Source organism: Planifilum fulgidum (assembly GCF_900113175.1).
In the GTDB taxonomy this organism is placed as follows: Bacteria; Bacillota; Bacilli; order Thermoactinomycetales; family DSM-44946; genus Planifilum; species Planifilum fulgidum.
In genome coordinates this window covers 1-48,260 of the sequence record NZ_FOOK01000027.1, presented here as the reverse complement: position 1 = coordinate 48,260, position 48,260 = coordinate 1, and the positions used below count along the sequence as shown (strand labels likewise).

At 59.8% G+C, this 48,260-nt stretch carries 41 protein-coding genes and 1 pseudogene; 27 read left to right on the top strand and 15 right to left on the bottom strand.

The features are described from left to right. On the bottom strand, positions 1-225 hold a 225-nt coding region (locus BM063_RS13480; RefSeq protein WP_177199166.1), incomplete at its 3' end, for a transposase. A gap of 353 nt (positions 226-578) precedes the next feature. Here BM063_RS13480 and BM063_RS13475 point away from each other — a divergent pair. The 15 genes from BM063_RS13475 to BM063_RS13400 all read left to right on the top strand — a co-directional run bounded on the left by BM063_RS13475 (position 579) and on the right by BM063_RS13400 (position 16,826). After that, positions 579-869, top strand: coding sequence for a DUF5665 domain-containing protein (locus BM063_RS13475; RefSeq protein WP_245752278.1), 291 nt, complete (start codon positions 579-581; stop codon positions 867-869). A gap of 19 nt (positions 870-888) precedes the next feature. Then, positions 889-1,602 (top strand): TraR/DksA C4-type zinc finger protein, encoded by a 714-nt coding sequence (locus BM063_RS13470; protein ID WP_092039986.1) that lies wholly within the window; start codon positions 889-891, stop codon positions 1,600-1,602. A gap of 158 nt (positions 1,603-1,760) precedes the next feature. After that, positions 1,761-2,243: a signal peptidase II gene (gene lspA, locus BM063_RS13465; RefSeq protein ID WP_092039979.1), complete on the top strand. Its 483-nt coding sequence runs from the start codon at positions 1,761-1,763 to the stop codon at positions 2,241-2,243. Beyond that, the gene (locus tag BM063_RS13460) at positions 2,240-3,175 is read left to right on the top strand and encodes an RluA family pseudouridine synthase (RefSeq protein WP_092039976.1); all 936 of its coding nucleotides are present in this window, start codon (positions 2,240-2,242) and stop codon (positions 3,173-3,175) included. Before lspA ends, BM063_RS13460 begins: the two co-directional genes overlap by 4 nt. Positions 3,176-3,365: 190 nt before the next feature. Beyond that, complete coding sequence (gene pyrR / locus BM063_RS13455; RefSeq protein ID WP_092039972.1) at positions 3,366-3,914, top strand: bifunctional pyr operon transcriptional regulator/uracil phosphoribosyltransferase PyrR; 549 nt, start codon at positions 3,366-3,368, stop codon at positions 3,912-3,914. Between the two features lie 98 nt (positions 3,915-4,012). Then, the gene (gene uraA, locus BM063_RS13450; RefSeq protein ID WP_092039969.1) at positions 4,013-5,386 is read left to right on the top strand and encodes a uracil permease; all 1,374 of its coding nucleotides are present in this window, start codon (positions 4,013-4,015) and stop codon (positions 5,384-5,386) included. A gap of 151 nt (positions 5,387-5,537) precedes the next feature. Next, a complete protein-coding gene (locus BM063_RS13445; protein WP_092039967.1) occupies positions 5,538-6,467 on the top strand; it encodes an aspartate carbamoyltransferase catalytic subunit in 930 nt (309 codons plus the stop codon). Further along, positions 6,464-7,759, top strand: coding sequence for a dihydroorotase (locus BM063_RS13440; protein ID WP_092039965.1), 1,296 nt, complete (start codon positions 6,464-6,466; stop codon positions 7,757-7,759). Before BM063_RS13445 ends, BM063_RS13440 begins: the two co-directional genes overlap by 4 nt. A gap of 23 nt (positions 7,760-7,782) precedes the next feature. Then, the gene (carA, locus tag BM063_RS13435) at positions 7,783-8,874 is read left to right on the top strand and encodes a glutamine-hydrolyzing carbamoyl-phosphate synthase small subunit (RefSeq protein ID WP_092039964.1); all 1,092 of its coding nucleotides are present in this window, start codon (positions 7,783-7,785) and stop codon (positions 8,872-8,874) included. Then, positions 8,867-12,094, top strand: a complete 3,228-nt coding sequence (gene carB / locus BM063_RS13430) for a carbamoyl-phosphate synthase large subunit (protein ID WP_092039961.1) — start codon at positions 8,867-8,869, stop codon at positions 12,092-12,094. Before carA ends, carB begins: the two co-directional genes overlap by 8 nt. Further along, the gene (gene pyrF / locus BM063_RS13425) at positions 12,091-12,822 is read left to right on the top strand and encodes an orotidine-5'-phosphate decarboxylase (RefSeq protein ID WP_092039959.1); all 732 of its coding nucleotides are present in this window, start codon (positions 12,091-12,093) and stop codon (positions 12,820-12,822) included. Before carB ends, pyrF begins: the two co-directional genes overlap by 4 nt. Continuing rightward, a complete protein-coding gene (gene pyrE, locus BM063_RS13420; RefSeq protein ID WP_177199165.1) occupies positions 12,806-13,399 on the top strand; it encodes an orotate phosphoribosyltransferase in 594 nt (197 codons plus the stop codon). Before pyrF ends, pyrE begins: the two co-directional genes overlap by 17 nt. A gap of 401 nt (positions 13,400-13,800) precedes the next feature. Then, positions 13,801-15,276, top strand: a complete 1,476-nt coding sequence (locus tag BM063_RS13410; protein WP_092039954.1) for a DASS family sodium-coupled anion symporter — start codon at positions 13,801-13,803, stop codon at positions 15,274-15,276. 270 nt (positions 15,277-15,546) lie between these two features. After that, positions 15,547-16,302 carry an MFS transporter gene (locus BM063_RS13405; protein WP_092039951.1) on the top strand — a complete coding sequence of 252 codons (756 nt, stop codon included), beginning with the start codon at positions 15,547-15,549 and terminating at the stop codon, positions 16,300-16,302. 8 nt (positions 16,303-16,310) lie between these two features. Then, positions 16,311-16,826, top strand: coding sequence for an MFS transporter (locus BM063_RS13400; RefSeq protein WP_177199164.1), 516 nt, complete (start codon positions 16,311-16,313; stop codon positions 16,824-16,826). 336 nt (positions 16,827-17,162) lie between these two features. Here the strand turns inward: BM063_RS13400 and BM063_RS13395 are convergent, their stop codons facing one another. Genes BM063_RS13395 through BM063_RS13385 form a run of 3 tightly spaced genes read right to left on the bottom strand, consistent with a single transcriptional unit; the run spans position 17,163 to position 18,941 of the window. Next, complete coding sequence (locus tag BM063_RS13395) at positions 17,163-17,477, bottom strand: DMT family transporter (protein ID WP_092039946.1); 315 nt, start codon at positions 17,475-17,477, stop codon at positions 17,163-17,165. After that, positions 17,474-18,175 (bottom strand): DMT family transporter, encoded by a 702-nt coding sequence (locus BM063_RS13390; RefSeq protein WP_245752276.1) that lies wholly within the window; start codon positions 18,173-18,175, stop codon positions 17,474-17,476. The genes BM063_RS13395 and BM063_RS13390 overlap by 4 nt, the downstream gene beginning before the upstream one ends. Beyond that, positions 18,156-18,941 carry a MerR family transcriptional regulator gene (locus BM063_RS13385; RefSeq protein WP_092039944.1) on the bottom strand — a complete coding sequence of 262 codons (786 nt, stop codon included), beginning with the start codon at positions 18,939-18,941 and terminating at the stop codon, positions 18,156-18,158. The genes BM063_RS13390 and BM063_RS13385 overlap by 20 nt, the downstream gene beginning before the upstream one ends. 457 nt (positions 18,942-19,398) lie before the next feature. Between BM063_RS13385 and BM063_RS17360 the strand changes: the two genes are divergently transcribed. Beyond that, positions 19,399-19,692 (top strand): hypothetical protein, encoded by a 294-nt coding sequence (locus BM063_RS17360; protein ID WP_143085362.1) that lies wholly within the window; start codon positions 19,399-19,401, stop codon positions 19,690-19,692. 213 nt (positions 19,693-19,905) lie between these two features. Further along, positions 19,906-21,681 (top strand): B12-binding domain-containing radical SAM protein, encoded by a 1,776-nt coding sequence (locus tag BM063_RS13380; protein ID WP_092039941.1) that lies wholly within the window; start codon positions 19,906-19,908, stop codon positions 21,679-21,681. 164 nt (positions 21,682-21,845) lie between these two features. Here the strand turns inward: BM063_RS13380 and solA are convergent, their stop codons facing one another. Then, a complete protein-coding gene (gene solA / locus BM063_RS13375) occupies positions 21,846-23,000 on the bottom strand; it encodes an N-methyl-L-tryptophan oxidase (RefSeq protein WP_092039938.1) in 1,155 nt (384 codons plus the stop codon). 104 nt (positions 23,001-23,104) lie between these two features. Continuing rightward, positions 23,105-23,914: a VOC family protein gene (locus BM063_RS13370; RefSeq protein ID WP_092039935.1), complete on the bottom strand. Its 810-nt coding sequence runs from the start codon at positions 23,912-23,914 to the stop codon at positions 23,105-23,107. A gap of 387 nt (positions 23,915-24,301) precedes the next feature. Here BM063_RS13370 and BM063_RS18025 point away from each other — a divergent pair. Continuing rightward, positions 24,302-24,438 (top strand): annotated as a pseudogene (locus BM063_RS18025) (response regulator); the annotation flags it as partial. A 977-nt stretch (positions 24,439-25,415) separates the two neighbouring features. Here BM063_RS18025 and BM063_RS13365 read toward each other — a convergent pair. Further along, positions 25,416-25,790: a PqqD family protein gene (locus tag BM063_RS13365; protein WP_092039993.1), complete on the bottom strand. Its 375-nt coding sequence runs from the start codon at positions 25,788-25,790 to the stop codon at positions 25,416-25,418. Positions 25,791-25,887: 97 nt separating this feature from the next. After that, entirely contained in the window at positions 25,888-27,792 is a 1,905-nt protein-coding gene (locus tag BM063_RS13360) for an OPT family oligopeptide transporter (protein ID WP_092039932.1), read from the bottom strand. Between the two features lie 372 nt (positions 27,793-28,164). On the opposite strand from BM063_RS13360, the gene BM063_RS13355 reads away from it, so the two are divergent. After that, a complete protein-coding gene (locus BM063_RS13355) occupies positions 28,165-28,716 on the top strand; it encodes an O-acetyl-ADP-ribose deacetylase (protein ID WP_092039991.1) in 552 nt (183 codons plus the stop codon). 218 nt (positions 28,717-28,934) lie between these two features. Here the strand turns inward: BM063_RS13355 and BM063_RS13350 are convergent, their stop codons facing one another. From BM063_RS13350 to BM063_RS13335, 4 genes are all read right to left on the bottom strand, one after another. Beyond that, entirely contained in the window at positions 28,935-30,656 is a 1,722-nt protein-coding gene (locus BM063_RS13350; RefSeq protein ID WP_092039929.1) for an Rqc2 family fibronectin-binding protein, read from the bottom strand. Between the two features lie 151 nt (positions 30,657-30,807). Next, entirely contained in the window at positions 30,808-31,911 is a 1,104-nt protein-coding gene (locus BM063_RS13345; protein ID WP_177199163.1) for an ABC transporter permease, read from the bottom strand. Further along, positions 31,908-33,200, bottom strand: coding sequence for an ABC transporter permease (locus BM063_RS13340; protein WP_092039923.1), 1,293 nt, complete (start codon positions 33,198-33,200; stop codon positions 31,908-31,910). The genes BM063_RS13345 and BM063_RS13340 overlap by 4 nt, the downstream gene beginning before the upstream one ends. Positions 33,201-33,215: 15 nt before the next feature. After that, positions 33,216-34,148, bottom strand: a complete 933-nt coding sequence (locus tag BM063_RS13335) for an ABC transporter ATP-binding protein (RefSeq protein WP_092039919.1) — start codon at positions 34,146-34,148, stop codon at positions 33,216-33,218. An 83-nt stretch (positions 34,149-34,231) separates the two neighbouring features. Here BM063_RS13335 and BM063_RS17355 point away from each other — a divergent pair, with 83 nt between their 5' ends. Next, on the top strand, positions 34,232-34,834 hold the full coding sequence (locus BM063_RS17355; RefSeq protein ID WP_143085361.1) for a hypothetical protein: 603 nt from the start codon (positions 34,232-34,234) through the stop codon (positions 34,832-34,834). Here the strand turns inward: BM063_RS17355 and BM063_RS13325 are convergent. Together BM063_RS13325 and BM063_RS13320 are read right to left on the bottom strand one after the other, a co-directional pair. Next, positions 34,807-35,445 (bottom strand): response regulator, encoded by a 639-nt coding sequence (locus tag BM063_RS13325; protein WP_092039913.1) that lies wholly within the window; start codon positions 35,443-35,445, stop codon positions 34,807-34,809. The genes BM063_RS17355 and BM063_RS13325 overlap by 28 nt on opposite strands. After that, a complete protein-coding gene (locus BM063_RS13320; RefSeq protein WP_092039911.1) occupies positions 35,381-36,574 on the bottom strand; it encodes a sensor histidine kinase in 1,194 nt (397 codons plus the stop codon). Before BM063_RS13320 ends, BM063_RS13325 begins: the two co-directional genes overlap by 65 nt. A gap of 237 nt (positions 36,575-36,811) precedes the next feature. Between BM063_RS13320 and BM063_RS13315 the strand changes: the two genes are divergently transcribed. The 7 genes from BM063_RS13315 to BM063_RS13285 all read left to right on the top strand — a co-directional run bounded on the left by BM063_RS13315 (position 36,812) and on the right by BM063_RS13285 (position 46,628). Beyond that, on the top strand, positions 36,812-39,544 hold the full coding sequence (locus tag BM063_RS13315) for a calcium-translocating P-type ATPase, SERCA-type (protein WP_281246706.1): 2,733 nt from the start codon (positions 36,812-36,814) through the stop codon (positions 39,542-39,544). A 28-nt stretch (positions 39,545-39,572) separates the two neighbouring features. Further along, a complete protein-coding gene (gene dapF / locus BM063_RS13310; protein ID WP_092039909.1) occupies positions 39,573-40,415 on the top strand; it encodes a diaminopimelate epimerase in 843 nt (280 codons plus the stop codon). A 404-nt stretch (positions 40,416-40,819) separates the two neighbouring features. Next, positions 40,820-41,209, top strand: a complete 390-nt coding sequence (locus BM063_RS13305) for a MerR family transcriptional regulator (RefSeq protein ID WP_092039906.1) — start codon at positions 40,820-40,822, stop codon at positions 41,207-41,209. Continuing rightward, on the top strand, positions 41,206-42,828 hold the full coding sequence (locus BM063_RS13300; protein ID WP_245752275.1) for an acyl-CoA dehydrogenase family protein: 1,623 nt from the start codon (positions 41,206-41,208) through the stop codon (positions 42,826-42,828). Before BM063_RS13305 ends, BM063_RS13300 begins: the two co-directional genes overlap by 4 nt. Beyond that, a complete protein-coding gene (locus BM063_RS13295; protein WP_092039901.1) occupies positions 42,806-44,380 on the top strand; it encodes an AMP-binding protein in 1,575 nt (524 codons plus the stop codon). Before BM063_RS13300 ends, BM063_RS13295 begins: the two co-directional genes overlap by 23 nt. 167 nt (positions 44,381-44,547) lie before the next feature. Next, entirely contained in the window at positions 44,548-45,885 is a 1,338-nt protein-coding gene (locus BM063_RS13290) for a pre-toxin TG domain-containing protein (RefSeq protein ID WP_092039898.1), read from the top strand. A 212-nt stretch (positions 45,886-46,097) separates the two neighbouring features. Beyond that, positions 46,098-46,628 (top strand): hypothetical protein, encoded by a 531-nt coding sequence (locus BM063_RS13285; RefSeq protein WP_092039895.1) that lies wholly within the window; start codon positions 46,098-46,100, stop codon positions 46,626-46,628. 336 nt (positions 46,629-46,964) lie between these two features. Here BM063_RS13285 and BM063_RS13280 read toward each other — a convergent pair whose 3' ends face one another. Beyond that, positions 46,965-48,140: an IS701 family transposase gene (locus BM063_RS13280; RefSeq protein WP_143085363.1), complete on the bottom strand. Its 1,176-nt coding sequence runs from the start codon at positions 48,138-48,140 to the stop codon at positions 46,965-46,967. Between the last annotated feature and the right edge of the window lie 120 nt (positions 48,141-48,260).

Below are 48,260 nucleotides of genomic sequence, written 5' to 3'. Positions count from 1 at the left end.
CGAACGAATTCCGTACAAATAACCGATCAAAAGCATTTTGAACAGCATGACCGGATCGATGCAAGGACGCCCATTATCTTGACAATACAAGGGGCGGCATTTTTCCGCGATAAACGAAAAGTCGATGGTTTCATTGATTTTTCTAAGCAAGTGATCTTGGGGAACAAGGTCTTCTATGTTGACTGTTTCGGGTTGAAATTCCCTAGATGGGTTCGTCCTGAACATATAAAAACCTTCCTTCGGAATTGTTTTATTCCGAATTCAACAAAAAAGGCTGTTGACCCTTCTTTGTCAACAGCCTCACCCCCTTCTCATGGAAGGGGGTGTTTTCCTTTGATGAGGAGAGGGCCGCCCGGGAAAGCGAAAGATGCGGAAGAGGGCGGATTTTCAAAGTTTTTCGGAAGAAGGTCTCTGACCAGATTCCTCCTTTCATCCGTCCTTTTCATCGGGCGGACCGGGGAGCGGAGATATTTGGCGGTGACATCCCGCGGAAAAAACCCGTGAAAACGGGGAAATCTAAGGAAGAACTCAAGGGGGAAATCGGAATGGGCGGCGATGAAAAGGAACTGGAAGAGTGGATGCGCCGGATCGATGAACGGCTGAAGCGGATTGCCCGCCAGATGGAGATGGGTGAAATCGCAGAATATATTCAGTTGTTGAATCGCCCCCGTCGATTGATTCTGATCAACATCGTCGCCGGCATCGCCCGGGGGGTGGGAATCGCCATCGGAGTCACCCTGTTTACGGCAACGATCATCTACGGATTGCAGAAACTGGGGGCGCTCAATCTGCCCATCATCGGGGATTTTATCGCGGAAATCGTCAAAATCGTGCAGGCCCAGCTGGAGTTGGACGGAATCCGATACTGACCAGAAGGAGGAGCGACGGATGACGGAAGCGCAGCGGCTGAAGCTCCGAAACCAGCTGCTCGAGGAAAAGCGGCGCCTGGAAGAGCGGCTGAAGAAAAACCGAAATTTCGGCCTGGAACAAGGCATGAACGAATCCATCGGGGAACTGTCCGGTTACGACAACCATCCCGGGGACATCGGAACGGAGCTGTACGAGCGCGGGAAGGATCTGGCCCTGAACGAGGAAGACGAAACCCGGCTCAAAAGGATCAATCAGGCGCTGGACCGGATGGAGAGAGGGGAATACGGCATTTGTGCGGCGTGCGGCCGCGAAATTCCGGTGGAACGGCTGGAGGCGGTGCCGGAGACGGCTTACTGCGTGGAGCATGAACCGGAGCGGACGGTCTCGAAAAGGAGGCCGGTGGAGGAGAAGGTGATCCATCCGCCCTTCGGGGAACACAGTTACGACGGACTGGATCGCACCATGTACGATGCCGAGGACTCCTGGCAGGATGTGGAGAGGTACGGGACCTCCAATCCCCCGGACATGTATCCGGAGGGGAAAGACTACAATCAGCTCCACATCGATCCGGATGAAAGGAGGGGATATGTGGACGATCTGGAGGCGGTGGCCGTCGCCGATCTGACGGGCCGCAGCCACCAGCCCCTTCCGGAAATCACCCGCAATCGCGCCCATGACCGGGCCGCCGAAAACGAGGAGGAAAAGGGGGATGAAGGCTGGAACCGGGTCTAGCGGGTCCGGATTCGCCCCCCTTCCTGCTTCCAAAACGCAACGGGGGGCGCCGACTCCGGGCGGTCTTCCCGTCGCCTGTTGTTCCCCGGGGGAGGCCTGTGCTAAAATTTAAGGGAGCGCGAGGCAGTTATTGAAAGGTGGCGGGGAGGCATTCTGCTTTGAGGTATTACGGAATTGCTCTGGCGGTTCTCCTGCTCGATCAGGTGACAAAATGGCTGGTTCTCGAACGGATGCATCTTTATGAATCGATTCCCGTGGTGGACGGGATTTTTTACATTACGTCGCATCGCAATCGGGGGGCTGCGTTCGGGATCCTGCAAGATCAGCAATGGTTGTTCATTCCCGTCACATTGATCGTGGTGGCGGTCCTCATCTATTATTTGTGGGTATTCCGCCGGGAGCGCCCCTTGGCTTCCTGGTCCTTTTCCCTGATTCTCGGCGGGGCCATCGGCAACCTGATCGACCGGGTCCGGATGGGGGAAGTGGTGGATTTTCTGGACTTTAAACTGATCAATTACCCGATCTTCAACGTGGCCGATTCGGCGATCGTCATCGGTGTGGCCCTGTTTGTTCTGGACATGATCAAAAATCCGGCCAAGGAAACCGGCAATCGATTCTCTGAAGTGAGGGACGGACGTTGACGGAAGGGGAAGAATGGCGACATTGGACAGTGGATGAAGGGGGAAACGGCCAGCGGATCGACAAATGGCTGGTTTCCCTCGACGGCGTGACCTGGTCCCGGATGATGGTCCAGGCCTGGATCCGCGCCGGCCGCGTCCGGGTGGACGGACGCGAGGTCAAGGTCAATTACCGGTTGAAGGAAGGGGAGACGGTGGCTTTATCCGTTCCCCCGGTGGAAGAGATACATATCGAGCCGGAAGCGATTCCCCTGGACATCCGCTACGAGGATCAGGACGTCATCGTGGTTAACAAACCCCGCGGAATGGTGGTTCATCCGGCGCCGGGCAATCCCCGCGGGACGTTGGTGAATGCCCTGCTGGCCCATTGCAAGGACCTGTCCGGCATTGGCGGGGTGTTCCGCCCGGGGATCGTGCACCGGATCGACAAGGATACCTCCGGCCTGATCATGGCGGCGAAAAATGATCAGGCGCACCAGGCCCTTGCCGCCCAGTTGAAGGCGCACCGGGTGGAGCGGATCTACACGGCGGTGGTTCACCACGAGATTCCCCACGATCGGGGCACGGTGGACGCGCCGATCGGACGGGATCCCCACCACCGGCAGCGCATGGCGGTGGTGCACCGGACGGGGAAGCGGGCAGTGACCCACTTCGTGGTCCGGGAACGGTTCAAGGACGCCACCCTGATCGAATGCCGCCTTGAGACCGGACGAACCCACCAGATTCGGGTGCACATGCAATATATCGGTCATCCGCTCATCGGGGATCTCGTCTACGGTCCGAAAAAAAGCCGCTACCCGATCCGGGGACAGGCTCTTCATGCCCGGGTTCTCGGTTTTGAACACCCGCGGACGGGCGAGTGGATCCGTTTGGAGGCGGAATTGCCCGAGGACATGGAGCGGCTTCTCTCCCAACTGCGGGCCGAGTCCCTGTAAAGGATTGGATGAAATTCCGTCTTGACAACGGGCCCGCTGTCGGAGATAATCCATTGAAGGAAAACCACCTTTAAATCCAGTCCCGTGAGGCTGGCAAGGGCCATATTTCGCATGCGTTTCGTCGAAAACGGCGGCTTCTTGCCCTGCGGGCGGGAAGCCTTTTTTGGTGCGGACAGAAGGAGGAGGGCGAGTGACTGCGGGAAAAATCATTCTGGATGAGGCGGCGATCCGACGGGCGTTGACGCGGATTGCCCATGAGATCCTGGAGAGGAACAAGGGCGTGAAGGATTGCGTTTTGATCGGAATTCGGACCCGGGGCATCTATCTGGCCCGGCGGCTTGCGGAACGGATCCGGAAGATCGAGGGGGAATCGGTGCCCGTGGGGGAGCTGGACATCACCCTGTACCGGGATGACTTGTCGGAAAAGGCGGAGCAGCCCGAGGTGCGGGGCACGGAGATCCCCTTCGAGATCCACGGAAAAAAGGTGATCCTCGTTGATGACGTCCTGTACACGGGTCGGACCGTGCGGGCGGCGATGGATGCGCTGATCGACCGGGGACGCCCGCGGATGATCCAACTCGCCGTTCTGATCGACCGGGGACATCGCGAATTGCCGATCCGTCCCGACTACGTGGGCAAGAACGTGCCCACTTCCCGGGACGAAGTCATCTCGGTCCACGTTTCGGAAATTGACAAGAAAGACCAAGTGATTCTCAAAAAGCGGAACACCCCCCTTTAAGGCGGTCCCGTGAGGCCGGCAAGGGAGGCGCTGTTGGGCGTGTTTCGACCTCTTTGCCGGCCGGCAAAGAGGTTTTTTCATGACAGGAGGCGATGTGCATGAACAAGCGGATTGTGATGGATGTCCACGAGCGGCCGAGGCCGCTTCAGTGGCTGGCGCTCAGCTTGCAGCACCTTTTTGCGATGTTCGGCGCGACGATTCTGGTCCCCGTCCTGACCGGTCTCAACCCGGCGGTGGCGCTTCTATCCAGCGGAATCGGCACCTTGACGTATCTGATCGTGACCCGGGGGAAAATCCCCGCCTATTTGGGTTCCTCCTTCGCCTTCATCGTTCCGATCATCACCGTGTCCCAGACGGAGGGAACGGGGGCGGCCCTGTTCGGCTGTTTCCTGGCCGGGCTGGTATACGGCGTGGTCGCGCTCTTGATCTACCGGTTCGGTGTGGGCTGGCTCCACCATCTGCTGCCGCCGGTGGTGATCGGATCGGTGGTGATCGTGATCGGCCTCGCATTGGCCGGGGTGGCCGTCGACATGGCCAGCACGGAACAGGTGACGCGGGAATTGCCGAAAACCGTGGAAGGATTCCACTCCCTGCCCGGAACCGTGGAAAACGTGGACACGGAGGCGGGGACGGTCACTCTGAAGGTGTACTCCCTGAAACATTTTGCCGTCGCCCTGGCCACCCTGGCCATCGCCATCGTCGCCAGCATCTTTTTCCGGGGATTTTGGAACCTGATCCCGGTGTTGATCGGCATCGTCGGGGGATACGGGGTGGCGGCCGCGGCCGGGTTGGTGGACTTCACGCCGGTGAAGGAGGCGGATTGGTTTGCTCTGCCCTCCTTTGACACCCCGACCCTCTCCTGGAAAGCGGCGCTGGTCATCGTTCCGGTCGCCCTCGTCACCTTGGCGGAACACATCGGCCACCTGATGGTGACCAGCGGCATCATGAACCGGGATCTCGCCAAGGATCCGGGACTCCACCGCTCCCTCCTCGGCGACGGGCTGGCCACCTCCATCGCCGCTCTCATCGGGGGACCGCCCAACACCACCTACGGGGAGAACATCGGGGTGATGGCGATCACCCGCATTTTCAGCGTCTACGTGATCGGCGGCGCGGCGCTCCTCGCCTGCAGCTTCGCCTTCATCGGCAAGCTCTCGGCCCTGATCTCCACGATTCCGTCCGCCGTGATGGGAGGCGTTTCCATCCTCCTGTTCGGGATCATCGCCTCGGCGGGATTGCGCATGCTGGTGGACGACAAGGTGGATTTCGGCGACCGCCGCAATCTGGTGATCGCCTCCGTCGTCCTGGTGATCGGAGTCGGCGGGGCCGCCCTGAAATTTGCGGGGATTCATTTCGAGGTGGAGGGGATGGCCTTGGCGACCATCGTCGGCATCCTGCTCAACCTGCTTCTTCCCAAGTCCAAAAGGGAACAGGCTCCGGCGATTGCGCAGACGGCCGGAAAGTCGGGATAAAAAGCAAATAGGCAAGTGATGCATCCTTTAATCCGGTCCCGTGAGGCCGGAAAGGGGCAAACGCTTTTGGTGCGACCGCTTACCGCACCGCATTCGCTCCTTCCGCGCCTGCGGAGGGAGCTTTTTTTGAACAAAAGGAGGAGGGGTTCGGATGGCGTCTGTACAGACGGGGCGTTTAAAGCACCTGATCGACACGAAGGATCTGAGCCGGGAGGAGATCGATCACCTGCTTGAGCGGGCCCGGTACTGGGAGAGGAAAAGGGGGGCGGAGGAGGGGCCCTTCCGCGGCCGGTTTGCCGCCAACCTGTTCTTCGAACCCAGCACCCGGACGCGGTTCTCCTTTGAGGTGGCGGCGAGGCGACTCGGGATGGAGGTGCTCCGGTTCGAGGAAGGAATCTCCAGCGCCGTGAAAGGGGAATCCCTTTTGGACACCCTGCGCACCCTGGAAGCCCTCGGCGTGGAGGTGGCGGTGATCCGCCGCGGCGGTCCCGACATTCTCGGGGAACTGGCCCTTCGCGTCCGGGGCATCCGCCTGGTGAACGCCGGGGAAGGGTGCACGGCCCATCCGACGCAAGCCCTTCTCGATTTGTACACCCTCAAGCGGCACTTCGGCGAGGTGAAGGGGATCACCGTGGCGATGATCGGCGATCTCCGGCACAGCCGGGTGGTCCGCTCCAACCTGTGGTCCCTGAAAACATGCGGCGCCCGGGTGATCCTGAGCGGGCCCGAGTCGATGCGGGCTCCGGACCTGGAAGAGCACGCACCGTACGTCCCGTTGGAGGAAGCGATCCGGCAGGCGGATGCGGTGATGATGCTCCGGGTTCAGCTGGAGCGGCACCGGGAGGCGCTGTTTTCGTCGGCGGAGGAGTATCACCGGGCCTACGGATTGACGATGGAGCGGTTTGTCCGCATGAAACCCCACGCGGTCATCATGCATCCGGGCCCGGTCAACCGGGGAGTGGAGATCGCCGATGAACTGGTGGAACATCCCCGTTCCAAAATTTTCGACCAGATGGCCTGCGGCGTGCCGGTGCGGATGGCCGTGCTGGAATGGGCGATGGAAGGGGGCGAAAGGGGATGAAAGCGGTGCTCCTCAAAAACGGTCGCCTTCTGGATCCGGCCACGGGAGATCTCGTCGATGCGGACATCCGGGTGGAGGGCGGCAAAATTGCGGCGATGGGCAGCGACCTTTCCCGCTCCGGGAGCGAAGTGATCGATCTCAAGGGCCGGCTGGTCCTGCCCGGACTGATCGACCTGCACGTGCACCTGCGGGAGCCCGGGTTTGAATGGAAGGAGACGATCGCCACGGGAACCCGGGCAGCGGCCCGGGGCGGATTCACCGCCGTGGCCTGCATGCCCAACACCCGTCCGGTGGCGGACAGTCCGGAGGTGATTCGCCGCATCCGGGAAACGGCCGAGCGGGAAGGGGCGGTGCGCGTCCTTCCGATCGGGGCGATCACCCGGGGCGAACGCGGACGGGAACTGACGGACATGGCGGCCCTGAAGGAAGCGGGCGCCGTCGCCGTTTCCGATGACGGAGTGGGCATCCAGGACAGCCGGGTGATGAGGGATGCGATGCGGATGGCCGCTTCCCTCGGCTTGCCGCTGGTGGCCCATTGCGAAGACGATTCCCTGGCCGCCGGCGGTTCCGTTCACGACGGCGAATTTGCGGCCCGGCACGGGCTGAAGGGAATTCCGGGGGAAGCGGAATCGGTCCATGTCGCCCGGGACATCCTTCTCGCGGAGGCCACCGGGGTCCACTATCACGTTTGCCACATCAGCGACGCCAATTCGGTCCGACTGGTGCGCGAGGCGAAGCGCCGCGGACAGCGGGTGACCGCCGAGGTGACGCCCCACCACCTGCTCTTGTGTGACGAAGATATCCCCGGACCGGATCCCGATTACAAGATGAATCCGCCCCTTCGCACCCGGCGCGACCGGGCGGCCCTCATCAAAGGGCTGAAGGATGGAACCATCGATATCATCGCCACCGATCACGCTCCCCACACTCCTGAAGAAAAAGGGGAGGGAATGGAGCGGGCGCCCTTCGGCATCGTCGGTCTGGAAACGGCCTTTCCCCTGCTTTTTACGCACCTGGTGCTGACCGGTGAGCTTTCCCTGGGGTGTCTGGCGGATCTGTTGACCCGTCGCCCGGCCCGGTTGTTCGGCCTTCCCTGGGGGGAGCTGACCGTGGGGGGCGACGCCGATCTGACGGTGATCGATCTGGAGGAAGAGCGGGCGATCGACCCGGACGCCTTTCTCTCCAAGGGACGGAACACCCCCTTCGCCGGCTGGCGGGTCAAGGGATGGCCGGTTCTCACCCTGGTGGCGGGCCGCGCAGTTTGGGACGGTCTGGGGTTGGGGCTGACATGAGCGAGGAAAAGGAGGCAACAATGATGCGGGCCCGTTTGTTGTTGGAGGACGGAACACTGTTTGAGGGAGAGTCCTTCGGCGCCGAAGGAGAGGTCGTCGGGGAGGTCGTCTTCAACACCGGGATGACCGGGTACCAGGAGGTGCTGACCGACCCCTCCTACTGCGGACAGATTGTCGCCATGACATACCCGTTGATCGGAAATGTCGGATTGAACCGGGACGAGGGAGAGGCGTTCCGCCCCTTTGTCCGCGGTTTCGTCGTCCGGGATTACACTGAATTTCCCAGCCATTGGCGGAGCGAAAAGACCCTGTCCGGGTGGCTGAAGGAACACGGAATCGTGGGCATCGCCGGAATCGACACCCGCATGCTGACCCGGAAAATCCGCCGGCAGGGCACGATGAAGGGGCTTTTGACCACCCGGGAGGCATCCCTGTCCGGGATGCGGGAGAAGTTGGAGCGGACGCCCCTTGTGCGCGATCCCGTTTCCCGGGTGAGCACCCGGAGCGCCTATACCGCGCCCGGATACGGAAACCGGGTCGTGCTCGTTGATCTGGGAGTCAAATACGGCATTCTCCGGGAGCTGGTCCGCCGCGGCTGCGACGTGGTCGTCGTTCCCCACGACACTTCCGCCGAGGAGATCGACCGGCTCCGGCCCGACGGCGTGCTCCTGTCCAACGGGCCGGGAAACCCCAAGGATGTTCCGCGGACCATCCATGCGGTGGCGAAGCTGTTGGGCCGATATCCCTTGTTCGGCATTTGCCTGGGGCACCAGGTGCTCGCCCTGGCCTGCGGCGCCGACACGGAGAAAATGAAATTCGGCCATCGGGGGGGCAATCATCCGGTGAAGGACCTGGAGAGCGGCCGAACCGTGATTACTTCGCAAAACCACGGATACGCGGTGAAGAAGGAGTCGGTGGCGGACACCCCCCTTGAAATCACCCACATTTCCCTGAACGACGGGACGGTGGAGGGGCTTCGGCACCGCGAGCTGCCCGCCTTTTCCGTCCAGTACCATCCGGAGGCGGCCCCCGGTCCCCGGGATTCCGGATTCCTGTTCGACCGTTTTCTGGAGCTGATGGACCGCCGCCGGCGGAAGGAGGAGACCGATGCCTAAGGATTCGAGGTTGAAGAAAATTTTGGTGATCGGTTCCGGACCGATTGTGATCGGCCAAGCCGCCGAATTCGATTACGCCGGGACCCAGGCGTGCCAGGCCCTGCGGGAAGAAGGGGTGGAGGTGGTGCTGGTCAACAGCAATCCGGCGACGATCATGACCGACACCCACATGGCGGACAAGGTGTACATCGAACCCCTCACTCCCGACTTTCTCATCCAGGTGATCCGCAAGGAGCGGCCGGACGGCCTCCTGCCCACCCTGGGAGGCCAGACGGGGCTCAACCTGGCGGTGGAACTGGCCAAACGGGGCATCCTGGAAAGGGAAGGGGTTCGCCTCTTGGGGACGGACCTCGCCGCCATCATCCGGGCGGAGGATCGAAAGCAGTTCCGGTCCCTGATGGAGGAGCTGGGGGAACCGGTGCCCGACAGCGCCATCGTCCAATCGGTGGAGGAGGCCGTCCGCTTCGCCGACGGCGTCGGGTATCCCGTCATTGTCCGCCCCGCCTACACCCTGGGCGGGACCGGCGGGGGAATCGCCGGCAGTGAGGAAGAACTGCGGGAGATCGCCGAGAACGGGCTGCGAAGCAGCCCGATCCGCCAGTGCCTCATCGAAAAAAGCATCGCCGGCTACAAGGAGATCGAATACGAAGTGATGCGGGATGCCGCCGACAACTGCATCGTGGTCTGCAACATGGAAAACGTGGATCCGGTGGGGGTCCACACCGGGGACAGCATCGTGGTTGCCCCCACCCAGACGCTGTCGGATCGGGACCACCAGCGCTTGCGCTCCGCCGCCCTGCGCATCATCCGCGCCTTGGACATCCGCGGCGGCTGCAATGTCCAGTTCGCCCTGGATCCCGAAAGCGACCGGTATTACGTCATCGAAGTGAATCCCCGGGTCAGCCGGTCCAGCGCCCTCGCCTCCAAGGCCACCGGTTATCCGATCGCCCGGATCGCCGCCAAAATCGCGATCGGCTACACCCTGGACGAACTGGCGAATCCGGTGACCGGCCAAACCCGCGCCTGCTTCGAGCCGGCCGTCGATTACGTGGTCTGCAAGATCCCGCGCTGGCCCTTCGACAAGTTCGCCACGGCCAACCGCAAATTGGGAAGCCAGATGAAAGCGACGGGAGAAGTGATGGCCATCGGCCGCACCCTGGAGGAATCCCTCCTGAAGGCCGTGCGCTCCCTGGAGATCGGAGCGGATCATCTTGTTCTCGAGTCGGCGGAGCAAGTGAGCGATGAAGAGCTGAAGCGGCGTCTGAAGGTGCCGGACGATGAACGGCTCTTCCTGCTGGCGGAGTGGTTCCGCCGGGGCGGAAGCGGGGAAGAGGCGCACCGGCTCACCGGAATCGATCCCTTTTTCCTGCACAAGATTGAAGGAATCGTGGAGATGGAACGACGCTTGGCGCAGCGGGGGAAACTCGCCCCCGACCTTCTGCGGGAGGCGAAACGGATGGGTTTTTCCGACCGGGCCATCGCCCGCCTGTGTCGGACCACGGAGGAGGCGGTCCGCTCGCTGCGCCGGGACCTGGCCATCCGGCCCGTCTACAAGATGGTGGATACCTGCGCCGCCGAGTTTGACGCCGCGACCCCGTACTATTACGCCACCTACGAACGGGAGGACGAGGGGGTCAAGGGGAACCGGCCGACCGTCGTCGTCCTGGGTTCGGGCCCCATCCGCATCGGCCAGGGGATCGAGTTCGACTACGCCACCGTGCACGCGATCCGCGCCCTCCGGGAGGCGGGATACGAGGCGGTGATCATCAACAACAATCCGGAGACGGTTTCCACGGATTTCAACATCTCCGACCGGCTCTATTTCGAACCCCTGTACATCGAAGACGTGCTTCACGTGATCGAAAGGGAAAACCCCGTGGGCGTCATCGTCCAGTTCGGCGGCCAGACCGCCCTCAACCTGGCCCGGGAACTGGCCCGGGAGGGGATTGACATCCTGGGCACGCCGCTGGATGCAATTGACCGGGCGGAGGATCGGGAGAAGTTCGAGCGGCTGCTGGCGGAGGCGGGCATTCCCCAGCCCCCCGGCGCGGCGGTCACTTCGGTGGAGGAGGCGTTGGAAAAGGCGGAGACTCTGGGATACCCGGTGCTGGTCCGCCCCTCCTACGTGCTGGGCGGTCGGGCGATGGAGATCGTCCACAGCCCCGGAGAACTCCGCTCCTACATGGAGGAGGCGGTCAAGGTGAATCCGGAGCATCCGGTGCTGATCGACCGCTATCTCAGGGGAAAGGAGCTGGAGGTGGACGCCCTCTGCGACGGGGAGACCGTGCTGGTTCCCGGCATCATGGAACACATCGAGCGGGCAGGGGTCCATTCCGGCGATTCCATCGCCGTCTATCCCACCCAATCGCTCACTCCCGACCAAAAGGAGCGGCTGATGGACATCACCGCCCAGATCGCCCGATCCCTCCGCATTCGGGGGCTTCTCAACATCCAGTTCGTCCTCTACGGCGGAGAGATCTACGTGCTGGAGGTGAATCCGCGCGCTTCCCGCACCGTTCCCTTCCTCAGCAAGGTGACGGGCATTCCCATGGCGCAGGTGGCCACCCGGATCCTGCTGGGGGAAAGCCTGCCCTCCCAGGGATATCGGGGCGGGCTGTGGCCGGAAAAGGGGGAGGTGGCGGTGAAGGTGCCCGTCTTCTCCTTCGCCAAGCTGCGCAGCGTTGATGTCACCCTCGGGCCGGAGATGAAATCGACCGGCGAAGTGATGGGGCGCGACAGAGACGCGGCCCGCGCTCTGTACAAGGGACTGCTCGCCGCCGGGATTTCCCTTCCGAAATTCGGGACGGTGATCGCCACCGTCGGCGACAAGGACAAGGAGGAGGCCGTGCCGCTGATGCGACGCTTTCACCAGCTGGGCTACCGCATCGTCGCCACCCGCGGGACGGCGGATGTGCTGGAAAAGGCGGGCCTTCCGGTGGAGCGGGTCAACAAACTGAAGGAAGGCTCACCCCACATTCTGGATTACATCCGGCAAGGGAGGGCCGACCTGGTGGTGAACACCTGGACCCGCGGAAGGACGCCGGAGCGGGACGGATTCCGCATCCGGCGGGAAGCGGTGGAACACGGGATCGCCTGCCTCACCTCCCTGGATACGGTGTCGGCGCTTCTTTCCACCCTGGAGTCGATCACCCTCACCGCCGAACCGATCGGTTTTGATTCGCCGCCGGCCCGGTCGCGGAAGGAGGCGGTGGTCGGATGAGGGGACGTGTGGTCATCGCCCTGGATTTTCCGACGGCGGAGGAGGCCGAGGCCCTTTTGTCCCGGCTGGAGGCGGAGGAAAAACCCTTCGTCAAGGTGGGCATGCAGCTCTTTTACGCCGCCGGCCCCCGCTGGGTGGAGCGGCTGAAGGAGCGGGGTTGCGACGTCTTTCTCGATTTGAAGCTGCACGACATTCCCAACACCGTCGCCGGGGCGGTGGATTCCGTCGCCCGGTTGGGGGTGGATCTGTTGACCCTCCACGCCTGCGGAGGAAGGGCGATGATGGAGGCCGCCAGGGAGGCGAGGGATCGGTCCGGGGCCTCGTCCCTTCGGCTGGTGGCGGTCACGCAGCTCACCAGTCTTGATCAGCGGGTGCTGAACGAAGAGCTCGGCATTCCGGGGACGGTGGAGGCGTGCGTGAGCCGCTACGCACGGATGGCCCGGGAATCCGGGATGGACGGGGCGGTCTGTTCCGGCTGGGAAGTGGAAGGAATCAAAGCGATGGGTGGCCCGGACTTTTTGGCGGTGGTTCCCGGCATTCGGCCGAAAGGGGAGGCGGCGCAGGATCAGAAACGGGTCATGACGCCGCAGGAGGCCGCGGCCCGGGGCGCCGACCTGCTGGTCGTCGGCCGGCCGATCACCCGGGCCGCCGATCCGGCGGCTGCCTACCGGGCGATTGTTCGAGCCGTACAAAACGCGGGGAGGGATCGATGTGGACTGGAATGTTGAGGAGGCGATCCGCCGGACCGGGGTGCTGTTGGAAGGCCATTTTCTCCTTTCCTCCGGACGGCACAGCGGACAGTACATGCAGTGCGCCCGGCTGCTGCAGTACCCGCGGGAGGCGGAGCAGGCGGGCCGGGCTCTTGCCGGCCTGTTCCGGGAAGAGCGGGTGGAGGCGGTGATCGGCCCCGCCCTGGGCGGAGTGATCATCGCCCACGAGACGGCCCGTGCCCTCGGCGTCCGCAGCCTGTTCGCCGAGCGCAAGGACGGGGCGATGCGGCTCCGGCGCGGATTTGCGATCGAACCGGGCGAACGCGTCCTGGTGGCAGAGGATGTGGTCACCACGGGGGGATCGGTCCGGGAAGTGATCGGTCTCGTCGAATCCTTGGGCGGCCGGGTGGTTGGGGTGGGCTCCATCATCGACCGGAGCGGCGGGGCTTCCCCCTTTGCGGTGCCCTTCCGCTCCCTCCTCCGCCTGGACATCGAAAGCTACGCGCCCGAGGAATGCCCCCTGTGCCGGAAGGGAATTCCCGCGGAAAAGCCGGGGAGCCGGGAGGGCGTCGTGAACCGACCCGATAGGGGATGAAAAGGGTACCCCGCAAACCGCAGGCGGTGCGGCTTCCGCTTCCCTTGAAGGCGGTGCATGGCGAGGAAAAACCCTGTCACCTTCCGCGGGTGGCAGGGTTTTTTTGTTGGAGTTGTCGGCATCCGTTCGGCCGGAAAGATCGGCGGGAGATTTTGTGGCCGTTGGATGCATGGTTTCTGGATGTTCTCGGCAGTTTTGGCGCCGTCTTTCCGGGATTGAAAGGACAACACCGGGATTTCGTTGCGACTCATAAAAGAAAATATTTTAATATATTAGGTATTATATGATAAATTTTACATAATATTGACACATACTTTTCACGGTCTCCTTGTTTTAAAGGGGAATTACGGTATTAGGAGGGATATTAAAATATTTTCCTTAATATTCCAAGGGGGTTTGTCATGAGCCCGAAAACAGATCTAGGGGAGAAGCGGTGGATTTGGCTGATTGCGGCTTTTGCGGTTTTGGCGACAGGTCTTTTGCTTCCCGCACCGGATGGGTTGTCGGAAGCCGGGCAGAGGTCTTTGGCCGTTCTTGCCTTTGCCGTGATTCTCTGGATAACGGAGGCCGTTTCATATCCCGTCAGCGCGGCGCTGATTCTCTCTTTGGTGGCGATCATGCTCGGAGGCGCGCCGAATCCGGACGATCCCAACGCCATTTTGGGGACCCAGGAAGCCCTGAAAATGGCCTTGTCGGGATTCGGCAATTCGGCGGTTGCCTTGGTGGCGGGGGCGCTGTTTCTGGCGGCGGCCATGCAGGAAACCGGTTTGGACAAGCGAATCGCCCTGCTTGTTTTGTCGCGGGTCGGTTCGAGTGTCCGTGGAATTTTATTGGGCGTGATCCTGGTTTCCATGATCCTTTCTTTTTTGGTGCCCAGCACCACGGCCCGGGTGGCTGCGATTTTGCCGATTATTCTCGGGATGGTTGCCGCTTTCCAGATGAAAAGGGAAAGCCGGTTTGCCGCCCTTCTCGTGATCACGTCAGCCCAGGCGGCATCGATTTGGAATATTGGCGTTAAAACGGCGGCGGCACAAAACATGGTCGCCATCGGATTTATAGAAGAAACCTTTGGCCGGGGCGTTTCCTGGGGTCAATGGTTTTTGTATGCCGCACCTTTTTCCATCATCATGTCGATCGTTCTTTACTTTGTGATGCTGAAGCTATTCCCCCTTGAAATGAATGAAATTCCCAACGGGAAAGCCATGGTAAGGGAGCAATTAAAAAAACTTGGGCCGTTGACGGGGGCGGAATGGCGATTGCTGGTGATCACCCTCTCCTTGTTAGTGCTGTGGTCCACCGAAAATGTCCTCCATCCCTTTGACAGCGCTTCTGTCACTTTGGTGGCCGTTGCCGCCATGCTTATGCCGCACATCGGAGTGTTTTCGTGGAAACAGGCGGAAAAAAATATTCCATGGGGTACCATTATTCTATTTGCGGTAGGCATTTCTCTCGGGACCTTATTGCTCGAGACCGAGGCAGCCACCTGGTTGACTCAAGCGGTGTTTGGCCAAATGGGATTAAGTGCCATGTCCCCTTTGCTGATCGTAGCTTTCATCGCCTTGTTCAACATTCTGATTCACTTGGGATTTGCCAGCGCCACGAGTCTGGCCGCCACCCTGATTCCGATTGTGATCGCGTTGGTGCAAGGGCTGGACAGACCTGACATGAACCTGGCGGGAATGGTTTTGATCCAGCAGTTCGTTGTCAGTTTTGGTTTTATTTTGCCGGTTAACGCTCCGCAAAACATGCTGGCATACGGAACGGGAACCTTTTCCACCGGAGATTTCATCAAATCAGGGATTCCCCTGACCCTCATCGGATATCTTTTCATCCTGCTGTTCTCCGCAACGTATTGGAAGTGGGTCGGTTTGATTTGATGGAGGGGGAAGGCGAAAAGCCCATTGAGACCCACGAATTTCGTATCCCATCCCCCGGGTTCCGGAAAGGAAGGTCACGGACCCATCGCCGAACATGTTCCTTTCCGCGTGGCCTCGCAATGCGCAACCGGATTGCGAGGCCTTTCTGTGTTTGCTTTCCACTTCGTTTTGCTTGGGCGGAGGGTTGGGATTGACAGAAAATTGAAACCATCGTACAATAAAATTGTCTTACATAAAACATTATTTTTTCGTTAAAGAGGTGTGTTGTATATGCCCCGCCTGGTCAGGGTGCTGAAGAACCGAAACTTTTCGTTATTGTGGACTGGACACACCCTTTCCCACCTGGGTGACAACATTTTCCGGGTCGCCCTGGTCTGGTTGATCGTCACCGAAACCAACTCCGCCCAGGCGACGGCTCTTGTGTTTATGGCCTTTTTTATTCCCAATATTCTGGTGTCTTTGTTTGCCGGCGCCACGGTGGACCGGTTTTCGCGCAAAGGGGTGATCCTTGCGTCGGACGGCGTGAGGGCGTTGATGAACGTTCTCTTGGCCGCTTTGGTGCTCCTTGGTAAGGTGGAGCTTTGGTCCGTTCTGTGCATTTATGTCTTCTTCGGGATCGCGGACGCCTTTTTCCAGCCGGCCTACACCGTGATCATCCATGAGCTGGTCGATCGCGACAAGCGGGCTTCCGCCAACTCGATGAACGGAATCGGCCGGCAAATCGGTGTCATCCTGGGTCCGGCGCTGGGGGCGGTGCTGGTGGAGACGGTCGGCGCGGCGATGACTTTTCTCATCGACGCCCTTTGTCTGACCGGCTCCCTGTTGGCCATCGCGATGATCCGGTACCGTCCGAAAGCGGGAAAAGAGGAGGCGGGGAAAGGTTCCCGGAGCTACCTGTCGGAAATTCGCGAAGGGCTGCAGCACACCTTTTCCGTTTCCTGGCTGTGGATCACCATCATGGTGGCGGCGCTGGTCAATGCGGCGACGACCGGGGTGTTCAATGTGGCCCTGCCCTTTTTTTGGTGAAGGAAACGTTGGACGGCGGAGCGGGAATCCTGGGGCTGGTGTTGACCCTCTATGGCGCGGGAGCGGTGTTGGGCGGTCTGTTCATGGGGAGCATCCGCTTCCAGAGGATTTCCCGGCCGGGCGTCACCCTGTATCTGTTGCTGTTCGCGATGGGGGTCGCCACCCTGGTCATTGGAGCGATTCCCACCGTTGCCGTGTTGATCGCCATGGCCTTCCTGCTCGGATTTCTGATGGAATGCTTCGGGGTGGTCTGGATCACTCTGCTCCAGGAGCGCGTGCCTTCGCACCTTCTCGGACGGGTGAGCAGCGTCGATTCCCTGGGATCCTTTTCCGCCATCCCCGTCGGTCTCGCTTTGGCCGGAACGGCGGTGGCCGCTTTTGGCCCGGCTTGGACGTTCATCGCCGGAGGTATCGTCGTGGCTGCGATGTCCCTGCTGGGGCTTTTGTCCCGGTCCATCCGGAATCTGAAAGTGGAAGTTCCGCAGGATATTGCCGCAGGAGTGACGGAGGTGAAATCCGGGTGAAGGCCCCGGTTTGAGCATGTGGTTGGATGCAGGCACATATACGGGAGAAAGCGGACGGATATTGGGCCAGTAACCCTCGTCGGCCGGATGGGCGAGGGAATTTTTTTGGGCGGTGTTCCCCCGAATGCCTAAATGGCGAAAGTTGAGCGGCAAAGAAGGGGGGAGGCGCACCAAAAGCGCCTCCGCAATGATGGGCAAGGACGGAGGGGAAGAGTCCGCCGGCGTCCGGTATCTTCGCCCTGCGGATTTCAAAAAAAGGTCACCGATTCGTCGACGGCGCGTCCTGGACTTTTACAAAAGATCCGAGTGCCTGGAACAATAGCAAAGAAAGGATGGTTACGCGATCCATCTCAGGCCGATGATGCAGGCGATGATCCCCAGCATGCACAGGATGCGTCCCGGGCTTTTCGATTCATGGAAGAACAGGATGCCGACCACCGCCGCTACCGTCGTTCCGATTCCCGTCCAGACGGCATAAGCGATGGACAACGGGATCGCTTCCAGGGATACGCGCAGCAATGTGAGGCTGACGAGAAAACCGCCGATCATCAGCAGATACGTGAACCAACTTCCTTTTTCAGATACTTTTTTGAGGCCGACGACACCGGCCACTTCGGTCAAGCCGGCCAGCACCAAACAGATCCAGCTCATGGGTGAGAACCTCCCCGACTGTCGGACGTCCATTTCAATCCGATGATAAAAAGGACGAGCAGCGAGATGAAAAACACCTTCAGAAAGTCCCATGTCTCCCTGAAAAATGCGATATCCACCAGGACAAGTCCCGCGGTTCCGATTCCCGTGAACACGGCATAGGCGGTGCCGACCCCCAACCGCCTTACGGCTTTTATCAGCAAGTCAAAGCTGAGGATCAGCGCAAGGATCAGCGGTCCCCCCAGCATATCCATCTTCAGAGCAGTGGCCCAGATGATTTCCAGCAAGCCGGCGAGCAGGAGATAAACCCATGCCGCCCCCGGATTTTTATCCGGTTTTTTGTCCGTCGCCGCCTTCTCGCCGGCCTTTTCAACAATTCCCTCGTCTTTTTGAAGATGTCGGTCGGGTGTTTTTTTCTTCCGGGGAAAGATGGTTTCGATGATGTCCAAAATGAGGTGAATGAGGAGAATGGACTTCCAGATGTTGCTGATCTCATTGGCCGATGGGTTCCGGTAGATATTGACGCCGTGATTCAAAAAGTTCTCTTGAATGTGGTCCAAATAGGATTCACTGCCGATCTGCGACAGCGGCTGGACGCCGAAAAATGCGGCAAACACACAGTGCATGGTGACAAAGAGGACCAGATGGTAGAGGAAAAGGTCCCATCTTGCCGACGCCCTAACGGATTTCTTTCCCATGGCCTTTGCTCCCCTCTTCGTGTTTCTGATACCAGTCGAGAATTTGCTCGATGTACTCCATGGTTTCCTTATCCAGGCCGATCACCTTTTCCGGCTGTCCGTCCTCCGGCTTGATCTTTTCCCAATATTTGTCGATCAGTGAATCTTCCATTTGCAGATGCTCGCGGATGAAACGCATGATTTCCTCCGCCAGCCGTTGCGAAACGGGGGAGTCGATCGGTTCACTCTTGGTTTGGCGGATTTTTTTCAGCAGCTTGATCCATTTTTCCGTCTTTTCATCGCGAGCTGTCAGATCCGGCAATTGCCGAAGCAGGATTTCCTGTTCTTCTTCCGTAAAGTGGCGGGATAGAAAGCTATCCGCGTCATTCAGCTGGATCGACTGAATAATGGCCAGGATCTCGTCGTTGGAAACATCTCCCGTCAGTTCAAGGGAATGGCGGATGACGTGGAGGCTTCGTTCCAGAAGTTCCAGCCTTCGCTTTTCTTCCCGGATTTTCTCGATTTCCATATCGAAGATTTCCATCCACCGCTGCGCTTTCTCGGCCTTGTCCGCGGTCACCTGCGTCATTTCTTTTATTTGGCAAAGTTTGAATCCCAACTTTTTGAGGACGATGATTTGCTGCAGTTTGACGAGGTCATCCTTGGTGTAGTATCGGTAGCCCGCTTCCGATATCCTTGACGGTTTCAACAGGCCGATTTCATCGTAATAATGGAGGGTCCGTATGCTCACGTTGGTGATCCGGGAAAGCTCTCCGACCCGGTACATCGGTTTCTCTCCCTTCGAAGGGATTCCGCAATCGTATGATAAACCCTTACGCCAAGGTGAGGGTCAAGGGGGTGCGGTGAAAGCCGGTCTTGACTGCCGCCCTTGGGGTAGCTTCAGGCATACTTCATGATCGCTGGATTCTGTCCGATGCATTCGTCTTTGGCGATGCGGGGGGAGCGGCTCCCCGCTTGAAGGGCTGCTTGAAGAGATGATAGGAGGCACCATGTTGTCCCTTAGCCTTCCCCAACCGTTGGAGGATCCAGCCGCTTGCGGGACCGGGATCATCCGAAGCGGCCGACTAGTGCCCGGAAAACTTCATGATTATACTTAAGACACGGGAGTTGTGCAAAAAAATGTTGAAACAAAGGAGCAAATCCGTTACGTTGACGTTTGAGCCCGCGAAAGCCGTCAGGGTGGAGTAAAAAACGGTTCGGCCGGAAGGTGTTTCCCGTCAAGGATGAGACGATTCCACCATCGTCATCCATATCGCCGAGAAATAAAACAGGCATGGTTTTGGCTGGAGCGTGTTTCGGCGCTTGCCGGGGACAATCATCCCGTGTTTTACTTTTATCCCGGCTGTGGTTTTTATTTTGTAAGTCCCGCCGCAGGTGAATCGGCTTTCAATGCCTCGACGGCAGCGGTCTCTTCTTTGTTGTCGGAAATTCCTCCGATGAGGCGGGCGGAAGAATTTATCAGGCGAGTTCAGGAAGCGAAGGAGAAGTATTTGCGGAGACATTTGAAGAAGCGATGAGGGGATATATACCCGCTCGCGGGGGGATGGCCACCTGCGCTGGTTATCCTTTCGGATTCGAATGGACGATTTCGAGCTCTTGCGAATGAAAAGCATTGCGATCTGCACCCTTTGCAATGAGAAGCCGCATGCCTTGCAAGCGCTTTTTGGCGTCCGCTTGTCGGTGTTTTCGCGGGGATGATCTAACATCTTTTATGGTTAAAGGTGATATCCATGAAAGTCGTCGTGGCCACGCTGAATGCCAAATACATTCACACCTGTTTGGCGCTGCGCTATTTGAAAAGCTTCGCCGAACCGGAGTTTCCGGTGACCATCAAGGAATACACCATCAAGGATCCGGCGATGAACATCGCCATGGACCTGTACCGGGAGGCCCCCGACGTGGTGGGCTTCAGCTGCTACATCTGGAACATCGAGGAGACGATTCCGGTCCTAAGCATCCTGAAGAAGGTGAGGCCCGACGTGAAAATCGTTCTCGGCGGACCGGAGGTCTCCTACGACATCGAGCACTGGTTCCGGCGCATCCCCGAGGCGGACTTCATCGTTTACGGGGAGGGAGAGGAAACCTTCAAAGAGCTGCTGGAGGAACTGGCCGGAGGGGGAAACTTCCGGGACGTTTTGGGTCTTGCCCGCCGCGGCGGGGACGGTGGCGTCATCATCAATCCGCCGCGCCCCAAGCTGGATTTGCACCGGATTCCCACGCCGTACCGCTTCCCTGAGGATCGGCCGCACCTCTCCAAGCGCATCGTGTACATGGAGACCAGTCGCGGCTGTCCCTTTCGCTGCCAGTTCTGCCTTTCTTCCATTGAGAGCGGGGTGCGTTATTTCGATATCGACCGGATCAAGGAAGACATCCTGTACCTGATTCAAAACGGGGCCAAAACGATCAAGTTCGTCGACCGAACCTTCAACATTCACCGCACCTTCGCCCTGGAGTTGTTCCGCTTTTTGATCGACAACCATGGCGGATGCGTGTTTCAGTTCGAGATCACCGCCGATATCCTTCGGCCGGAGATCGTCCGTTTTCTGAACGAAAACGCGCCGCCGGGCATTTTCCGCTTCGAGATCGGCGTTCAGTCGACCAATCCCCTCACCAACGAACTGATCCAGCGGCGGCAGAACTTTGAAAAATTGGCCCGCACCGTGCGCGCCCTCCGGGAGGGCGGGAAGATCATCCAGCATCTGGACTTGATCGCCGGATTGCCGGAGGAGGATTACACTTCCTTCAAAAAGACGTTCAACGACGTGTTCGCCCTGGAACCGGAGGAGCTGCAGCTGGGCTTTCTGAAGCTTCTCCGCGGCACGGGTCTGCGGCGCGAGGCGGAAAAACACGGCTATGTCTACATCGACCGCGCCCCCTACGAAGTGCTTTCCAGCAAGGTGCTCTCCTTTGACGACATGATCCGCATCAAGCGGGCCGAGGACATTCTGGAAAAGTACTGGAACTCCCATCACCTCGACGAGACGGTCAAATTTTTGACCCGAAACGAGTTTGAGACGCCCTTCGACTTTTTCCAGTCCTTCGGGGATTACTGGGAGAAGCGGGGGTGGATGCGCATCGGTCATCAGTTGGAGGATCTCTTTCTCCGCCTGCGCCAATTTCTGCGGGACCGGGGAACCCCCAACCTGCCCGTGATCGAGGGGTTCATGAAATACGATTACCTGACCCATTTCAAACATCGTCCGCGCTCCGTGTGGTGGGAGGGGATGGACAAGGGGGAGCGACAGGCCCTGCTTCGCCGCCTGGCCGCGGAACCCGAGGCCGTCTCGGCGGACTTTGCCGCCCTGCGCCTTACGGAACAGAAACTGGTCAAACATTGCCGGCTGGAGGTGCTGCCCTTCGATCTTGCGCACTACCGGGCGACGGGCGTCATTCGCCGGGAGCCGTGCTGTTTGATCGTCCATTATGATTCGGAGAAGGGGAAGGGAAAAGCCTTTACCGCCCCCCTGGCCCGGCTCGGCCTGGCCGGTTCCTCAACGGCTACGTGACACAGGGCTGCGACAGCCCGGTTTTCGGGCGACGATCCCCCCGCAAAGCCGAACGGCCCTTCGTTCGAAGGGCCGTTCAGCAAACATGGACAGCGTGGTCTTCGGGCGCGGATTTATCGTTTCCCCTTTCTGCGACCCCGTCCGGGGGGGTGTCCTTCTTCGCCTTAAAGGTTTTTACCCCCTTTTCGCAGGGCGGGACGGTCCAGGGAGAAGAGGGACAGGTCCAGCCCGGGTTTTCCGGCGGTGATCCATTGACACAGCGCCTCGCCGAGGGCGCTGGAGAATTTGAAGCCGTGGCCCGTCAAACCGGCGGCGATGAGGATCCGTTTGTCTTCCGGATGGCGATCGATGATGAAGTGTTCATCCGGCGTCCGGGTATAGATGCAAACCGAGCCGCGCAGACGTTTGCCGGCGGCCTGCGGCAGCGTTCGCTCCAGGAATCGGCGCAAATCCCCCTCGTCTTCCGGTGCGCCGCCGAAGGTGCGGTCGAACCGGTCCGGATCGATGGGAGGCCCGCCGTCGTGACGCCCCACCTTGACCCCGCTTCCTTCGAAGCTGGGAAAACCGTAATACTGTTCCTCCGGAAAATCGAAGAAGAAAGCGGGAAAGCGGCGGGAGTCGTACAGCCGTTCATCGCACCGAAACCAGCCGACCGTTTTCCGCACGGGCGTGAGGGGCAGGGAGAGATCGGACAACAGTTTGCCCGCCCAGGCCCCGGCGGAGACGATCGCCCGCTCCCCGTGGAAGACGCCTTCCCGGGTCCGCACGGTGATGCCGCCGGCTTCCCCTTCGATGGTCAGGACGGGGGAGCTTGTCAGGAGTTCGGCGCCCAGGTCGAGGGCGCGCCGCCGGAAAGCGCGGAGGCAGGCTTCGCTGAACAGCACTCCCGCATCGGGTTCCAGGCATCCGATAAAGCTTTCCGGTATCGCGATCCCCGGCCAGCGCCGCATGATCTCTGCCGAAGACAGCCGCTCGAGGGGGAGGGAATGGGCCTTTGCACCGGCGATCACTTCCTGGATGAAGGAAGAGCCGGGAAAGCCGACCCCCAGGACGCCCGTCTTGGCAAACAGCTTTTCCCCCGCTTCCTCCTCCAGTTCATACCACAGCTGTTGCGCCCTGAGGGCCAGGGGGATGTACTCCCGCCCCTCACCGTAAGCGTGGCGGATGATCCGCGTCTCCCCGTGGTGGCTGCCGTCGGCGTGGGGCGGGTTGTGAGCATCGACCATCAGGACCCGAATCCCCCTTTTGGCGAGAAAATAGCCTGCCGCCATCCCGACGGATCCGGCACCGACGACGATCACGTCATAGCGTTTTCCCATGTCGGATCATCCTTTCGCGTGAAAAATCCGGCGAAGGGCTGAAACCTCGGGCCCTGTGCCGCGGAAAGACGTTGGTCCGGACGAAGGGAAGGGGAGTCCGGTCTTCAGCTTTCCCTTGAAAACCGGTATATCCCCCCGAAGATGCTCCAATCCTCATCCCGTTCCGCCCCGGAAAGGGAAACGAGAAAGGGCCTTTCTCCCCGGGATCCCAGGATCCTGGCCACGGGCCCTTCCCCGATCGGGGCGCAGAACAGCAGATTGCCCCCTGAAAGCTGCAGTTCCCGGCAAACCGCGTTCAAGATTTTGTCCACATATTCCCTTTTGGGATTCAGATCGAAGCCCTTTTCCCATTTTGCCGCGCGGCCGAGGTCCCGGACGGCGACGGCGACGTGCTTCAGCCGCAGATTTCCCGCCGGATGGGGCGCGATGGCGCTGCGCCGGCTGAGATCCTCTCGCCGCTCTTCGTCGGATTGCTCCCACCGGATCAGGAAAGGGGGAGGCAGTTCATCGTCCGGGCCTTCGGGAAACAGCAGGGACCAGCGGAGAAGGGTGCCGTCGGGACGGGTGCGGCTGCCGGGGAAGGGGCCGGAGGTTTTCCAGCCCTGTTTCTCAAGAAGGCGGGCTGCTTCCGCCAGATCGTCCGTCCGCAGGGCGATCCGCGCCGGCCCTTCCCCGTGGGACAAGTCTTCCAGGGCTTGCCGCACCAGGGAATTGCCCTTCGCTTTTTCGGCGACCGCGGGATTTTCCACGCCCAGATATTCAATGTAGCTCAGGTCGAAGTAGCAGAGGGTGTTGGCGGTTCCCCAATCGGGGTGGCTGCCGCCTTCCACCGCATGGATCCCGCACTTCCGGGCGGTTTGCATCGCTTTTTTCGGGTCGCGCACGAGATGGACAAGATGATCAAAGGCGTACAACAGGGTTCACCTACCCGGAGGAGTGTGCGCCGAAAGGCTGCGCCGCTTTTATCCTGTCCGGATGATGCAACCGGCGTGTCGCGGTCCCCTTTCGGCGATGGAACCGATTCCAAAGGGATGTGTGGAGGAGATGCGCGTTTGGGATCAAGATTCTTGGTTTGTGCGCCATTTTCCTGCCTCTTTGGAAGAAACGGGGAGGATCCTCGCCCTGTTCCCGGATATTTTTGATGGAGGGCTCAAAGCGGAGAGGGGATGGAGGCGGACAAGAAAGCTTGACCCGTTTTTGTGGTCGATGATGAATGGGCAAACTGCCTGGAAGGGGAAGCGGCCCGCGGAAATTCAGTTCCGCCAGGGATTGAAGCCCTTCGGCGGGATCGATGCGGCTTTCTCGACTGGATGCTGCCGGGGATTGAGCGCCTCGATGTGTGCCGGCGGATCCGCTTCTCCAAGTTCCGATCCTCTTTTTGACGGCCAGGTCGGAGGAAGTGGACAAGCTGCCGGGATTGGAGCTGGGAGGGGATGACCCGGATCCGGGCGGTGCTCCGGCGGACCCGGACCGGAAAAGGTCGCGGGGAGGGGAATTCGGAAGATGAGCGCCTTCTGCGCGGGCCGCTGGAGTCGGTGTGCCGGGTCACAAGGTGTGGCTGAATGGGGCTGTTTTCGATGATTTCTTCCATCTCCCGGCGGGGGCTGTATGCGGGATGAGATCTTCATGGCATCGATTATCGCGGGCATTTTTCGAAGGGGACATTTTCATGGGAGAGATTCGCAAAGCCGATGGGCGTCGAACGCCTGCATGGAGGAACTTTTTGTGGGTGGTGTTTCATGCCCCTGAAAACTCCTTGGAGGGGCTTTCGGAAGTGAGCGTGGAACTTTCTTCTCTTTTGGCTTGCTGTCGATTTTCGGTTACTTTTTGATTCACGGCCTGCGGGGACGGAAGGCCAACTGATTTACGGCGCCCTGCTGGCGGCGGGTTTTTTTGGGTGGCCGGCATTTGTGGGGAAAATGGCTCTTATCTGCAGGGGAACGCGGACGGTGGAGAGAATTGCTTCCGGATTTGCCCAAGTGTTGGTTCCCGGGATCGCCTGTATTTCTTGTGGGAGAAAGACAACGGGTTTGTGATTGTCCAGTGCGCCGTTGGGCTCCTTTCTGAGGTGATCGCTTTCGGAGGAAAGCGGGTGGGATGAAATGTGTTTGCTTCATCACCCCAGAAAGCGTCAGGGAACCGGCGAAAGCCGAAAGCCTCATTCGGCGCGGAGGATGCGCCGAAGCATTCCTCCGCCGGGTGTAGCGGCAGCGGGGCAAAGGGAACTGTCGGGCTTTCCGGGCTGGAACGGTGCGGCGCAAATGGCTTTATTTGATGATCCGCTGTGAGCTCCACGCCATGTTCACCGACACGGCACATCAAGCTTTTTGCCGCAGGCGACAGGGAGCGCGGGGGAAATGGCGGAATCCGCAAAAATACCCCGGTGAACCGGAACACCGGGGCAAGAGATAGCCGCTATGTGGAACCGCCACCCCCGGGAGGGACCATCCTGATCCACCCGTTGGCGTCCAGTATCTTGAGGAACTGCACCAGTCTCGGCAGCACCGGTTCCGCCTCGGAGCCGAAAGCCTGCTCCAAGGCGTCCGCCAGGTCCTGTACGGTGCGGGTTCCGTCGCAACGGGACAGGACGAAGCTGCCCAGTTCATCCAACCGGACCCGGATCGCCTCCGGCTGGCCGAGCCACCGGATGGAGAGGCGTTCCAGCCATCCGGTTCGAGGAACCACCAGGGTGAGGCGCTCCTCCTCGCCGGGGGACGGCTCCAGGAGACAGCCCTCCCTGAGGATCGGTTTCAGGACGAGCATGTTTTTTCGCTTTTTCCTGCTGAACACCGGCATACACCCCATCAAGGGTTTGTGTGAAGGGCAGGGGAGGGGAGCCGTCCGTGGAACTCCTCTCCCTTGTTTTTCCCCGATTCGAAGGCGGAAATCAGCTTCGGCTTGACGCCTTGTCGGAGGATGCCCGGCGGGCGATGTACCACAGGAGCAAGGTGACGGCCAGGAACATGGCACAGGAGATCCATCCCTTTTCGCTGGCGGGACTTTCCGGAATCGGCACGCCGGCGACGATCAGGATGGCGATCACCACGCCGATCAGGGATTCGCCGGCGATCAGCCCGGAGGCGAAGAGGACGCCCGCGTCTTTGCGGAGCCGCCTGAGCCCCTCGTCCTTGGTGAAGAAATCGATCAGCCAGCGGACCGCACCGCCGATGATGATCGGGGTGCTCACGTGGACCGGCAGGTAGACGCCGACGGCCACCACCAGGGAATTGAGCCCCAAAAATTCGATGACGACGGCGATGGCCGCGCCGAGGAAGATCAGATCCCAGGCCATGCTGCCCTGCATCATGCCCTCGATGATGGTTTTCATCAGGACCGCCTTCGGTGCGAGAAGCTCCTTGGAACCCATTTCGTAGGCCTGATCCAGGATGACCAGGACCGCACCGATCACGAGGCCGGAGGCGACGACGCCGATCATCATGGCCAGCTGCTGTTTCCAGGGCGTTCCGCCGACGAGATATCCCGTCTTCAGATCCTGGGAGATGTCCCCGGCCACGGCCAGGGCGGTGCAAACCACGGCCCCCACCGTCAGGGCGGCCACCATGCCTTCGACCCCGCTCATGCCGGAGATCTTAAACAGGAAGGTGACGATCAGGATGGTGGCGATCGTCATGCCCGAAACCGGCGAGGAGGAACTTCCGACGATCCCGACGATGCGGGAGGCGACGGCCACGAACAGGAAACCGAAAACGGCGATGGACAGGGCGCCGAGGATGCCCACGTTGGTGACGGGGGCGAAGGCCAAAACGATGACGACGACCAATGTGCCCAGTCCCACCCACTTCAGGGGGATATCCTGATCGGTCCGAGCCAGGGCTTGTCCGCTCAGACGGTATTCCCGGGCGCTCCGGGCGGTGTCCCGGATGGAGCGGATCAGGGTGGGCAGCGTTTTCACCATGGTGATCAGGCCCGCCATCGCCACGGCACCGGCTCCGATGTAGGTGATGTATCCCTGCCAGATGCCCCAGGCATCCAATTCGGCGATGGGGGCTTCAGCGGGGAAAATCGTCTCTTTCGACCCGGCGCCGAAAAAGCTGATCATCGGGATGAGAACCAGCCAGCCGAGCAATCCGCCCGCCAGCATCTGTCCCGCGATGCGGGGACCGATGATGTAACCGACTCCCAAGAGGGCCGGATAGATGTCGATCCCGATCACGGCGTTTTTAAAGTTGGCGATCTGGGTTTCCACTTCCGTTTTGAACAGCTTGAACCCGTCGCCCAGGGCCTTCACCAGCCCTCCCGCCAGGAAGCCGCCGGCCACCAGGCGGGCATTCCTTCCTCCCGTATCCCCGGTTTTCAGCACTTCGGCGCAGGCCGTTCCCTCGGGATAAGGCAGGGTGTGATGTTCGTTCACGATCAACAGGCGGCGGAGGGGCACCATCATGAACACGCCCAGAAATCCGCCCGTCAGGACGATGAAGACGATCATCGCCTGACTGGGGGAAAGGTCCCAGAGGAAAAGGGCGGGCAGGGTGAACACGGCTCCCGCTCCGATCGCCTCCCCGGCGGTGGTCATGGTCTGCACGATGTTGTTTTCCAGGATGGAATTCCGGCGGAAAAGCCCCCGCAGGATTCCCATCGAGATCACCGCGGCGGGGATCGATGCCGACACCGTCATCCCGATTTTCAGGCCGAGATAGGCATTCGCGGCGCCGAACACGATCGCCAGCAGAATCCCCAGGCCGCAGGCCAAGAGGGTCAGTTCAGGCAATGATTTGTCAGGGGATACATAGGGGACGAATTCCGTGTTTCGAGGGTCGGATTCCTTCTTCATCGTCTTCTCCCTTCTTTCAAGAGTCCGGAAAAACAACACGAAAGGGGAAGGCCGACCGCGGCGCCTTCAGGCGCTGCGGCAACCTCCGCCGACCAAGAAAAAGGATTTTCATAATCAGAAAAAACTTTTTAAATATTTTAGATGCAATCACAAACAGGACAAGGATTTTTTTGAATCTTTCGTTGGTTGTTTTTCCGTATCTTATAATACTATTCTAAAGGACTGCCGAAGGAGGAACAAATGAATAATTTCCCATAATTTATATAACAGATTTAAATAACTGGACATTGAACAAAGGGATGTGTCGTGTTTGTCCGCCGGTTTCCGGGAATGAATGATAAGAAAACGTCAAGGGAAAGGAGCGGTACCGGGATGAAAGGGATTCAAATCGGTGAGGCCGAGATCCGGCTGAAGCAGGGAGACATCACGAAGGAAGAGGTGGATGCGATCGTCAACGCCGCCAACTCGGGGCTGTTGGGAGGGGGCGGGGTGGATGGAGCGATCCATCGGGCGGGCGGCCCTGAAATCATGGAGGAGTGCCGGCAAATCCGCGCCCGGGAAGGGGGGTGTCCCACCGGCGAAGCGGTGGTGACCGGAGCGGGAAAACTGAAGGCGCGTTACGTCATCCATGCGGTCGGTCCGGTGTGGCAGGGCGGCGGAAAGGGGGAGGAGGAACTGCTCCGCAGCGCATACCGCAACAGCCTGAAACGGGCGGCGGAACGGCGGCTGAAAACCGTCGCCTTTCCGTCGATCAGCACCGGCGCCTACGGATATCCGGTGGAAAAGGCGGCTCCGGTCGCCTTGTCGGAGGTCAAGCGGTTTTTGGAAGAGGAGGAGCATACCCTTCGGGAAATCCGGTTCGTGCTGTTTAACGAGGAAACCTACCGGGCCTATGAAGGGGCGCTGGACCGGTTGAGGGCGTAGGACCGGCACACGGTCCCGCGGAAAGCGTCCGCCGAAGCAGGGAATTTGGCGAGCGCGCGCACTCTGTTCCCCGGGATCCTTCTTCCGCCTTTTGGCTCATCGGTTTCGGGGCCGCGCTTCAACGGTTTTTGACCGGAAGCAAGCGATTTTTCACGTGACCGCTTTGATCGAAAATCAAACCGCCGGGAGCTTGCTCCCGGCCGAATTTTGGTGCTTGCCTATTCTCTTTCGCGCGTTTCCTCCAGCTTCCGCACGGTATCTTCGTCCGGAGTGACGTACAGCGTTTTCTGATGGTCGTAGATGACAAATCCGGGACGGGCCCCTGCGGGTTTCCGCACATGTTTGACCAGGGTGTAGTCCACCGGGACCTGACTGGAATTACGCGCCCTGCTGAAATAGGCCGCCAGGATGGCCGCTTCCCTGAGGGTGGCCTCGCCGAAGCGGCGGGAGCGGATGACCACGTGGGAACCGGGAATCTCCTTGGTGTGAAGCCAGGTGTCGGTGGAGGAAGCCAACCGATGGGTCAGGTAATCGTTTTGTTTGTTGTTTTTGCCGACCAGGATGGGGATGCCCTCCGATGAGCGAAAAGCCGCCGGCTTGGGGGGCTCCTTTTTCTTTTTGCGGGGCGCGGCGGGGGAGGGGCGAAGCCATCCCTCTTCCTCCAGTTCCTCCCGGATCTGCGCCACTTCCGAAGGCGAGGCGTTTTCCAGGGAAGCGAGGACGGACTCCAGGTATTGGATGTCGGAGCGGGCCTTGGCGATCTGCTCTTCGCTCCATTTTTGCGCCGCCTTCAGCTTGTTGTATTTCTTGAAAAAGCGCTGGGCGTTCTCCGAAGGGGACAGATGGGGTTCCAGGGGAATGGTGACCGGGGGAGCGTCCGGTTCGTAGTAATTGGTGACCGTCACCGCGTCGGCCCCGCTTTTCACCTCGTGCATGTAAGCGGTGAGCAGTTCCCCCCAGATCCGGTAGGTGTCCGCCTTTTCGGCTTCATGCGCCTCTCTTTTTAGGACCTCCAATTTCTTTTCGTTTTTTGCGATCTCGTTTTTCAATTTGCGGATCAAATCCTGGGCCTGCTGCCGCACCCGGTCCTGTTCCGCCCTTCCGGCGAAGACCGCTTCCAGGCACCCGCTGACGGAGGGGAAGGAGGTTCTTTGCCCCTCCAGGTGAGTGAGATCCACTACGGAAAAGTGGGTTTTTCCCCCTTGAACCACCCGGTTGGGGTGATAGCGGTGGTTTTGGATGTCGGACATGACCTCGGAAAAGGCTTCCCACAATCGCTCGCGGCTCCCGATCCCGGCCCGGTGGACGATTTCCCGGGCGACGAGGGGGCCGAGGCCGGCGAAGCGTTCCACCAGCTGTTTGTCCATGCGGCCCCGGTTAAAGTCGAGGGATTTGAAAAAGGTTTGACGGTCGATGGAGAGCGGATGCCGCTTGTTCTGTTCGGGAGGCCTCCGGTACCGGGCGCCGGGCACCACCTGGCGGTACTGGCTGACGGCCGGGGTGACGCGGCGGACGGCGTCGAAGATGGTTTCCGTCTCGGGATCGATCAGGATCACATTGCTGTGGCGGCCCATGATTTCCACCACCAGACGCCGGATCACCTCATCCCCCAGCTCGTTCCGGGTGCGGATGTCCACATGGACGATCCGGTCCATCTCCACCTGCTTCACCCGGTGGACGATGCCTCCCTCCAGGTGTTTGCGGAGAAGCATGCAGAACATGGGCGGCTCCTTGGGATTGTCTGTCCGCTCCCGGGTCAGGTGAAAGCGGGGGTAGGCCGGATGGGCGGACAGGATCAGCCGATGGGTTTCCCCCTGGGAACGTATATGGAAGAGAAGTTCATATTCACCGGGTTGGTAAATTTTCGTCACCCGGCCGCCCGCCAGGGCGTCTTGCAGTTCGTGCACCACGGCGCGGGTGACCAATCCGTCGAAGGACATGAGAACCACCTCCTTGGGGAAGGCGGCCTGCCCCGGCGCCTCTCCGGAAAGGGGCTTTTCCTGCCCGTCGGAGAAGGTTCGCGGCCGCTGGTGTCTACGATACATGGAACGGGGCGCTTGGTCAACCCGGGAGAAGGCCGCTGCGGTCGGATCATTCGTGCCGCTTTTCCATGACGTGGATCCCGATGCCCATCAGAATCACGCCCATGGCGACAAGCATCGTCATCGGTTCCGCCACCTCCCGCCATCCCCAGCCGTAGACGGCGACGCCCTTCAGCATCTCCATCGCATAGGTGATGGGCACCAGCTTGGAGAGAAACAGCAGGACGTCGTTGGAGACGATCTCGATGGGCCAGAAGGCTCCTCCCACCATGGCGGAACTGATCGCCAGCAGGGGGACGGCGGCATCCAGATGTTGAGGGGAACGGATGAAGGCGCACAGGCAGATGCCCAGGGCGATGGTGACGAAGACGTAGGGGATGCACAGCAGGAGCACCATGCCGAAGGATCCGCCGAAATCCATGCGAAACGCGGTCCGGAACAGGGTGAAGATGAGCGCGATCTGTCCGTATCCCAGCAGGAAACCGAAGAGGAGATAGGCGAAAAAGATCCGCGCCCTGCTGACCGGCGTGATGATCATCCGGTCCCAGATCCCCTCCTTTTTCCGCTGCAGAATGCGGCCGACGGTGTAGGTGATGGTGTAGATGGCGTAAAACAGTGTCATGCCGAAGACGGCTTGGGCCTGCGCATCATAGCGGAAGCCTCCTTCGGTGCGGAAGGTGGTGACCGACAGCATCAGGGGAGGTTGCTTCAGATATTCCGCCACCTCTTTTTCCACTTTCTCCGGCGGTTGATTCAGCTGTTCGGCAGCGCGTTTGATCCACCTCTGCTGTTCCAGCGTTCCGCGCACCAGCTGTTCCACCACCGACACATCCATCGCCCGGTGGGGTGCCAGGAGACGGTAGCCCGCTTCGGTCAGTTCCAGGGCGATGACCGATTCACCGGCGTCGATTTTCCGCAGGGCCTCGTCGGCTTCCACCGCTTCGAAGGAATCGGGTTTGTATCCGTTCAATCGCTCCACCAGCCGGTCCACTTCTCCCTGGTCCATTTCTTCGCTGAAGACGGGGATCGTCCAGTCCTGTGTCACCTTTTGGCCGAACGTGGCGGCAAAGAGCACGGTCAGAAGGAGCATCAACAGGTACATGGTCGGCCGCCTCAGCACCTGGCGGAACTCGGCCCACAGGATTGCCCTCATCGGACCCTCCCCCTCTCCGGTTTGAGGCCGGCCGCTGCCAGGAGGAGAGCGGCCGCCCATCCAGCCAGCACCGTCAGGGGATTGGTCAGGTCTTGCGGGGAGGCTCCTTGCATCGCGCCCAGGTAGGCGGTCAGCGCGGCACCGTTGGGGATCCATTCGCCCAGCCGGGCCAGCCACTCCGAAAGGATGTTCATTTTGAAGAAGCTGCCCCCGAGAAATCCGAGGATGACGACGATACTGGTGGAGAAGATTTCCACCACCCAGGACGTGTTGAAACGGAAGCTGAGGGCCATCAGAAACACCGCCAGGCTTCCCGCAACAAAGGCCAAAAGGAAGGTGACGACCAGGAAGGAGGCGGGATTCTTCCAGGTTACATCAAAGGCCAGGGCGGCATATCCGAACAGGGTGAAAAGTTGGATCAAGGCCAGCAGAAACGTGGCCAGCCACTTTCCGGCCCAAAAGCGCCACGCCGGAACTCCGGCCAATGCGATCCGGTCCAGGGCCCGGTTTTCCCTTTCCTCGGAGGCGATACGGGCGGTGAAGGCGGCGGCGTGGAGAAGAAACATGGTGCTCATGCCCACGGTAAAATATTCGAAGGAAGAAAGGGGTTTCCGCCCCTCCAGGGTGGTGATCTCCCCCCGGATGGAGGGAGTCGGATCAGGGGCAAAGAAGTCCGGATCCAACTTTTTGGAACCGGCGAGTTCCAAGCTCCGATAAATGGCGCCGGACCGGTTGATCTGCTCCCGGAAGGATTCGACGGCGCTTTTCAGCCATTGCCCCTGAAGGAATCGGCTTTCATTCAGTTCCAATTTCAGAGAGACGGCGCTTTTCTCGCGGAGGAAAAGGGAGCGCCACAGGCTAAGGTCAAAATCCTTCGGGATGGTGAGGATGCCTGCGAAACGCTCGTCCCGAAGGACGGAATCCCGCTCCCCGGGGGAAATTTCCCGGACCGCAAAAGCCCTTTTCCCTTTTTCTCCCTGCAGCACCTTCCGGACCAGAATATCCGAAGGGACAAAATGTTCCGCCTTATCCACCACCCATAAGCGCTCCTCCGGGGAGAGGGGCGAACGGGCCAGGTCCTTCTTGAATTGTTCCAACTCCTTTTTCACGTTCCCTTCCCGAATCACCGCCACCTGGGCGGTCAGGGGTTTCGGTTCCGGATTCATCACCCCTCCCAGGGCGTATCCCAAAATGGCGATCAAGACGGCCGGCATCACGAGCAGCGTCGACAGTTCCCTTTTCACCCGAATCAAGTGGAGCAAATCTTTCTTGATCAGTGCCCAGAGCATGCTCTCCCCCCCTTTTTAATCCCGCAGGGCTTTCCCGGTGAGATGCAAAAAGACATCTTCCAGGGAAGGGGATTGAATGTTCACCGAGGTGACGGTGACGCCGTGTTCCCGGGCGAGCCGGAAGAGGTCGTCCAGGAGGTGGGCCGTTTTCGGCGCGATCAGGGTGACGGCTTGTCCCTCCGACGACAGCGAGCGGACGGCCGGCAACCGCCTCAGGGCTTCCACAAAGGAAGGGGGAAGAGATTCCGCTTTCAGTTCGATGGTATGATCCGAACTGAGGATCGATTTCAGCTCTTCCGGTGTTCCCGAGGCGATGATCCGCCCTTGGTCCATGATGTAGATGCGGTGGCAAAGCACTTCCGCCTCCTCCATGTAATGGCTGGTGTAGAGCACCGTCATCCCCTTTTCCCGGTTGAGGCGCCTTACCGTCTCCAGGATGTGGTGCCTGGATTGGGGGTCGATGCCCACCGTCGGTTCGTCCATGATGACAAACCGGGGCTCATGGAGGAGAGCCAGGCCGATGTTGAGCCGCCGCTGCATTCCTCCGGATAAGGTGCTCACCGGGCGGTGGGCTTTCGCTTCCAGCCCGACCAGTTCCAACACTTCGTCCACCCGGACCGCGAGGCTCTTCCCCTTCAGACCGTACAGACGGCCGAAAAATTGCAGATTTTCCCGGGCGGTCAGATCCGGGTACAGGGCCAGCTGTTGGGGGACCATGCCCAGTATTTGCCTTAAGGGAGCGGGGGAGGCGATCACGCTTTTTCCGTAAAGCAGCACCTCGCCCCGCGTCGGCGGTATCAGGGCGGCGATCATGGCGATGGCCGTGGTTTTTCCCGCGCCGTTGGGACCGAGCAGGCCGACAATCTCTCCCCGTTCGATGAACAGATTGATGCTGTCCACCGCTTTGACCTCCTTGAAGTGCTTGGTCAGATCCTGGGTTTCGAGCATGGGGCGCATCCTCCTTTCCGCAGTTTCGACTCCGGTTTTGTCCGGGCCGCGGCCGGAGGCCGGCCATGTGGAGCACATAGACCATGCTCAAGGAAATGTTGCACATGATTTTTCAAAAAGAACAGCAGGGCGTCATGGGCCGCGATGCGGTCCCTTGTCTGGAGCCCCGGCCACTGGATGAAGGGATCCAGCAGAAGGCGGGTCGCCCACTGAAAAACCGCCAGTTGGGCGATGAACACGCCGGGCCGATCCCTGCTGAATTGGACGGAGCACCGCTCGCCGAATTCCCTCCGGAAATCTCCTCGGGAAAATTCCCGCACGGGGCAGAAGGAGCCGGGCCGCCAGCAGGGCGACTTCCATCCATGCCGGGGTTTGCAGATGGTTCCACATCTGATAAAAGCGGAGGGAGGAGAAGACGAGCGGGAGAAGGTCAGGGACGGATGGCGGCAGAAAAAGGCGATGGAAGACGTGAGCGTTCGAATTCCCGCAATTCCGGTCTCCATCAAAGGGGATATCGGATGATCTCTCGTTTTTTCCCGTTTATTTTACCTTCCCCCTCCCTTTTTCAGATACTGCCGGCGGTCACAAACAGGGAAACGCCCCGTGACTTCGGTCATGGTTCCGGCGTCATCCAAAAAGGAAAAACCTTGCCCGGGCATCAGGCAAGGTCGTTTTTCAGGGCATAGATGGCCAGTTGGGTCCGGTCGCGAAGTTCCAGTTTCTGCAGAATCTGGCTGATGTGATTTTTCACCGTTCCCACCGAGAGGCCGAGTTCGTCGGAGATTTCCCGATTGGACAGCCCCTCTCCCACCAGGCGGACGATGGTTCGTTCCCGGGGGGTCAGCGGGAGGTCCTGCGTTCGGGTCTCCGCTTTGGGCCGGGTCAGGAGGCGGGGCATCACTTTGGCGGCCACCGTGTCGTGAAGGATCATCCCGCCGCGTAACGCGCTGTGGATGGCCTCGATCAGCTTTCGGGGTTCCGCGTCCTTCAGCAGGTAGCCGCAGGCCCCGAGTTCAAGGGCTTTTAGGGCGTATTCGTCGTCGTTGAAGGTGGTCAGCACCAGGATTTTGGCGTCGGGACGGCGCGACCGGATTCGCCGGATCGCCTCCAGTCCGGAGAGGACCGGCATGCGGATGTCCATCAGGGTGATGTCGATCAGGTGTTTTTCAAACTGTCGAACCGCCTCTTCTCCGTTTTCCGCTTCCGCCGCCACCTTCAGCCGGGGATCCTGTTCAATGATCATCTTCAATCCCTGGCGCACCAAGTGCTGATCTTCCACCAGCAATACGTTGGGCATGGATATCCTCCTTTTCATCGAGGGGGATGATTCCCCGGACCGTGAACCGCTCCCGGGACGGGACGATTTCCACTCTTCCCCCCACTTGTTCCACCCGCTCCCGCAGGGCTTTCAATCCGAACCCTTCCCGGTAAGGCTTTGCTTCCCGGATGCGGTTGCTGACTTCGAAGCGGATGCTTTTTCCGCCGGGGAGGTCCAGGCTGACATCCACTTCCCGGGCGAAGGAGTGGCGCATGGCATTGGTCAATCCCTCCTGAATGCCGCGGTAGATGGCCACGCATTTGTCGGCGGAGAGGGGGACGGACAGCGCTCCTTGTTTGGCGGTGAAGTTGACCCGGATTTGGCTGTCGGTTTCCAGCCGCCGGATCAGGTGAATGACGGAAGAAAGGCCCTGGATCTCCTTTTCATGCAGAGTCCGCACCGCTGTCCGGATTTCCTCCAGGCTCTTCTTGGCCAACGCCTTGATCAGGGCCAAGCGGTTCTCGTCCCGTCCGGACTGTTGCCGGAGGACCTCGATCTGGATCAGCAGGGCGGTCAAGTGATGTCCGACCGAATCATGCATGTCACGGGCGATGCGGTTGCGCTCTTCGATGCGCGCGTTCTGTTCCCCTTCGTAGGCCCGCCGTTTCAGCCGGCGGTATTCGCCGGCGAGGCCGACATACATCTCGCGGCGCTCTTCCGCCGTTCTGCGCCATTCACTCCCCTTGATTCCGGCGAAGGCGAGGAGACACAGCAAAAAGAGGTGAAAAGTCAGCGGAAGTGCCTGTGTCTGTCCCGCGTAGGGGAGAAGGGAAGCGAGGGCCACTCCGGATGCCGCCGGGGTTTTGTCCCGATCATCGGCCGCAAACAGGCATTCCAGCAGCAAAAGGTAATAGAGGAGAAAAGGGATCACGCTCTCCCCCGATGTGAACCACCGCTGGGCGGAGGCCGCGGCCAGGGCGGAGCCGATCAGGAGCCATCTCCCCCGGGAAAATAGAGGGGTGAGAAAATAAAAAGAGAAATACAGGGCACACGCGGCCAAAAGCCAGGGACGGCTTTCCGCGTTTTCGGCTTCGCTGGTCCAAAGGCCGATCCAGAGGAAAACCTGCGCCCCGATCCGGATCAGGAACCCTGCGATTTCCCTTCCCATCGGTCAGCTCCTTCCGATTTTGTCAATATTATTATACGAGAAATTGAAAAGGAGGGAAGAAGGCGACGAGCCGCCGGAAGGTTTTTGAAAGAAGACGAGGAGGGGCACGCGCAACAGAAGGCGCATGCCCCTTACCTGTTCTGTCGCGCATTTTCCCGGTCTTGTCGGCGGGATTCATCTTTTACGGCCTGTCTGAATAGAAGTAGAGAGGAGAGGTTGGACAAAGGGGGCGTCGATGTGTCGGAGAAAAGTCGCTGGGTGGAGTGGGAAGCCGACCGGGTGGCGGCCCACTTTGAAGTGGATCCCGCCGTCGGCCTGGACAGGGGGGAAGCCGAGAGAAGGCTGAAGGCGGTGGGACCCAACCGGCTGAGCGAAGGGAAAAAGATCTCTCCCTTCATCGTGTTTCTCAACCAGTTCAAGGATTTCATGGTGCTCGTTTTGCTGGCCGCCACGCTCATTTCGGGGCTTTTGGGCGAATATCTGGATGCGGCGGCCATCATCGCCATCGTCTTTTTAAACGCCATCTTGGGCTTTGTGCAGGAGGTGCGGGCGGAGCGGTCCCTGGCGGCGCTCAAGGAGCTGTCCGCCCCGACGGCCCGGGTGCTGCGCGGAGGGGTGTGGGAGCGGATTCCCGCCGCCGACCTGGTGCCGGGGGACATCGTTGCCCTGGAGAGCGGGGATCGCATCCCGGCGGATGTGCGCCTGATCCGGGCGGAGAGCCTGTACGTGGAGGAGTCGGCGCTGACGGGGGAATCCGTTCCGGTGAGCAAATCGGCGGAGCGCCTGCCCCGGGCGGACGTGCCCCTGGGGAACCGGAAGAACATGGGCTACATGGGGACGATGGTGGTCCGGGGGAGCGGAACGGGCATCGTCGTCCACACGGGGATGGAGACGGAGATGGGGCGGATCGCCCACCTGATCCAGACGGCGGAGCAGATGGAGACGCCGCTGCAGCGCCGCCTGGAGCAGCTGGGGAAAGTGCTGATCGTCGTGGCGCTGATTTTGACGGGCATGGTGGTGGTGGCCGGGGTGCTTCACGGCCACGGGCTTTATGAGATGTTTTTGGCGGGGGTCAGCCTGGCGGTGGCGGCCATTCCGGAGGGGCTGCCGGCGATCGTGACGATCGCGCTGGCGCTGGGGGTGCAGCGGATGATCCGGCGGAAGGCGATCGTGCGCCGGTTGCCGTCGGTGGAGACCCTGGGCTGCGCCACGGTGATCTGCTCGGACAAGACGGGGACCTTGACCCAGAACAAGATGACGGTCACCCGGGTGTGGGCGGACGGCCGGCTGTACGAGGTGACGGGAACGGGCTACGAACCGGAAGGCGGATTCCGGCTGGAGAAGCGGGAAGTGTCCCCCCGCCGGTCGGAGGCTTTGCGGCGGCTGCTGGAGATCGGGGTGCTGTGCAACAACGCCGCCCTGGTGCGGGAGGAGGGCGGAGGCATGCTTCGCCGGAAGAAGGGAGGGTGGCGCATCGACGGGGATCCCACGGAGGGGGCTCTGCTGGTGGTCGGAGCCAAGGGGGGCATCCGCCGGGAGGAGATGGACCGCCGGTGGAAGCGGGTGAAGGAGTACCCCTTCGACTCGGAGCGGAAACGGATGTCCGTCCTGGTGGAGGGGCCGGGGGGCGAGCGGATGCTGCTCGTCAAGGGGGCGCCGGATGTGCTGCTGGAGCGGTGCACCCACATTCTCCGGAACGGGAAGGCGGTGCCCCTCAGCCGGGAGCAGCGGGAGGAAGTGCTCCGGATGAACGCGCAGCTGGCGGCGATGGCCCTGCGGAACCTGGCCTTCGCCTTTCGGGAAATTCCGGCGGGGAAGGACCCCGGACCCGAGGAGAGGGCGGAGCGGAACCTGGTGTTTGTTGGCTTGGCGGGGATGATCGATCCGCCGCGGGATGAGGTGAAGGAGGCGATCCGCCGCTGCCGGCAGGCGGGCATCAAGCCGGTGATGATCACCGGGGACCACAAGGGGACGGCGGTGGCCATCGCCCGGCAGCTGGGCATCCTGACCGAAGGGGGCCTGGCCGTCGAGGGGCGGGAGCTGGACCGCATGGGCGAGTCCGAGCTGCAGGAGAAGGTGAATCGCATCGACGTGTATGCTCGGGTTTCCCCGGAGCACAAGCTGCGCATCGTGAAGGCCCTGCAGAAGGAGGGGCACGTGGTGGCGATGACCGGGGACGGGGTGAACGACGCGCCGGCGATCAAGGCGGCGGACATCGGCATCGCCATGGGGATGACGGGGACCGACGTGTCCAAGGAAGCCTCCTCCCTGGTTTTGGCCGACGACAATTTCGCCACGATCGTGGCTGCGGTCGAAGAGGGGCGGAGCATCTACGACAACATCCGCAAGTTCATCAGCTATCTTTTGGCGAGCAACGTGGGAGAGATCCTGGTGATGTTTCTGGCCATGCTGGCGGGTCTGCCCCTGCCTTTGGTGCCGATCCAGATTTTGTGGGTCAACCTGGTGACGGACGGATTGCCGGCGATGGCGCTGGGGGTGGATCCGGCGGAGGAGGATGCGATGCGCCGTCCGCCGCGGGACAGCCGGGAGAGCATCTTCGCCCGGGGGGTGGGCTGGAAGATCGTATCCCGGGGGTTGTTGATCGGTCTTTTCACCCTGGGGGCGTTCTGGGTGGCCTACTGGGAGTCGCCCGGCGACCTGACGCGGGCCCAGACGGTGGCCTTCAGCACGCTGGTGCTGGCGCAGCTGGTCTACGTTTTCGACTGCCGGAGCAGCCGGTCCATCTTCCACCGGAACCCCCTGGAAAACCGCTCCCTGGTGCTGGCGGTGTTGTCTTCCGTCCTGATCCTCTTTATCATAATTTATTGTGCGCCCCTGCAGCCCATCTTCCACACCACGGCCCTCGGTGCCCGGGAATGGATGCTGATCATCGCCGCGTCGACCCTTCCCATCCTGCTGGCCGGGGGAGTCGATGTGGTCAGAGGGATGAGGCGTGCGGAGCGCAAATAGGGAAAAAACGATGTGAGGAGTTTGTGGGATGACCTGGAGCTTCACCAAGATGCAGGGGCTGGGCAATGATTTTGTCGTGGTTTCCCGTTCCGCCCTGCCGGAGGATGCGCCGGAAAGGGCCCGCGCCCTCTGCGACCGCCATTTCGGCGTGGGCGCCGACGGGTTGGTCTTCGTGTTGCCCTCGGAGAAGGCCGACGTGGCCATGCGCATCTTCAATCCGGACGGGACGGAGGCGGAACAGTGCGGGAATGCGGTTCGCTGCGTGGCCAGGTATTTTTTTGAACGGATTTCGGGAGAGAAACGGGAGCTGACGGTGGAGACGCGGGCGGGACTGCAGCGCGTGGGGCTGGAGGTTTCGAAGGGGCGGGTGGTCGCCGTTTGCGTCGACATGGGACGGCCGATCCTGAAGGGGCGGGAGATTCCCACCGCCATCGACCGGGAGAGGGTGGTGGAGGAGCCGCTGGAGGTGGACGGCGCCCGGTTCCGGTTTACCGCCGTTTCCATGGGAAACCCCCACGCCGTCGTACGGGTGGAGGATGCGCCCTCCTTTCCGGTGGAGAAGTGGGGGCCCCGGCTGGAAACCCATCCGCTCTTTCCCCGGAAAACCAACGTGGAGTTTATCACGGTCCGCTCTCCCCGGGAAATCGACATGCGCGTCTGGGAGCGGGGGGTCGGTCAGACCCTGGCCTGCGGTTCCGGCGCTTGCGCCGCCGTGGTGGCCGCCGCCCTGGCGGGCAAGGCCGAACGGGAGGCGACGGTCCATCTCCTGGGCGGGGATTTGCACATCCGATGGGATGAGAAAAGCGATCATGTCTTCATGACCGGCCCGGCCGAGTTTGTGTTTGAGGGAAAATGGCCCGGCCCCGAGTGACAGGACGCGGGGGAAGGTGGTTTTCCCGAAGACGAGATCGCCCTTGCGGAAATCGCGCCCGTTTTGCACTTCGCGGAGGGTGCCGCCCCTTCTTCGGGGCGGTCCGGAGCGTTTCCGGGAAGGCGTGAGGCCGGTCCCCCGCTTTTTGACTGCGCCGATGTTTCGGCGCTTTTTTTCGCCGGCACCTGGGCTTATGGTTCTCTCCGGGGAATTTGCCGCATGGCCGCCCATCGCGGTGTGGGCCGGTTCTCACGCGGGAACGTGGCCGAGATGTTTGTCGTTTCAGGCGGAAGCCCAATCTCTTTTTGTTAAAAATTCTAAAAAAAGGGATTAACACAAAAGTTGACGTTTCCGTAAACGTTAAAATAAAATAAAAAAAGAAGATTTCGTCTCGGAGGAGGACGATGTCCGAATATACGATTTCCGACCTGGCTCGGATGTACGATATCACCACCCGAACGATCCGCTACTATGAAGAGTTGGGCCTCCTTCAGCCGAAGCGGATCGGCGCCCGCCGGATCTATTCGGACCGGGACCGGGTGCGTCTGAAGTTGATATTGCGGGGTCGGCGTCTCGGTTTTCGCTTGGACGAAATCCGTGAGATGTTGGAATGGTATGATCTCGATCCCACGGAAGTGTACCAGTTGCGGGAGGTGATCCGGAAGGGAGACGAAAAGCTGGCGCAGATTGAGGAGCAGATACGGGAGTTGCAGGCCGTCCGCGAGGAGCTCCTGGAACTTCGCGAGCAAATGCAGCAGCTGCTTGAAGAAAAAACCCGGGGAGGAAGTACATGATGCAATTTCAGTCCTACGCCTACGGTCAAAATCATTGGCGGAAGGACCGGGATTTACAGGTGGTCCTTTCCCGTTACTGGCCCGCCTGGCGGGAACATGCCGAGGAACTGGAATCTTACGGCCTGCTCGCCGGAACCGAAATCTACGAAGCCGTGTACCACATTGATCATGATGCGCCGCCGGTGCTGGTGATGCACGATCTGGACGGAAACCGGGTGGATCGCGTCCGTTTGAGCCCCGTGGAATCCCGGCTGCTCAAACGGATTGCGCCGATGAACCGGCCGCCCTATGAGGGAGGAAGCTGGCACCACCATTTTGCCCTGGGCTATCTTGTCGCCGATCCGGGGCTGTACTGCGTCATCACCATCACCGGACAGACGGTCTATGCGATTCACAAGTATGCTCCGGAACACGCGGAATGGAAGGAGAAATTGCTCTCCGGGGAAGCCTTCGGGGCGACCTGGATGACGGAAAGCCAAGGGGGAAGCGACCTCGGCGCCAACCAGACGGTGGCGCGCTTTGACGGGGAGGTGTGGCGCCTCACCGGAGACAAGTATTTTGCCAGCGGAGCCGGTTTGACGGACCTGGCCCTTGTGACGGCCCGGCCGGAAGGAGCGCAGGCGGGTCCCAAGGGATTGGCGCTGTTTCTCATGCCGCGCCTTGATCGTAGCGGGAAACTGAACTTTCGGGTGCGCCGCCTGAAGGACAAGAGCGCGACGCGGGCGGTTCCCTCGGGAGAGGCGGAGCTGGAGAACAGCGAGGCTTATCTGGTGGGGCGGGCGGAGGAAGGCATTTATTACACCCTGGAAAATCTCACCGTCTCCCGACTGGCCAATGCCATCGGAGCCATGGGAGTCGCCAAGAAAGCGCATCTGGAAGTGGAGGAGCGGGTTCGCCGGCGCAGTTCCTTTGGAAGGCTCCTCAAGGATCATCCCCTGATCCGGAGGGATCTGGTTGATCTGGCGGTCCGGATGGCCGGGGGAACCGCGTTGGCCTTCCACGCCATCGATGCCTTCGACCGCTCCTGGCACGAGCGCCCCCCCTATTCGGCGGCCTATCATTACGCCCGGTTCCTCAGCCATATGGCGAAAAACCGGACCGCTGACCACTCGGCGGAGATCACCCGGATGGCCATGGAATTGTTCGGCGGCCTCGGATTTCTGGAGGAATATGCGGTGGCCCGGTGGCACCGGGAAGCCCTGATCACGCCGATCTGGGAAGGGCCGAGCAACATCCAGGCGCTGGATCTGTTGGAAGCGGTGCAGAAAAAGCGGGCCCACGAAAAGTTTTTGGCCGAATTCATTCCCCTCCTGGAGCGGATCGGCACCCCCGAGGCGAAGGAGGCGAAGGAGGCGATCGAAGGGGTGTTTGAGCAGGCCGCGGGGGTTTCCCCGGAGGCGGCCCAGTGGTATGCGAAGCATTGGGTGGTTCGCCTGTCCGATGCCGCCCAAGTGGCCTTGCTCTACGATCTGGCGGATCACGGCGGGGAGCGGTACGCTCGATTGGCTGAGCTTTATGCCCGGCGCTTTCTAAAAGGGGAGGAATACCCCGACTGGGCGATGCAGGAGCCTCAAGTGTGGGGAGGAGAAATGGTCGATGAAAAAGTTCGTCGTGCATGAGCTTTTGCGCCACACCCTGGTGAACCGGCCGGATTCGGAGATCGTCAGCGGCCAGGTGCGTCTGACCTATGAAAAGATGTATGAGCGGACCCTGCGGTTGGCCGACCGGCTGGGGCGCATGGGGATCGGCCGGGGAACGGTGGTGGGGGTGATGGATGTCAACAGCCACCGCTATCTGGAGCTCCACTACGCCCTGTCGATGCTCGGCGCCGTGATCCATACCCTCAATTTCCGGCTGTCGGGGGAGGATCTCGCCTATACCATCCGCCACGCCGAAGACGAGTGGCTCTTTGTGTGGGACGGATTTGCCGAGGCGGCAAAGCCGCTGCGCCGTCTGGTGCCCAATTGGGTGTGGCTGTCGGAGGACGCCGAAGGTCCCGAACCGGGCACGCCCGCCTACGAGGGGCTGGTGGAGGAGGGGAGGGCTAAGGAGCCTGAATCTGCGGACGATGTGGACGAAACCGCTCCATATTCCCTCTTTTACACCACGGGCACGACCGGCCGGCCAAAGGGGCTTCTGTACCGCCACCGGGATATCTTGTGGGCCTCCCTGCAGATGGCCCACCACCTCGCCCTGCACCGGACCGGTGCGTCGGTGAGGAGCGATGATGTATTCATGCCGCTGATCCCCTTTTTCCACATCCACGGTTGGGGCACGACGATGTTCGTCCCATACCTGGGGGCGAAGCTGGTGCTGCCCGGTCGGTCGGGACCCCGGGAACAGCTGGAACTGATCCGGAGGGAAGGGGTCACCTGGAGCAACATGGTGCCCACCCAGCTCCAGATGCTGCTCGGAGAGCTCGGGGAAGGGGAGACGCTTTCCCTCAAGGTGCTGACTGGAGGAAGTCCCCTACCCACGGGACTCGCCCGGAGGGCCCGGGACAGGGGAGTGTCGTACTCCCTGATCTACGGGGGATCGGACCAGCTGGGGGCGAGCATTGCCGTGGTTCCCGAGGGGATGGACCCGGCATCCCCGGAGGCGGATCAGATTCTGGCCACCCGCATGCGGGCCCTGCCGATGGTGGAGATCGAGGTGCGCGACAAAGGCGGGAACCCGGTGCCCCGGGACGGACAAACCATCGGGGAAGTCTGGGTGCGCAGCCCCTGGCTGCCCTCGGGTTACCACAAGGATCCGGAGCGGTCCAAGGAAACCTATGTGGACGGATGGTTCCGGAGCGGGGATCTCGCCGTCCGGCATCCGGACGGTACCCTGTACGTGGTGGATCGGGAAAAGGATGCGGTCAAAAGCGGCGGCGAATGGATTCCCTGCGGGGTGTTGGAAAGCGTTTTGTCGGAGCATCCCAAGGTGGAAGCGGCGGCGGTGGTCGCCAAGCCCGACGAGCGCTGGGGGGAGCGTCCGCTCGCGGCGGTAAAGGTCCGGGAACCGGTGGAGAAGGAGGAGCTGACCCGATATCTCGAAGAACGGGTGAAGGAAGGGCGGATCGCCAAGTTTTGGGTACCCGACGACTTCGTGTTCGTGCAGGATTTTCCCGTCACCAGCGCGGGGAAGGTGCACAAGGTGGCCCTGCGCGAGAAGTTGGGACTGGCATGATGGAGCGGCTTATAGGCGCAAAGCTCAAGACGGCGCAGGCGTCGGCATAGCCGGCGCCTTTTTCCTTTTCGGCATCAGCTTCAGAACGTGTGCCGCCTTTTGTAATTTATTTTGGCGCTTTTTATTGTCTCCCATATTCTCACTTAGCTGAAGGGCTTTTCCTCCGAATGGAAGGGCTTGGCTTCTACCTGTTGGGCAAGTTGAGGCAATGGTGTGTACTGGCGATTGCCCATTTGCCCTTTTCGTTGTTGAGAAAAGGGAGGTTCGGCTATGAATTCGTGGCTGAAGCGATTGAAGGTGATGGGCGGATTCAGCCGGCCCATCGGCGCGGATCGCAAACCGTCGAATACGTAGTTGTTCTTGCGGCAGGGGCTCTGCTGGCCGGATTGTTGTATGCGTTTATCGCGGAAGACGACGGGGTGAAAAACGCCCTTCGGGAGAAGATTGAGCAGATCCTTGCGTTCGAGGAAACCCCGTCCGGAACGATGCCGAAGGAGACCGGCAGTAACCAACCGGATTCTTTCAACGCCCGTGATCGAAAAGGAGAGGAAGATGGTGGCGGTTCATGGTTTAAACGTGCGTGGACCGGATCGGTGGACCCGACGGAAGGATCGCCGTCCCATTTGTCGAAGGATCGATCCAACCCTCTTGCAGCGGTTATGCAAGCTTTCGGAAATTCATTGGATCGGGTGATGCATCCGAAGACCCCCTTCGACTATTTTCGAAGTTTGACATTTCAACGAACCTTGTTCGGCGGGGGGGAAGTGGACCGGTTCTTGTCTGCTCTGATCATCGCGAACGATTTCGGCATCGAGGCGGCCAATCAAACGGATCCCAATGAAACGGTCACGCTTTTCGGACAAGAGGTCAAACAGCGGACGGTTTTTGACATCGTGCTGGATTTCAATCCGATCAAAGGTCTTCAGGAAGCCTTGGACGGAAGGAACTATGTGACCAACGAAAAATTGGGTCCCTTCAGCAGGGCCGTATCGGGGGTCACCTCCCTGCTCAGCTTCGTTCCCGGTGAGGGGCAGGCTGTGGGCCAAGTAATGAAACAAGGGATAAAACAAGCGGGGAAATATACACTGGAGCCGGCTGTTAAAGGGGGTTTTAAGCAGGCGGACCGATGGTTAAAGGGGAAATTGGTCAAAATTACTAAAGTCGACTCACATAAAGTTGTCAATGATTTATCTGATTTCAAAAGTAGAAAGATGACTTTCGGAAATCAAACATTCATGATTGATAAAAAGGGTATGAAGCATATTCTTCAAAGGCATCATCCAAAATATTGGGATGGATCTGTAAAGTCGAAACAAACATTTCTGGATAAGGATATGACGATAGATGAAATTACAATAATCATTCAGGAAATCATGAAACAAAACCGCGATACGCTTATTAAAAAAGGAAATAAAGGTAGCTATCAAATAGAAGGAACAGTAAATGGTGTTCAGTACGTGGTCGGATTGAACAGGGGGCGAGTAGGCCAATTTTATAAGAAGTAAGGAGCAGGACTACGTCCCAAACATCATGGAATTTGAAAGAGGTTTGTTATATCGGGAGTGATAAAATAAATTGAACGGAGAAAAGGAGAATAGAAAATAGCTCGGCGAATAGCCTTGGTGCATCAGCCCACAGCAAACAAAGGAAAACAAGTCTTATCCTGCCACGAAAATCCGCGAACAATGGGGCAATTCCATGATGGGAGGTCGTTTATGTGGTTATTATCAAATCATTTATTGTTCGACCTGGAGTGATTATAACTGATTTGGAGGAAACGAGCGTAAATCCCAAAAAATATTTCATTGATTTGGATGATAAAGGGGAGCTTTCGAAAATTGCCGATATGTTGGATCCATACTACATAAATGGAGCCATATTGATTCAATACTGCGGCGAAATGATCCTGGGCTTTAAACATTGGGATTTAGTAGATCAGTTATGGTCTTATTTAATTGATATGGTAGATGAATTGTTGATTTCAGGAAAATCATCAACATTGTTCCCTGATCAACCGCTCAAAATCGAGTTTGTGAATCGTTCTTCTGATTCCATGCTGTTGAGGTGTGATCAAGATCAATGGATTTTGCCCAAGATCGAGTTTTTATCAACCCTTTTAAAATCAGGAAGATATTTTTTTGAGACACTTGCATCGTTATTCATTATGAATGGTAATGATTACTGTAATGAGGTTAAAAAGATTGATAAGATAGAAAAACATTTACTAAAAATAACCAAACACGATTAAAAAATGGACCAAACTGCTGGTTGATGTACGATCCTGCGCGATTGAACCGGGCTTTCTTGGCACGGCGCAATCGGCATCGCACGTTAGCAGGGCCGTATCGGGGGTCACCTCCCTGCTCAGCTTCGTTCCCGGTGAGGGGCAGGCTGTGGGCCAAGTAATGAAACAAGGGATAATACTACAGTTGTACTTACGGAGAAAGCAATCGCTTTCTGTAATGATAAAACCGAGACATGGCTTGATGTCGCCTTCGCCAATAAAACCAAGCCCAAATATGAATCAACGGAACAACTTGTTGCCAAAGGACTTTTTCCAGGAGCCGTCGCACTTCCGGAACCGTCAAGGGCATCGCAGTCCCCGGCTGCGTTTGAATGCAGTCAAGCTCTGGAAGGAACCCCTCCCCTTTTTTCGGAGGTCCGACGGGATTCCCTGTGCCCGCATGACGGTTAAAAAGGCATGGGCAACCATGGCCAAGGTAATGTGTCGGTGCCATCCCGTCCATGAACGAACCTCATAGTGATCCAGACCCACTTCCCCTTTGGCTTCCTGAAAACATCGCTCCACCGCCCAGCGGGCTCCGGCCACCCGGACGAAGGATGTGAGCGGAGTATCTTTGGGGGCATAGACGATATAGTACGCGTAGTCTTCTTTTTCATCCGGATGACGACGAATCAGCAGCCATCGCTGCCACTGTGGAGCATCGGGACAGTTTAGAGGATACCGGACCCACTCATATTCCCGGGGTCCTTTCGCGCCGTTTCCACAAGAAAGACGTACCCAAGCGGTTTCCTCGGTTCCAAGAGCCAAATCCCGCACCCGGTGGGTCTTCCAGCCGATACAAACCGATTCCTTGGCCGAGACGGCGAGGACATAGGCTTGCCGTTGTTCCTCCAACCACAAACGCAAACGGCGGTCACTGCCATACACCGTGTCCCCGGTTACCCATTGCACGGGTAGGCCGGCTTGGAAAGCATGCTGCAACATCTGCCGTGCCAGCTGAGGTTTGGTGGCAAAGCCTGTTTCCTTGGGAATCCCGGCTTTCCGGCAACGGGGAGGATCTTCCGTCCAGCTTTTGGGCAAGTACAGACGGCGATCGATCAACGTGGAACCTTTTGGGGAGACATAACAGAGAAAAACACCGATTTGGCAGTTCTCAATCCGTCCGGCCGTTCCGCTGTACTGACGTTGCACGCCTGCGGATTGATTCCCTTTTTTGAGAAAACCGGTTTCATCCACGACAGCGATCCCTTCGGGGTGGGCCAAGTGTTCCAAGACATATTGCTGTAAGTCGTCCCGAACGGCATCCGCGTCCCACCGGGCCCGCCCCAACAGGTGCTGAATGCCGTAAGGAGTGGGATCCCCGGCATACTCGGCCAACTGCCACCCGTTCTTCCGTTCCACGGAACTTAACAACCCACGAAGATAGGACTTACAACGTTGCCGTGCTTCGGAGCGGGCAAAGTGAGCTCCGATTCGTTCAGCCAAGGTTTCAAAGGACTTTGCCCAATTAGATATTTCGTTGCACGACGGATGGAGCGTTTTACGGGAATCTCGCGGGGTCAATGGAGTTCCTCCCAAATCTTTCTCGTTCAGTCGAGAGTATATGCAATAAATCTACTATTTGCAACTGTAGTA

Excerpts from the sequence above, each read along its gene's own strand:
- BM063_RS13475 (WP_245752278.1), top strand. The coding sequence starts at position 579 with ATGCGCCGGATCGATGAACGGCTGAAGCGGATTGCCCGCCAGATGGAG.
- BM063_RS13470 (WP_092039986.1), top strand. The coding sequence starts at position 889 with ATGACGGAAGCGCAGCGGCTGAAGCTCCGAAACCAGCTGCTCGAGGAA.
- uraA (WP_092039969.1), top strand. The coding sequence starts at position 4,013 with ATGAACAAGCGGATTGTGATGGATGTCCACGAGCGGCCGAGGCCGCTT.
- BM063_RS13445 (WP_092039967.1), top strand. The coding sequence starts at position 5,538 with ATGGCGTCTGTACAGACGGGGCGTTTAAAGCACCTGATCGACACGAAG.
- BM063_RS13440 (WP_092039965.1), top strand. The coding sequence starts at position 6,464 with ATGAAAGCGGTGCTCCTCAAAAACGGTCGCCTTCTGGATCCGGCCACG.
- carA (WP_092039964.1), top strand. The coding sequence starts at position 7,783 with ATGCGGGCCCGTTTGTTGTTGGAGGACGGAACACTGTTTGAGGGAGAG.
- carB (WP_092039961.1), top strand. The coding sequence starts at position 8,867 with ATGCCTAAGGATTCGAGGTTGAAGAAAATTTTGGTGATCGGTTCCGGA.
- pyrF (WP_092039959.1), top strand. The coding sequence starts at position 12,091 with ATGAGGGGACGTGTGGTCATCGCCCTGGATTTTCCGACGGCGGAGGAG.
- BM063_RS13410 (WP_092039954.1), top strand. The coding sequence starts at position 13,801 with ATGAGCCCGAAAACAGATCTAGGGGAGAAGCGGTGGATTTGGCTGATT.
- BM063_RS13405 (WP_092039951.1), top strand. The coding sequence starts at position 15,547 with ATGCCCCGCCTGGTCAGGGTGCTGAAGAACCGAAACTTTTCGTTATTG.
- BM063_RS13395 (WP_092039946.1), bottom strand. The coding sequence starts at position 17,477 with ATGAGCTGGATCTGTTTGGTGCTGGCCGGCTTGACCGAAGTGGCCGGT.
- BM063_RS13390 (WP_245752276.1), bottom strand. The coding sequence starts at position 18,175 with ATGGGAAAGAAATCCGTTAGGGCGTCGGCAAGATGGGACCTTTTCCTC.
- BM063_RS13385 (WP_092039944.1), bottom strand. The coding sequence starts at position 18,941 with ATGTACCGGGTCGGAGAGCTTTCCCGGATCACCAACGTGAGCATACGG.
- BM063_RS17360 (WP_143085362.1), top strand. The coding sequence starts at position 19,399 with ATGAGACGATTCCACCATCGTCATCCATATCGCCGAGAAATAAAACAG.
- BM063_RS13380 (WP_092039941.1), top strand. The coding sequence starts at position 19,906 with ATGAAAGTCGTCGTGGCCACGCTGAATGCCAAATACATTCACACCTGT.
- solA (WP_092039938.1), bottom strand. The coding sequence starts at position 23,000 with ATGGGAAAACGCTATGACGTGATCGTCGTCGGTGCCGGATCCGTCGGG.
- BM063_RS13360 (WP_092039932.1), bottom strand. The coding sequence starts at position 27,792 with ATGAAGAAGGAATCCGACCCTCGAAACACGGAATTCGTCCCCTATGTA.
- BM063_RS13355 (WP_092039991.1), top strand. The coding sequence starts at position 28,165 with ATGAAAGGGATTCAAATCGGTGAGGCCGAGATCCGGCTGAAGCAGGGA.
- BM063_RS13350 (WP_092039929.1), bottom strand. The coding sequence starts at position 30,656 with ATGTCCTTCGACGGATTGGTCACCCGCGCCGTGGTGCACGAACTGCAA.
- BM063_RS13345 (WP_177199163.1), bottom strand. The coding sequence starts at position 31,911 with ATGAGGGCAATCCTGTGGGCCGAGTTCCGCCAGGTGCTGAGGCGGCCG.
- BM063_RS13340 (WP_092039923.1), bottom strand. The coding sequence starts at position 33,200 with ATGCTCTGGGCACTGATCAAGAAAGATTTGCTCCACTTGATTCGGGTG.
- BM063_RS13335 (WP_092039919.1), bottom strand. The coding sequence starts at position 34,148 with ATGCTCGAAACCCAGGATCTGACCAAGCACTTCAAGGAGGTCAAAGCG.
- BM063_RS17355 (WP_143085361.1), top strand. The coding sequence starts at position 34,232 with ATGCTCAAGGAAATGTTGCACATGATTTTTCAAAAAGAACAGCAGGGC.
- BM063_RS13325 (WP_092039913.1), bottom strand. The coding sequence starts at position 35,445 with ATGCCCAACGTATTGCTGGTGGAAGATCAGCACTTGGTGCGCCAGGGA.
- BM063_RS13320 (WP_092039911.1), bottom strand. The coding sequence starts at position 36,574 with ATGGGAAGGGAAATCGCAGGGTTCCTGATCCGGATCGGGGCGCAGGTT.
- dapF (WP_092039909.1), top strand. The coding sequence starts at position 39,573 with ATGACCTGGAGCTTCACCAAGATGCAGGGGCTGGGCAATGATTTTGTC.
- BM063_RS13305 (WP_092039906.1), top strand. The coding sequence starts at position 40,820 with ATGTCCGAATATACGATTTCCGACCTGGCTCGGATGTACGATATCACC.
- BM063_RS13300 (WP_245752275.1), top strand. The coding sequence starts at position 41,206 with ATGATGCAATTTCAGTCCTACGCCTACGGTCAAAATCATTGGCGGAAG.
- BM063_RS13295 (WP_092039901.1), top strand. The coding sequence starts at position 42,806 with ATGAAAAAGTTCGTCGTGCATGAGCTTTTGCGCCACACCCTGGTGAAC.
- BM063_RS13290 (WP_092039898.1), top strand. The coding sequence starts at position 44,548 with ATGGAAGGGCTTGGCTTCTACCTGTTGGGCAAGTTGAGGCAATGGTGT.